The organism is Duganella sp. S19_KUP01_CR8 (genome assembly GCF_036688705.1).
GTDB lineage: Bacteria > Pseudomonadota > Gammaproteobacteria > Burkholderiales > Burkholderiaceae_D > Rugamonas.
In genome coordinates this window covers 1-55,422 of the sequence record NZ_JAQQPR010000014.1, presented here as the reverse complement: position 1 = coordinate 55,422, position 55,422 = coordinate 1, and the positions used below count along the sequence as shown (strand labels likewise).

Genomic DNA, 55,422 nt, shown 5'->3' with positions numbered 1-55,422 from the left:
CTGCCGGCGTTCGACAATGTCGACGTCTACCCGCTGCTGATGCGCCTGTTGAAACTGGCGCCGCTGCCGTCCGACGGCGACATCACACCGCTGCTGCCGGCGCTGGCGCCGTAGTGTGACGTTTCTGCGCGATTGACGGCTTACGGCTTTGCTCCTACCATGAAAAATCAGGATTCGATTGGTATTGGAGGCAAACATGATGACTATGCACCCCGGCGAATATCTTTTTCTGTCCTACGTCGAAGCGCATAAAATTAGTCATGAAGAGTTGGCTGACCGGTTGGGACTGTCGTTGCAGGTAGTGGAAAGCTTGCTTGCTGAAGAAATCGAACTAACGGCGGAAATGGCAGTTCGGCTCGAACTGGTGTTTGATCGTTCGGCCATATCATGGATGGAAATCCAGGCTGCGCATGACGTGATGCAGGCAAGAAAAAAGGTCGATACCGCTACTGTTCGACCTTTCGTTTTTCCCGCCAGGGCAGACGTGGCGTGAGCGTCTGATCTAAGTTAATTCGCGCTACTTACTTTCCTTGCTCAGGCGGTGGCGGCATGCCGCCTTCGGGCACTGCGACGACGATGTCGCGCATCTTCTTGCAGACGCCTTGGACGTCTTCACCACGGCGCCCCTTGAAAGTGACCTTCGTACCTTCGGCCTTGTTCTTGCAGGCAGCAACGGCTTCGGGCGGCGGTCCTGGCGGCTGGCCGCCGGACGGCGGGCCGTTCTGGGCCGACGCCGCCAACGAGACACTGGCTACCGCCGCCAGGGACATCCAGGTTCTAACTGTTTTCATGCCAAACTCCCGAAATCAATGTGAGGTAGCCATTGTCCTTCCAGAGTTTGTTAGAAAACGTCAAGGCCCTGTAAAGCCCAGTAAAACCAAGATCGCCTCCGACACAAGCCGACCAGCAACTATTTGCGCGGCTCCGGCGGTGGCGGCATGCCGCCCTCGGGCACGGCGACGACGCCTTCACGCATCTTCTTGCAGACGCCTTTGATGTCCTCGCCGCGCCGGCCCTTGAACGTGACCTTGGCGCCTTCGGCCTTGCCCTTGCAGGCGTCGATCGCTTCTTGCGGCGGGCCGCGCTTGCCGTCGGGTGGCGGTGGCGGCTGGTTGGCGTTCTGCGCCGAGGCGCCCAGTGCCGCACTGGCCAGCATGGCCAGCAGCAGGCTGCGTTGGAATATGCCCATCGTCGTCTCCTATTTCTTCAGAATTTTTTCCACCGGCGAGGGCCGCAGGCGGAACGCGTCCGGCATGCCGGAACCCAGCAACGGCCGCAGGTACAGGCGGAAGGCGTCGGTCACGTCGGTGCCGCTGGCGCTGATGAACTCGTCCTCCATCACGCGCGTCTTGCCGGCCACGTCGGACAGCGCCATCAGCTCGTAGTCCACCGAGTAAAAACCGGTGCGCTTGATCGCCACCGAGCCGTCGCGCCCGCCCCACATGGCGAACTGCACCGCCTTCTCGCCGACCTCGCGCGCTTCGCGCTGGTCCACGTCCGACACGCAGCCGATGAACGAGCGCTGCAGATAGCCGAAGGTGTCGCCGCGCACGCGCTTGATGCCCAGCTTGGCCTTGATCTCGTCGCACAGCAAATCGGCCAGCGCGCCGGTGCCGGACAGCTGCACGTTGCCGTGCGCGTCGCGCTCGACTTCCTTGGCCAGCAGGCTGGCGATCGCTTCGCCGGACGCATCGTGGATGCCCTCGGACACGGCGATCACGCAACGGCCATAGCGCGCATAGGTGGCTTTGACGTCGGCCAGGAACTGCTCCAGCGAGAACACCCGCTCCGGCAGGTAGATCAGGTGCGGGCCGTCGTCCGGGAACTTCTTGCCCAGCGCCGAGGCGGCCGTCAAGAAGCCGGCGTGGCGGCCCATCACCACGCCCACGTACACGCCCGGCAGCGCGGCGTTGTCCAGGTTGGCGCCGGCGAAGGCTTGCGCGACAAAGCGCGCCGCCGACGGGAAGCCCGGCGTGTGGTCGTTGCCGACCAGGTCGTTGTCTATGGTCTTGGGAATGTGGATGCTGCGCAGCGGATAGCCGGCCTGCTGCGCCTGCTCGCTGACGATGCGCACCGTGTCGGACGAATCGTTGCCGCCGATGTAGTAGAACTGCTCGATCTCATGCGCGCGCAAGACCTTGAAGATCTCCTCGCAATAGGCCAGGTCCGGCTTGTCGCGGGTCGAGCCCAGCGCCGACGACGGCGTGGCCGCCACCAGCTCCAGGTTGTGGCTGGTCTCGCGGGTCAGGTCGACCAGGTCTTCGTTGATGATGCCGCGCACCCCATGCAGCGCGCCGTAGACGCGGGTGACGTCGCGGAAGCGGCGCGCCTCCAGCACCACGCCCGCCAGCGACTGGTTGATCACGGCGGTCGGCCCGCCTCCCTGTGCGACCAAAATTTTTCCCGACGACATGCGCGCTCCTCCGTAATCGTTGAACAGGTTTGCTGCAACGAGACTATAGCGCGACTTTCAGTGCGCGCCGATATTCTTGTCGAGGAATTTCTCGACGCGGTTCCAGAAGTCGTAGCGGTTTTTCGGCAGCGCCCAGCCGTGGCCTTCCTCCGGGTATTCGACCCACTCGACGTTGGGATTGGTCTGCTTGACCGCCTTGTAGAACTTGGTGCCGTGCGGCAGCGGCACGCGCATGTCGGCGCCGCCGTAGGCCAGCAGCAGCGGCTGCTTGATGCGGGCCGCCTGCAGCAGCGGCGAGGTGGCCTTCAGCTGCTCGGCATCCTTGACCGGATCGCCGACCAGCTCCGGCATGCCGTACTGCCGCCAGCCATCCGAAACGTCCGACACATAGGCCCAGTGGCCGTCGTGCAACAGGTTGATGTCGGTGACGCCCAGCCAGTCGATGCCGCATTTATACAGGTCGGGGTCGTTGATCAGGCCCATCAGCGTGGCGTAGCCGCCGTAGCTGGCGCCGGCGATGCAGATGCGCTTGGGGTCGACGGTGCCCTGGGCGATGGCCCAGCGCGCGCCGTCGGCGATATCGTCCTGCATCTTCAAGCCCCATTGCTTCCAGCCGGCGCGGTAGTGGCGCTCGCCGAAGCCCCGGCTGCCGCGATACTCCGGCTCCAGCACCGCATAGCCGCGCGAGGCCAGGAATTGCGAATCCGGCTCCCACGCCAGGTCGCCGCCGCGCACGTACGGACCACCGTGCACCAGCACCACCAGCGGCAGGTTCTTGCCGCTGCCTTGCGGCACGGTCAGCCAGGCCGGGATGTCGAGGCCGTCGCGGGCCTTGTAGTGCACCATGATCTTGTGCGCCATCTGGGTTGGATTGATGGCGGGGTGGCTGGCGCCGATGGCGGTCAGCTGCTTGCTCTCGCGGTTGTACAGGAAGCTGCGCGACGGCCATACGTCGCTGAAGGCGCGCACCTGCACCCACGGCGCCTGCGGCCGCGATGGCGGCGTCAGCAGGTTGATGGTGTTGGGCAGCATGGTGTCGATTTTTTCCTGCATCTCCTTCATGGCCGGGTCGAACCACACGGTGCCGGCGGCATCGGTCTGGTAGCGCACGCCCAGCATCTTGTGCTGGTCCATGATCAGATGGCCGCGGAAGTCGTAGCCCTCCAGCTTGACGATGGGTTGCTCGGAGACCTTGTTGGTGGCGAAGTCGTAGCTGTGCACCGACGCTAGGTCGTTGTCCTTGTTGGAGATCACGTACAACGTGCCGTCCGGCCCGAACGCCAGCGGCCGGAAGGCGCCCTTGCCGCCGGTGTAGTTGTCGAAGCCGGTCAGCTTGCGCCATTCGTTGTTGGCCGGATCGCGATACCAGACTTCGCTGGTGCGGTCTTTCGAGGTTTCGGTCAGGCGCGGTTCGCCCTTGTTGTCCAGCAGCCAGCCCATGCTGTTGCCGGGACGGGAGATGGTGCTGGCCACGCGGCCGGTCAGCGTGTTGATGCGCTGCAGGTCGACGTAGTCCAGCTGGCCGGGGCCGCTGATGCTCTTGTTGAGCACGTACATATACTCGGAATCCTGCGGGCCGTCCTGGTCCAGCATGAAGGTGTGCCAGGGCAGCAGCTCACGCGACTGCATGCTGCCGGAGCCGCTGCTGATGAAGGGCTGTCCGTTGCGCATCGCCAGTTGGCGGAAGGCGCTGCCGTCGCGGTTGATCGCGTACAGGCCGGGCGCGTAGCGTTGGTCGCCCTGGGCCAGGGTGTGGTCGGCGGCGGTGAAGGCCAGGCGGTCGTCGTTAATCCACTGGAACTTGCCGATGTCGGCGTCGCTGAAGTTGCCCACCACCTTGACCGTGTTCACGCCCAGTTCCACCACCGCCAGGCGGTCGCGCTTGTCCTTGGAGCCGACCTTCACGGCCAGGTATTTGCCGCTGGGCGAGAGCAGCGCGCCGCTGAATTCGGAATTGCCGAAGAAGTCTTCGACCGATGGGCGGGCTGGCGGCGCATCGGCGGCCTGGACGGCATGGAAGATCTGGCCGAGGGCGCAGGCCAGCAGCAGGATGGTGCGAAGTTTCATGGGCGGTCTCGAAATAAGCGGTGCCGGAACAATAGCATCAAGTTATCAAATCCGCCACATGCGGCATGTATCTTAAAGTTCCGGCGCCCGGATGTAGTCGACCAGGGCGCCGGTCTGGCGCTCCGGCGCGGGCGTCAGCAGGCTGACCGCGACCATCGTCAGCAGCCCGGCCGGCACGCCGAAGATGCCGGCCGAGATGGGCGCGATGTGGAACCACTGGCCGGCCGCGCTGCCGCCCAGGATGGGATTGGCATGCAACATGTAGTACAGGCAGACCGCGAAGCCGGTCGCCATGCCGGCCACCGCGCCCTGGTAGTTGGCGCGCTTCCAGAACACGCCCAGCACCAGCGCCGGGAACATCGCCGAGGCCGCCAGCGAGAAGGCCGCGCCCACCAGCGATAAAATGTCGCCCGGCTTTTGCGAGGCGCCATACGCGGCGATGAAGGCCACGCCCAGCAGCAGCAGCTTGGAGATGGTGACCCGCTTCTGGGTCGAGGCGCTGCGGTCGACCAGCTTGTAGTAGATGTCGTGCGACAGCGCGTTGGAAATCGCCAGCAGCAGGCCGTCGGCGGTCGACAGCGCGGCCGCCAGCCCGCCCGCCGCCACCAGGCCGGACACCACGTAGGGCAGGCCGGCGATTTCCGGCGTGGCCAGCACCAGCACGTCGGCGTCGATGGTGATCTCGGCCAGTTGCACGATGCCGTCGTGGTTGATGTCGTTGATGCTGAACAGCGGATTGGCCTTGTCCACATTGGCCCAGTACGAGACCCAGTTGGGCAGGTGGGCGAAGTCGCTGCCGACCAGCGCGCTGTAGATGTCGTACTTGACCAGCACCGCCAGCGCCGGGATGGTCAGGTAGATCAGCAGGATGAAGAACAGGGTCCAGAACACCGACACGCGGGTCTCGTGCACCGACGGCGTGGTGTAGGAGCGCATCAGGATGTGCGGCAGCGCGGCCGTACCCAGCATCAGGCAGAACACCAGCGCCAGGAAGTTGTTGCGCTTGATGTCCGAGGTTTCCGGATCGCCGGGGTAGGGCGTGGCGTGCGGTGTGATCGGCTGGGCGCGGGCCAGGTTCTGCGCGCGCGCCTCGGCCCAGTCGTGCGCGGCCTCGTCGGCGCTTTTCGGATAGGCGATCAGGGCCCGCTCGGCGCTGCGGATCTCCAGCAGCGAGGCGTTGCGCAGCTTGACGCGGTCGAGCGCGCGCTGGACGTCGGCGCGGCCGGCCTCCCACGACGCCGGCAAGGTGCGGATGCGGGCCTCGAAATCGTCGGCGCGCTGGCGGAAGATGGCGCGCACCTCGGCCTCTTTCGGATCGTTTTGCAGCACGTTCTCGCGCGCGCTCAGCTTGGGCAGCAGCTTGCCGTAGGCCACTTGCGGAATCGGATTGTCGGTGTGCTTGCCGGACAGCCAGACCGCCGGCATCAGGAAGGCCACCAGGATGATGATGTACTGCGCCACCTGGGTCCAGGTGATGGCGCGCATGCCACCGAGGAAGGAGCACACCAGGATGCTGGCCAGGCCGAGGAAGATGCCGACCGAGAAATCGACGCCGGTGAAGCGCGAGGCGATCAGTCCGACCGCGTAGATCTGCGCCACCACGTAGGTGAAGGAGACGATGATGGTGGCCGCCACCGCCAGGATGCGCACCGCGCGCCCGCCGCGGCCGTCGCCATCGCCGCCGCCGTAGCGGGCGGCCAGGAAATCGGGGATGGTGTACTGGCTGAACTTGCGCAGGTAGGGCGCGATCAGCAGCGCCACCAGGCAGTAGCCGCCGGTCCAGCCCATGATGTAGGCCAGGCCGTCGAAGCCGTGCAGGTACAGGCCGCCTGCCAGGCTGATGAAGCTGGCGGCGGAGATCCAGTCGGCGGCGGTGGCCATGCCGTTGAACATGGCCGGCACGCGCCGCCCGGCCACATAGTATTCGAGCACGTTGGAAGTGCGGCTGAGCACGCCGATCGACGCGTACAGCACGATGGTGGCGAACATGAACAGGTAGCCGATCCAGTTGCGCGACATGCCTTCCTGCTCCAGCACCGACAGCGCGACCAGGAAGCAGGCGAGGCCGGCCGTGAACAGCAGGTAGTAGTTGCGCAGGCGCTGGAAGAAGCTGCGGCTTGCCTTCATGCGCGGTGCTCCACGGCGGCGGCGCGGTCCAGCTTGCGCATGCGCCAGGCGTAGACGGCCAGGATGGCCAGGTAGACCAGTGACGCGCCCTGCGCCGCCAGGTAGAACGACAGCGGCCAGCCGAACACGCTCAGGCCGGCCAGTTCGCGGGCGAAGAAGGCGGCGCAGAAGCCGGTCGCCAGCCAGGCCAGCAGCAGGATGGCGGACAGGCGGCGCGTCTTGCGCCAGTGCTGTTCGCGGCTGAGCGGTGCGGCGGGCTTATCCATTGTTATCCATAGTACGGTTGTTCTTCATCCTGTTCCGGCGGGCGCGGCGGCAGCGGCAAGGTCAGCCGGAACAGCGCGCCCGGCAGCTTGGCCTGCTGCGCGCGCGGGTTGTTGTAGATATCGACCTCGGCGCCGTGCTGCTGGGCGATTTCGCGCACGATGGCAAGGCCCAGGCCGCTGCCCTCGGCCTTGTTGCCGAGGATGCGGTAGAAGCGCTCGAACACCCGCGCGCGTTCGGCCTGGGCGATGCCCGGCCCGGTGTCCTCGACTTCCAGGTAGCCATGCTCCTCGTCGCGGCGCACCCGCACGGTGACGCTGCCGCCGGCCGGCGTGTAGCGCAGCGCGTTGTCGATCAGGTTGGACAGCAGCTCGCGCAGCATGGTCGGGTTGCCGACGATTTGCACCGGCTCGGTCGGCGCCTCGTAGCCCAGGTCGATGCGCTGCGCGAACGAGGCCGGCACCCAGTCCTGCACCGCGCTGCGCGCCAGTTCCGACAGTTCCAGCGGCAGCATGGCGGTGCCGGCCTGCGGCTGGTTTTCGGCGCGGGCCAGGGCCAGCAATTGATTGACCAGGCGGGTGGCCGCTTCCGAGCTCTTGGCCAGCTGCTCCAGCGAACGGTGGATTTCGCCGCTGTCGGTCTGGCGCAGCGCCAGCTCGGACTGCATGCGCATGCCCGCCAGCGGCGTGCGCATCTGGTGCGCGGCGTCGGCGATGAAGCGCTTCTGCATCTCGATCGACAGCGACAGCCGCGCCAGCATCTCGTTGAGCGAATTGACCAGCGGCGAGATTTCCTCCGGCACCTGGTTGGAGGCGATCGGGCTCAGGTCGTCCGAGCTGCGCGCGCGTATCCGCTCCTGCAACTGCGCCAGCGGCGACAGTCCGCGCGACAGCGCAAACCACACCAGGGCCAGCACGATCGGCAGGATGATGAACTGCGGCAGGATCACGCCCTTGATGATGGCGTTGGCCAGCTGGCCGCGTTTCTCCAGGGTCTCGGCCACCTGCACCAGCGCCAGTTGCGGCTCGCCGCCGCTGTTGTGCTCCAGCCGCACGTAGGCGTAGGCCACGCGCACCGGCGTGCCGTGCATATTGTCGTTGCGGAAGCGCACGCTGCCGCGCGGTTTGTCGTCCTCGTCGATGACCGGCGGCGGCAGGTCGCGGTCGCCGTCCACGTGCTCGCCGCGCGGGCCCTGGATCTGGAAGTAGACGTTGTCGACATCGTCGGCGCGCAGGATGTCGCGGGCCGGGCCGGACAGGCCCTTGATGACCTTGCCGTCCACCGCGCGCACCTGCTGCGCCAGCACGGTCACGCTGTCTTCCAGCGCGTGGTCGAACGGCTGGTTGGCGATGGACTTGGCCACCAGGTAGGTGATCGCGATGCTCATCGGCCACAGCAGCAACAGCGGCGCCAGCATCCAGTCCAGGATCTCGCCGAACAGCGAGTGCTGGATGCCTTCGTCGGCCTCGGGCGCCGGCGGCTGATACTCCAGATCCGGCGCTGGCTGTGCGGCCGGCGGCGTCACTTGGGCGCGTCCGAATATTTTTCGAGACAGTAGCCGAGGCCGCGCACGGTGGCGATGCGGATGCCGCCGATCTCGATCTTCTTGCGCAGCCGGTGCACATAGACTTCGATGGCGTTGTTGCTCACTTCCTCGCCCCATTCGCACAGGTGGTCGACCAGCTGTTCCTTGGACACCAGCCGGCCGCTGCGCGCCAGCAGGATTTCCAGCAAGCCCAGTTCGCGCGCCGACAGGTCCAGCATCTGCTCGTTGATGTAGGCGCTGCGGCCGACCTGGTCGTAGCTCAGCGGCCCGTGCTTGACCACGGTGGCGCCGCCGCCGGCGCCGCGCCGGGTCAGCGCCCGCACCCGCGCCTCCAGCTCGGACAGCGCGAACGGCTTGGCCATGTAGTCGTCGGCGCCCAGGTCGAGGCCGTTGACGCGCTGCTCGATCGAGTCGGCCGCCGTCAAGATCAGCACCGGCAGCAGCGAGGCGCGCGCGCGCAGGCGGCGCAGCACCTCCAGCCCGGACAGCTTGGGCAGGCCCAGGTCCAGGATCAGCAGGTCGAATTCCTGGGTCGAGAGGGCGGTGTCGGCTTCCTGGCCGTTGCTGACGCAATCGATGGCGTAGCCGGACTGGCGTAGCGAGCGGGTCAGGCCGTCGGCCAGCACGCTGTCGTCCTCGGCAAGTAAAATTCGCATAATGTAGACACTCCAACACGCCGGCGGCAGAAGATTCTATTGTGTTTCATTTCGCGCAAGGTGGCGAGTTTTTGTGCAATCTCAAAATTGTTTAAAAATCGTGCTTGCATTAAGCACTGTTTTTTTATACAGTGCTGCCTGTACCGACGAATTTGCACCCACCTACTGGTTGAAAGAACATTATGGACGATAAAAAAGCTGTTGTACCTGCATCAGAAAAGGCCAAGGCGCTGGCTGCCGCGCTGGCCCAAATTGAGAAGCAATTCGGCAAAGGCTCCGTAATGCGCATGGACGCCAACACGCCGATCGAGGACGTACAGGTCGTGTCGACCGGTTCGCTCGGCCTGGATATCGCGCTGGGCGTCGGCGGCTTGCCGCGCGGCCGCGTGGTGGAAATCTACGGTCCTGAATCGTCGGGTAAAACCACGCTGACCCTGCAAACCATTGCTGAAATGCAAAAACTGGGCGGCACCTGCGCCTTCATCGACGCCGAGCACGCGCTGGACGTCGGCTACGCACAGAAACTGGGCGTCAACCTGCACGAGCTGCTGATTTCGCAGCCGGACACCGGCGAGCAAGCGCTGGAAATCTGCGACGCGCTGGTGCGCTCCGGTTCGGTCGACCTGGTGGTCATCGACTCGGTCGCCGCGCTGACGCCACGCGCCGAGATCGAAGGCGACATGGGCGATTCGCTGCCGGGCCTGCAAGCCCGTCTGATGTCCCAGGCGCTGCGCAAGCTGACCGGTTCGATCAACCGCACCAACACCCTGGTCATCTTCATCAACCAGATCCGCATGAAGATCGGCGTCATGTTCGGCAGCCCGGAAACCACCACCGGCGGTAACGCGCTGAAGTTCTACGCCTCCGTGCGCCTGGACATCCGCCGCACCGGCTCGATCAAATCGGGCGACGAGGTGATCGGCAACGAAACCAAGGTCAAGGTCGTCAAGAACAAGATCGCGCCGCCGTTCAAGGAAGCGCACTTCGACATCCTGTACGGCGCCGGCACCTCGCGTGAAGGTGAGATTCTTGATCTGGGCGTTGAAGCGAAGATCGTCGAGAAGTCCGGTTCCTGGTACAGCTACAACGGCGAGCGCGTCGGCCAGGGCAAGGACAACGCCCGTATCTTCCTGCAGGAGCGCCCTGAGCTGGCGTGGGAAATCGAAAACAAAGTCCGCGAATCGCTGGGCGTGCGCGTACTGCCGCCGCTGGCCGCCGACAAGGGCGACACCGTGGTCAAGCTGAAATCGGTCGACAAGGCCGATAAGGCGGACAAGGGCGACAAGGCCGACGCCGCGTAAAGCCGTCGTCCTCGCGAAAGCGGGGACCCATGCTGAGCATGCGTTCTATAGACTCCCGCGTGCGCGGGAGCGACGGATCGACCACCGCGCTGTTCATTCAGCCGGTGGTTTTCTCATTGTGCAGAGGTTTTTATGGCAGCACCGCAACTTAGCCTGAAGGGCCGCGCCCTGCGCTATCTGTCGATGCGTGAACACAGCCGCATGGAGCTGGCCCGCAAGCTGGCGCGCTACGCGGAGGAGGGCGACGACGTCGAAGCCCTGCTCGACCTGCTGGAAAAGAACAACTGGCTGTCGCAGGAGCGTTTCTCCGAAGCGCTGATCCACCGGCGCTCGGCCCGCTTCGGCAACAGCCGCATCGTCGCCGAGCTGCAAAGCCACGGCATCAAGGGCGAGGAACTGCAGGAACTGAAGGCGGGCCTGGCAGAAGGCGAGACCGAACGCTGCGTCGATGTGTGGAACCGCAAGTTCGGCACCGTGGCCGCCGATCCGCAGGAACGCAACAAGCAGATGCGCTTCCTGATGCAACGGGGATTTTCCCAGCGCGCCGTGCAAACCGCGCTGAAAGGCGCGCCGGAAGACGACTGACAGATCAAGTAGACGTTGCCGCGCCGCACCATGCAATGTTTCCATGACTGAAATAAGACTGGTGAATTTCTTGTAAAAACGATCTCAAAACGGCCATTTTTCCTTCCAAAAGATATGTTCTGACGCAACTGGAGGTCTTGATGTGCTACACTTTTGGGGTTTTTGCAGCGCCGCAGGTGCGGTAGTTGTCCGTAGAAGCTGCGGACACGTGCGATCAGCACATGGCTGCTTACTAAATTTCTGTCGCGAGAGCGGCATCGGTCTTATGTCCCTGTCAACCCCAGTTACCCGACGTGCGCTCCGGCACACGCGCGCAATTGCCGTCCAAGCGTACGCACGCGATGACGGACTGTGGGATCTCGACGCCCATATCACCGACATCAAAGTGATCGACACCGTGCTGGCCTCCGGCCCACGCGCCGCCGGCACCCCCCTGCATGACCTGCACCTGCGTTTGACCGTCGATCTGCAACTGAACATCGTCGATGCCGAAGCCGCATCCGATGCCGTTCCCTATCCCGGCCACTGCGACACCATAGCCCCCGATTATAAAAAGCAGCTCGTCGGCCTGAACCTGATGAAGGGTTTCCGCCACGAGCTCAAGCAACGCCTGGCCGGCATCTCCGGCTGCACCCACCTGACCGAACTGGCGCAGATCCTGCCCACGGCCGCGGTGCAGGCGTTCGCCAACGATGTCTGGTCGACCAACGACGCGGCGACCGAAAATGACGGCGTGCCGCGCCAGAAGCCGTTTCAACTCGACAAATGCCATGCCCTGCGCACCGACGGTGGAGCAGTGGCGCAGTTTTACCCGCGCTGGGTGGCCAAAGCAGCACCAGGTGGCGCGTAGCAATCTCTGCTTACTAGATTCACACATTTCGCAGTATCAACCGATTTTTACACATCAGCATCAGAAGGGAAGCCAGCATGAAAATCCATGAGTATCAAGGCAAAGAAATCCTCCGAAAATTCGGAGTGACGGTTCCGCGCGGTATTCCGTGCATGTCCGTTGAAGAAGCAGTCAAAGCTGCTGAAACCTTGGGCGGCCCGGTCTGGGTTGTAAAAGCACAGATCCACGCCGGTGGCCGTGGTAAAGGTGGCGGCGTTAAAGTCGCCAAATCGCTGGAACAAGTCAAAGAATTCTCCGAGCAGATCCTGGGCATGCAGCTGGTCACGCACCAGACCGGCCCAGAAGGCCAGAAAGTACGCCGCCTGCTGATCGAAGAAGGCGCGGACATCAAGAAAGAACTGTACGTATCGCTGGTCACCGACCGCGTATCGCAGCGCGTTGTGCTGATGGCTTCCTCCGAAGGCGGCATGGACATCGAAGAAGTTGCCGAGTCCCACCCAGAACTGCTGCACTCGATCGCCATCGATCCATCGATCGGCCTGACCGATGCTGAAGCCGCTGGCATCGCCGCCAAGATCGGTGTGCCGGAAGGTTCGATCGCCGACGCGGTCACCAACCTGCAAGGCCTGTACAAAGCCTACTGGGAAACCGACTCGTCGCTGGCCGAAATCAACCCGCTGATCCTGACCGGTTCGGGCAAGGTCATCGCTCTGGACGCCAAGTTCAACTTCGACGCCAACTCGCTGTTCCGTCAACCGGAAATCGTCGCTTACCGCGATCTGGACGAAGAAGATCCAGCTGAAGTCGAAGCATCGAAATTCGACCTGGCCTACATCTCCCTGGACGGCAACATCGGTTGCCTGGTGAACGGCGCCGGCCTGGCCATGGCCACCATGGACACCATCAAGCTGTTCGGCGGCGAGCCAGCCAACTTCCTGGACGTAGGCGGCGGCGCCACGGCTGAGAAAGTAACCGAAGCCTTCAAGATCATGTTGAAAAACCCAGGCCTGAAAGCCATCCTGGTCAACATCTTCGGCGGCATCATGCGTTGCGACGTGATCGCCGAAGGCGTGATCACCGCAGTCAAAGCCGTGTCGCTGAACGTGCCGCTGGTCGTCCGCATGAAGGGCACCAACGAAGACCTGGGCAAGAAGATGCTGGCCGATTCCGGTCTGCCTATCATCGCAGCCGACACCATGGAAGATGCAGCGAAGAGCGTCGTCGCCGCCGCTGCCGGTCAAGCTTAATTAAGGAATCAACATGTCCATTCTGATCAATAAAGATACCAAAGTCGTTACCCAAGGTATTACCGGCAAAACCGGTCAATTCCACACCCGCGGTTGCCGTGACTACGCGAACGGCAAAAATGCCTTCGTCGCAGGCGTGAACCCAAAGAAAGCCGGCGAAGATTTCGAAGGCATTCCTATTTTCGCTAACGTTGCAGAAGCGAAAAAAGAAACCGGCGCCAACGTTTCCGTGATCTACGTACCGCCAGCAGGCGCTGCCGCTGCGATCTGGGAAGCTGTCGAAGCCGAACTGGACCTGGCCATTTGCATCACCGAAGGCATTCCTGTCCGCGACATGATGGCTCTGAAAGACCGCATGGCTAAAGCAGGTTCCAAGACCCTGCTGCTGGGCCCTAACTGCCCAGGCCTGATCACCCCGGACGAAATCAAGATCGGCATCATGCCAGGTCACATCCACCGCAAGGGCCGCATCGGCGTGGTTTCGCGTTCGGGCACCCTGACCTATGAAGCAGTCGGTCAGCTGACCGCACTGGGCCTGGGCCAATCGTCGGCAGTCGGCATCGGCGGCGATCCGATCAACGGCCTGAAGCACATCGACGTCATGAAGATGTTCAACGACGATCCAGATACCGACGCGGTCATCATGATCGGCGAAATCGGTGGTCCAGACGAAGCCAACGCGGCTTACTGGATCAAAGACAACATGAAAAAACCGGTCGTCGGCTTCATCGCCGGTGTAACCGCTCCTCCGGGCAAGCGCATGGGCCACGCCGGCGCGCTGATCTCCGGCGGCGCTGACACCGCACAAGCCAAACTGGAAATCATGGAAGCTTGCGGCATCACCGTCACCAAGAACCCGTCCGAAATGGCGCGTCTGCTGAAAGCAATGCTGTAATAACAGTTCGCTTTAGTGTGAAATAATGAAGGGGAGCCTAGGCTCCCCTTTTTCTATGGAGAACAGATTGGCGAAGATCCTCATCTCGCGGGATGGACAGATAGAACAGCAAGTACAACTGAGCAAAGAGCGGATGACCATCGGCCGTCATCCGCGCAACGACATCGTGCTGACGCATCCGGCCGTCAGCGGCGACCACGCCGTCATCGTCACCATCCTGGATGACTCCTTCCTGGAAGACCTGCACAGCACCAACGGCACCTTCGTCAACGGCCACCGCATCGGCAAGCACTTTCTGCAACACCAGGATGTGATCAAAATGGCCAAGTTCCAGGTCGAGTTCGTCGCCGACGGCGTGCGGCCCATGATGGCGGCGGCGCCCGTGCTGGCGCAAATCGAAGTATTAAATGGCAACAATGCAGGCAAGCAGATGGCGCTGACCAAGCCGCAGACCACGCTCGGCCGCGCCGGCGTGCAGGTGGTGGTGATCCATCGCCAGCCCGACGCCTACACCATCACCCACCAGGAAGGCGCGCAGCCGCCGCTGGTGAACGGCATCGCCCTGGGCAAGCAGGCCCAGCGACTGAATCACGGCGACGTGATCGACCTCAGCGGAACCCAGATGGCCTTCCGCATGAGCTGACAATATTTGTCAGCGGCGCCCCTGGCTGACAAATTGCGGCCTGCGGACTGACAAAAAACGGCAGTCCGTACGACACAAAGCGACAGTTTTTGGCATATTTCGCGTGTTTGGACCCGAAAATCGGGCTGGCACACCAATTGCTCATAGCTAAGTGTCCTACCAAATTTGTTGTTCAACACACCCCAGGAGTCGAAAATGAAATCCATGAAAATGATGAAGAAACAAGCCCAGGCCGGCTTCACCCTGATCGAACTGATGATCGTCGTTGCCATTATCGGTATTCTGGCCGCGGTTGCGATTCCAGCATACAGCGACTACACCATCAAAGCCAAGATGGCCAATGCGCAAGGCGCGATCGACTCGATCAAGACTGCGGTGGCGTTGTGCGCCCAGGAAGGTGGAGGGGACCTGGTCGGCTGTAACGCCGGCGCCAAAGGCGTACCGACCTTCACCCCAACCAAGGAAGTTTCCGGCGTCACCGTCGCGGACGGCGTGATCGTTGAAACCTTCGCCACCGGCGTCGGCAAAAACATCGACGGCTTGACCGCTACCTACACCCCGACCATCGCCGCCGGTGCAGCTAACGTAACCTGGAACGTGACCACCACCGTCACCAACACCGCAGCCCAGCAAGCTCTGACCAAGAACAACGTAGTCCCTTAATGTTCTCGGTTTGAATATAGAAAAACCGGCTTCGGCCGGTTTTTTTTCGTTCCTGCATTGAATGGATCAGACGATCTTCTGGCGGTCGGCGATCAGCGCCTCGTAGGTCAGGTTTTGCAGCATGGTGTAGTGGACCGGATCCAGGTCGATGAACTGCACGCCATAGGTGAACACCTCGGGCTTGTCACCGGTGGCGGGCTTGACCACGTTGATGTTGCGGATGGTGGCGTTAGGATTGATACGCACCTGCCGGTTGCCGGGCTGGGCGATCAGATAGAACGACAGTCCGACCTCGGCCTCGTCGTCCGACAGCTTCTTGGCCGATTCGATCAACGCGCCGGAGACGCTCAGGTTCACCAGGAATACGGAATTAGTGCCGCCCGGTGAAGTCACCTGGGCAGGAATATCGACCTTGACCCGCATCGCCGCGCGCAGGCTGGTGCCCTGGATGGACTGCGGGAACGACAGGTGGACATAAAACAGTGGACGCGGGAACACCCGTTGCACCACGCAGGAGAACGAGCACACGTTGACCCCGGAGAACACGCGGATGGTCAGCTTGTCGCCGTCGTTGAGGGCGATCGGTGCGTTGTTCTCGAACGGAACCTTGACGATCATATACTCATCCTTGGCCCAGCCGATCAGCGTGGAGAAGTGCTGGATCGGCTTGATCGTGCGGTGAGTGATGAACTGAATCCTGCCGCCCACCTGCAGATTCATTTGCTCGAATTCGTATTCCTGAGTCTTGGCTTCGCTCGGTGGAGGGTTGCTGCTCATTCAAATTCTTTCTCGTATGCGCGAGGCGGGTACGGTGAGGCCTACGTCAAAAGATTACTTCAGTGACATTTATTATATACCCACCCAACTAAGGTAACAATCAGACAATACAAGAGGTTGCTGATTGGTCGCAGACTAGCACGCCAGCGACGGCGTAACGCTGAAAACCGTTGCATTTTGGAGTTTTTGAGGACAGCGCAGAGTGAGGCAACTGGCAACATTGCTTAACTTGTCGCGCTCCAATCGCCCGACTTGCCGCCATGCTTTTCCATCACGCGGATATCGGTCATGACCATGCCCCGATCCACGGCCTTGCACATGTCGTACACCGTCAGCAGGCCGACCTGCACCGCCGTCAGCGCCTCCATTTCCACCCCGGTCTTGCCGTAGGTTTCCACCTGGGCCTTGCAATGCACGCTGGAATTGGCCACATCGGTCTCGAAATCGACCGTCACCCGGGTCAGCGCCAGCGGGTGGCACAGCGGCACCAGGTCGCTGGTGCGCTTGGACGCCATGATCGCCGCGATGCGCGCGATGCCCAGCACGTCGCCCTTTTTGGCTGTGCCGCCGGTGATGATGGCCAGCGTTTCCGGCTTCATGCGGATGCTGCCGCTGGCCAGCGCGATGCGGTGCGTCTCGGTCTTGGCGCCGACATCGACCATGTGCGCCTGGCCGGAGCCGTCGAAGTGGGTCAGTTGGTCGGCGGGCGCGGAGTTTTCGATGGTCATGGTGAGCTTCAAAACGTAACAAAATAATTCGTCGGCGGACGCCGTGCTTGTGCGCCCAAGTTGCGGGTATCATATCATCGTGAATACAAAACGCTCCCCCCGCTCTCTGCGCATGCGTGTAGTTGCCGCCGCGCTGCTGATCGCCATGCCCCTGGCTATGGCACAGGATGTTCTGGCGCCCGCCAAAATCCCCAACCTGCCGGCGCTAGGCGATACCGAACGCCAGGACTTGTCGCCGCTGATGGAGCGCAAGCTGGGCGAGGAAATCATGCGCGATATCCGCCGCGACCGCGATTTCCTCGACGACGGCCCCATCCTCGAATACCTGAACAACTTCGGCAACTCGCTGGTCGCCGCCCGTCCCGGCGCGCGCGGCGAGGCCAATTTCGATTACTACTTCTTCGCTGTGCGCGATCCGATGCTGAACGCCTTCGCGCTGCCCGGCGGCTTCATCGCCGTGCACTCGGCGCTGCTGCTGGCGGCGCAGTCCGAGTCCGAGCTGGCCTCGGTGCTGGGCCACGAGATCGGCCACGTGGCGCAGCGCCATATCGCCCGCTCGATCGGCCAGCAGAAGCAGGACGCCTTGATCCCGCTGGCGGCGATGATCCTGGCGGCGCTGGCCTCCAAGGCCGGCGGCGACGCCGCCATCGGCGTGTTCTCGGCCGGGCAGGGCCTGGCGATCCAGCGTCAACTCAATTTCGGCCGCGACGCCGAGCGCGAGGCCGACCGCATCGGTTTCCAGATCATGGGCGCGGCCGGCTTCGACACCTCGGGCATGGTGGCCTTCTTCCAGCGCATGCAGACCGCGACCCGCAACTACAGCGACCTGGTGCCGGCCTATCTGCAAAGCCACCCGCTGACCACCGAGCGCATCGCCGACATCCAGGCGCGCATCCGCGAGCAGCCCTACAAGCAGCGCCAGGACAGCCTGGATTTCTACCTGGTGCGTTCGCGCGCGCGGGTGTTGCAGGACCCGAGCGCGGCCGGCCTGGCCGAGGCCAAGACGTTTTTTGAAGGCCAGATGCAGCAGGAAAACCGCCAGCAGGTCACCGCCGGCCAGTACGGCATGGCTTTCCTGTCGCTGAAAAAAGGCGAGACCGCGCAAGCCCAGGTCTGGCTCGACAAGGCGCGCGCGACCTTCGACAAGCCGGCCGCCGCCGGCACCTTCAGCGCGGCCGCGCGGCCGGCGCCGGATTCGATCTTCGTCAGCACCGCGATCGAGATCAAGCTGGCGCAGCCGGACAACAAGGCCATGATCGAAAAAGGATTGGCCGAGGCGGAAGCGGCGCATGTGCAGTTCCCGCTGTCGCGCGGCATCGCGCATCAATATGGCGAGGCCCTGATCGCGGCCGGCAAGCTGGAGCAGGCGGCCGTCTATCTGCGCGACCAGGTGCAGCTGTACCGCGAAGATCCGGATGCCTACGATTTGCTGGCGCAGGCGTATTCCAAGCAGGGCAAGCTGGCCTTGCAGCATATCGCGCTGGCGGAATCGTATGTGTTGCAGGGCGGCGTGCTGTCGGCGCTGGACCAGCTGAGCTACGCGCGCAAGTCGCCCGACGCCTCCTTCTACGACCAGGCCGTGATCGATGCGCGCGAGCGCGAGTTGCAGGCGCGCCGCCGCGAGGAGCTGGGCGAAAAGGGCAAGAAGGATTTACGCGAGGCCGATTCGCGCCCGGCGTTCAAGGCGGAGATGCGCAGCGGCGCGGAAGGCGCGGCGCCGGGCAATCCGCTCGACCGCCTGCGCCAGGATAACAATCCTATGCCGGTGCGGACGGTGCGCTGACGTAGCCGTAGCGCTCCGGTAGTCCGGCCGCCGCCACGCGCTGCACGGCCACGCCGTCCAGCGTCAGCGCGCCGGCCGCCGAGCCTTCCATCCACGCCAGCAAGTCTTCATCGGCCACGGCGGCGCCGTTCATTTTCAACAGTGGCAGCACATGGGCGAAATCGCGGTCGTCCAGCTGCGCCACCACGGCGCCACTGTGCAAGACCAGCGCGCCAGTCTCCGTCAGCAACGCTTCCTCAACCGGCCCCAGCGCCGCGCCCGTGTGCAAGGTCCAGCCTTGCGCCGGATCGGTGCGGACGATGTAGGGCGTGGCCTCCAGCTGTACGTACACACGCTGCGGACCGTTCTGGAAATACCAGCAGCCGCGCTCGTCGGCCGCGTAGTTGCGCACGATGAAGGCGACCAGCGCCGCGTGGTGCAGTTTGTCGCCCGGCAGGTTCAGGTGCTGGGCGCGCTCGTCGCGCATGCGCCAGTTGCCGCGCGCATCCAGTCCCAGCCAGCCGTAGCAGTGGGGCACGTTGGGCCACTTGGCCAGTGCTTGCTTGACGATGTCATCCATGTTGTTCTGCCAGTGCGGAATAGGTGGCGCTGACGCCTTCCATGAAGTGGATCAGGCGCTGCGGCAGCCAGTGCAGCTTGCCCGGCAGGCCGCCGACGGCAAAGCCCACATGGCCGCCTTCGGCGGGATAGTCCAGCACCACGTTCGGCGCCGCGCGTTGCGGCAGGTGGCGGCCGGGCAGGAAGGGATCGTTCTTCGCGTTCAGCACCAAGGTCGGCACGGTGATGTCGTCCAGCACATGCTTGGCGCTGGCGCGGTCCCAGTAATCGTCGGTGTTGCGGTAGCCGTGCAGCGGCGCCGTCACCACGTTGTCGAAGGCGTACAGGTCGCGCGCGGCGTGCAGCGCGTCGAGGTCGAACAGGCCGGGGAACTGCTGGAGCTTGGCGATGCACTTGGGCTTGAGCGTTTGCAGGAACATGCGCGTGTAAATCATGTTGAAGCCGCTCGACAGCGAGACGCCGCCCTGCGCCAGGTCCAGCGGCGCCGACACCGCGCAGGCGGCGTCGACAAAATCGGCCTGGTGCTGCGACTCGCCCAGCCAGCGCAGCAGCGCGTTGCCGCCCAGCGAGACGCCGGCGGCGTAGAACTTGCCGCTGCTGCGGCCGTGCAGGCGGCGCACGATCCAGTCGATCTCGGTGGCGTCGCCCGAGTGGTAGAAGCGCGGCGCGCGATTGGGCTCGCCGGAGCAGCCGCGGAAATGCGGCACCGCGCCCGACCAGCCGCGCGCGGCCACGTCGGCCATCAGCGCCCGCGCGTAATGGCTGTCGGACGAGCCTTCGAGGCCGTGGAACAGCACCACGAACGGTTGGCCCGGCTGGCCGTCGACGAAATCGACATCGACGAAATCGCCGTCCGGCGCCTCCCAGCGCTCGCGCCGGAACCGCACCGCCGGCTTGGCGATGCAGGTGGCGGGATAGATGGTTTGCAGGTGGCCGGAAGGTAGCCAGAAGGGCGCCGTGTATTTCATCGCTGTCCGTTGATTGAGCCGAGCTTTCACCCCGATAAGGCGGGGTCAGACCCCGTACGGGGTCTGACCCCTGGTTGCCGCTGTGCGGGTTTAATGCAGGATCTGGCTGTGGGTATCGGCCGGCGCCGGTCCCGGCGCCACCGACACATGGTGCAGCACGATGCGCCAGCCGCGCGGCGTCTTGACGTAGACGTTGGTGGCGACCAGGTGCGCGGCCTCGCCGCCGGCGGTGGTGCCCTCGACCAAGGTATGCACGGAACTCATCAGGTTGTGGGTTTCGTGCAGCTGCGACGGCATGATGTGCAGGCCGCCGTGTTCCAGGATCGCGGCCCACGAGCTGCGGATCGCCGCATGCCCGATCAGGCGCGGCCCGCCCGGATGCACGCAGACGATTTCATCGTCGTCGGCCCACAGCGCCATCAGCGCGTCCAGGTCGGCGCGGTTGAGCGCGTCGTAAAAAGCCGATTCGGTCTCGGCGGCACTGCCATTCAACTGCTTGACTCGCTTGGTGGGCATGCTGGCTCCGGGATGCGTGGCTGGCGCTTATATTAGTGGTGACTTAGTGGTGAGCGACGACGGTGCCCGGCTTCAGGCGATAGGCGGTGCCGCAGTACGGGCACTTGGCGATGCCGTCGTGGTTGAACTCCAGGAACACGCGCGGGTGGGACGACCACAGCGGCATGGCCGGGTTAGGGCAGTGGGCCGGCAAGTCCTTGCCCTCGAGCTCAACTGCGTTGGTGGCGGCGGACGTGTGGGCGTTGGTCATATTCGTGTGCTCCGTAAGGCTGAGGAAAACCACGATTTTAACGGATTCGCGCATTGAGCAAAAATCATCGGTAAAATAGCGCCTCTACAACCCCGGTGCGGCCTGCTATGTGGCGGGAATGACACACGATTACGCACATGACCGAATTGAGCAGCACACCCTCCCAACCCTATGTCGCCGAGCACCACGAACCCTCGTGGCGCGAAGGCCTCAAGACCGGCACTCCCACCTTGTTCGGCATCGGCGCCTGGGGCCTGGTGGTCGGCATCGCCATGGTCAAAAGCGGGCTGACGGTGCCGCAGGCGCTGGGCATGACCTTGCTGGTGTTCGCCGGATCGGCCCAGCTGGCGGCCTTGCCGCTGATCGCCTCGCACTCGCCGATCTGGGTCATTTTCGCCACCGCGTTCGTGGTCAACCTGCGCTTTGTCATCTTCTCGGCCCTGCTGGCGCCGCATTTCGCCCAGCTGCCGTGGCGCAAGCGCTTCGTGCTCGGCTACGTGGCCGGCGACATGACGGTCGCCATGTTCCTGCATAAATACCCCAGCGAGGCGCCGCAGGTGGGCAAGCTGTCCTATCTGAAAGGCCTGCTGTACCCCAACTGGGGCGCCTGGCAGGTCGGTTCGATCGCCGGCATCTTCCTCGGCAGCGCCGTGCCGGCCGAATGGGGGCTGGGCTTTGCCGGCACCCTGGCCATCATCTGCGTGATGATACCGCTGGTGGTGGGACGTCCCGCGCTGTGCGGCGTGCTGGTGGCCGGCGCGGTGTCGGTGCTGGCGGCCGGCCTGCCGTACAAGCTGGGCCTGCTGCTGGCCGTGCTGGTCGGCATGCTGACCTCGATGGCGATCGAAGAGGGCGTCGAAAAATGGAGAAAACCGCATGGCTGATTGGGAAATCTGGATCATCATCGGCGTGCTGGCGCTGGCCACCGCCGCCACCCGCAGCTCGTTCTGGCTGATCGGCCAGCACATCACCATCCCGCCGCGGGTGCAGGGCATGCTGCGCTACGCGCCGGCCTGCGCGCTGGCGGCCATCGTGGCGCCGGACCTGATCATGGTGGACAGCCATCCGCTGCTGGATGTGAGCAATCTCAAACTGGTATCAGGGATCGTCGCCACGATCTTTTATTTGCTGCGACGCAATATGTTGCAGACAATTGTGTTCGGCATGGCCTTTTACACGGCTTTGCGGCTGATGCATGTATTTTAATAACAGATAAATCACCCCGTCCTTGCGGTAAAATAGCGCTCTTTCCTCAACTCGACCTTTGGGTAACCATGTCCGCTGTTTTGAACTTCATCCGTCTGCAAGATCTCATCGCCCAGAATGCGCTGCAAGGCAAGCGCGTTTTCATTCGCGCCGACTTGAACGTGCCGCAGGATGATAGCGGCAATATCACCGAAGATACGCGCATCCGCGCCTCCGTACCGGCCATTAAGGCTGCCGCGGCCGCCGGCGCCAAGGTCATGGTCACGTCCCACCTGGGCCGTCCGACCGAAGGCGAGTTCAAGGCGGAAGACAGCCTGGCGCCGGTCGCCGCGCGCCTGGCCGAGCTGCTGGGCCAGCCGGTCGAGCTGAAACAGAACTGGGTCGACGGCGCTGGCCTGGAAGGCTTGCAAGCCGGCCAAGTGGTATTGCTGGAAAACGTGCGCGTGAACAAGGGCGAAAAGAAGAACAGCGACGAACTGGCGCAGAAAATGGCCGCTTTGTGCGACATCTACGTCAACGACGCTTTCGGCACCGCGCACCGCGCGGAAGCCTCGACGCACGGCATCGCCAAGTTCGCGCCGGTCGCCTGCGCCGGTCCGCTGCTGGCCGCCGAGCTGGACGCACTGGGCAAGGCGCTGGGCGCCCCGGCCCGTCCGCTGCTGGCCATCGTCGCCGGTTCCAAGGTGTCGTCCAAACTGTCGATCCTGAAGGCGCTGGCCGACAAGGTCGACAACCTGATCGTCGGCGGCGGCATCGCCAACACCTTCATGAAGGCCGTCGGCCTGAACATCGGCAAGTCGCTGGTGGAAAACGAGCTGGTCGAAGAAGCCAAGGCCATCATCGAGATCATGGCCCAGCGCGGCGCGCAGGTGCCGATCCCGGTCGACGTCGTTTGCGCCAAGGAATTCTCGCCTACCGCCGTCGCCACCATCAAGGATGTGGCTGACGTGGCCGACGACGACATGATCCTGGACATCGGCCCGAAAACCGCCGCCATCCTGGCCGCGCAGATCGGCGCCGCCGGCACCATCGTCTGGAACGGCCCGGTCGGCGTGTTCGAGTTCGACCAGTTCGGCGAAGGCACCAAGACGCTGGCGCTGGCCATCGCCAACTCGAAGGCGTTCTCGATCGCCGGCGGCGGCGACACGCTGGCGGCGATTGCCAAGTACAACATCACCGAGCAGATCGGTTACATCTCGACCGGCGGCGGCGCCTTCCTGGAGTTCCTGGAAGGTAAGACCCTGCCTGCGGTGGAGATTTTGACGCAGCGTGCTGCGGCGCAGTAAATAGTACGGAAAAATAGTAAGTATAAAAGCACGGTCGTGCGGTGTAGCAAATTAACAGTAAAATCAAGTTAATGCCTGAGAAAGGCCTGAAATTTGTAGCTTTGCTACAAATTTTGGGCCCAAGCAATACAAACAGCGCAGCTTTTCCGGGTCTCCGCCGCACTTGCGGAGACTGTTCGCATGACCCAACGCTCAAGGAATACTATGTCCCGTGGTACCAAAATTGTTGCAACGATCGGCCCAGCCTCCACTGACTTCAACGTCCTGGTGAAAATGATACGTGCGGGCGTTGATGTCGTGCGCCTGAACTTCTCGCATGGCAAGGCCCAGGACCATATCGACCGCGCCCGTCTGGTGCGCGAAGCGGCAGCCGAATGCGGCCGCGAAGTGGCGATCATGGCCGACATGCAGGGTCCTAAAATCCGCGTCGGCAAGTTTGAAAATGGTAAGATTGACCTTGCGAACGGCGATAAATTCATCCTGGACGCAAAATGGGGCGAAAACGGCGAACTGGGCAACCAGGAACGCGTCGGCCTGGACTACAAGGCGCTGCCGCAGGATTTGCGCGCCGACGACAAGCTGTTGCTGAACGACGGCCTGATCGTGCTGGTGGTCGACCAGATCGTCGGCCATGAGATTTACACCACCGTGAAAATCGGTGGCGAACTGTCCAACAACAAGGGCATCAATCGCCAGGGCGGCGGCTTGACCGCGCCGGCGCTGACCGCCAAGGACATGGAAGACATCAAGACGGCAATGAGTTTCCAGTGCGATTACCTGGCGATCTCGTTCCCGAAAAGTGCGACCGATATGGAAATGGCGCGCCAGCTGGCCAATATCGCCGGCGAGCCGTTCGGCCACAAGCCGCTGATGATCGCCAAGATCGAACGCGCCGAAGCGATCCCTGTGCTGCAGGAGATCCTCGACGCTTCCGACGGCATCATGGTCGCGCGTGGCGACTTGGCGGTGGAAGTGGGCAACGCGGCGGTGCCGGCGCTGCAGAAGCGCATGATCCGCATGGCGCGCGAGTCGAACAAGCTGGCGATCACCGCGACCCAGATGATGGAGTCGATGATCTTCAACGCCGTGCCGACCCGCGCCGAAGTATCGGACGTGGCCAACGCGGTGCTGGACGGCACGGACGCGGTGATGACCTCGGCGGAAACCGCCTCCGGTCGTTATCCGATTGAAACGGTGGAAATGATGGCCGCCATTTGCGTGGAAGCCGAGCAGTCCGAGTACAACAAGCTCGACGCCGACTTCCTGAATGCGACCTTCACCCGGATCGATCAGTCGATCGCCTATGCCGCGCTGTTCACCGCGCACCATCTGGCGGTGAAGGCCATCGTGGCGCTGACCGAGTCCGGCTCGACCGCGTTGTGGATGAGCCGTCACAACATCGATACGCCGATCTTCGCGCTGACGCCGAGCGTGACGACCCAGCGCAAGGTGGCGCTGTATCGCAACGTGAAGGCCTACAATCTGCTGCAAAAGGCCGGCAGCGCGGAAGTGTTGAAACAGGCCGAGGATCTGCTGGTCCAGAACGGCATCGCCAAGAAGGGTGACATGATCGTCGTCACCTGGGGCGAGCCGATGGGCCAGGTCGGTGGCACCAATGCGCTGAAGATCGTCAAGGTTGGAGAATTTACTAAATAGTACGATAGCTGGGTACGCATAGATACGTCATTCCCGCGCACGCGGGAATCCATGCCGAGTTGATTTGATCCTCAGCATGGATCCCCGCCTGCGCGGGGATGACGGCGCATGGTGCACGGCTTCGGCAAAGGTTTTTTTATTGTTTGGAGTATTACCATGTCCCTCGTATCCATGCGTCAACTGCTGGACCACGCCGCTGAAAACGGCTATGGCATCCCTGCATTCAACGTCAACAATCTGGAGCAAGTGCAGGCCATCATGGCCGCGGCCGACGCCCTGAACAGCCCGGTCATCATGCAAGCTTCGGCCGGCGCCCGCAAATATGCAGGCGAAGCCTTCCTGCGCCACCTGATCGACGCCGCCGTCGAAGCCTACCCGCATATCCCGGTCGTCATGCACCAGGACCACGGCCAGTCGCCGGCGGTCTGCATGGGCGCGATCCGCTCCGGCTTCACCTCGGTGATGATGGACGGCTCGCTGGAAGCGGACGGCAAGTCGGTCGCTTCGTACGAGTACAACGTCGAAGTATCGAAAGAAGTGGTCAAGTTCTCGCACGCCATCGGCGTCACCGTGGAAGCCGAACTGGGCGTGCTCGGTTCGCTGGAAACCATGAAGGGCGACAAGGAAGACGGCCACGGCGCCGAAGGCACCATGACCCGCGAAATGCTGCTGACCGACGTGGCCCAGGCCGCCGACTTCGTGCAGCGCACCCAGTGCGACGCGCTGGCGATCGCCATCGGCACCTCGCACGGCGCCTACAAGTTCACCCGCAAGCCGACCGGCGACATCCTGGCCATCGACCGCATCAAGGAAATCCACGCCCGCATCCCCAACACCCACCTGGTGATGCACGGTTCGTCGTCGGTGCCGCAGGAACTGCTGGCCATCATCCGCGAATTCGGCGGCGACATGAAGGAAACCTACGGCGTGCCGGTCGAAGAGATCCAGGAAGGCATCCGTCACGGCGTGCGCAAGATCAACATCGACACCGACATCCGTCTGGCGATGACCGCGGCCACCCGCAAGTTCCTGTTCGAGAACCCATCGAAGTTCGACCCGCGCGACTTCCTGAAGCCAGCCCGCGCCGCCGCCGAGCTGATCGTGCGCGCCCGCTTCCAGTCCTTCGGCTGCGAAGGCCAGGCGTCGAAGATCAAGGTCATCCCGATGGAAAAAATGGCCGAGCGCTACAAGGCCGGCGAGCTGTCGCAGATTGTGAAGTAAAATTCTGTTTTGGAACGGACTGATTCTTTCGGGAATCGGTCCATCTCTCTTGACCGGCTAGCAAGGTTTTCCCTGCGCCGGTTTTCGCTTTTCTATACCGCTAGTCTATCCACCTCCCGCTATGAACAGCCTTTACCAGACCTCCATTCACTCCCTGCCACTGCTCGGCCACGGCAAAGTCCGCGACAACTACGCAGTCGGCGACGACAAGATTTTGATCGTCACCACCGACCGCCTGTCGGCCTTCGACGTCGTCATGAACGAGCCTATCCCCGGCAAGGGCATGGTCCTGAACCAGATGAGCGATTTCTGGTTCGAGAAACTCGGCCACATCGTGCCGAACCACCTGACCGGCGTGGCGCCGGAATCGGTGGTCGCCGCCGACGAAGTGGAGCAGGTCAAAGGCCGCGCCGTGGTCGCCAAGCGCCTGAAGCCGATCATGGTCGAGGCGGTGGTGCGCGGTTACATCATCGGCTCGGGCTGGAAGGATTACCAGGACACCGGCAGCATCTGCGGCATCAAGCTGCCGGCCGGCCTGCAACAGGCTGAGAAGCTGCCTGAGCCGCTGTTCACCCCGGCCGCCAAGGCGGACCTGGGCGAGCACGACGAGAACATCAGCTTTGCCGACATGGAAAACCGCATCGGCGCCGAACTGGCCGCCAAGATGCGCGACGTCAGCATCGCCCTGTACCAGGCCGCCGCCGACTACGCCGCCACGCGCGGCATCATCATCGCCGACACCAAGTTCGAGTTCGGCCTGGACGACAACGGCGTCATGCACCTGATGGACGAAGTGCTGACCGCCGACTCGTCGCGCTTCTGGCCAGCGGACTCGTACAAGCCTGGCATGTCGCCGCCGTCGTTCGACAAGCAGTTCGTGCGCGACTACCTGGAAACCCTGACCTGGGGCAAAACCGCACCGGCGCCGGCGCTGCCTGCCGACGTCATCGACAAGACCCAGGCCAAGTACTTCGAAGCCATCGAGCGCCTGACCGGCCAGAAGCTGAAGGCCTGATATGAGCGAGCAGAACAAGCCACTGGTCGGCGTCATCATGGGTTCGTCGTCGGACTGGGACGTGATGCAGAACGCGGTCGCCATCCTCAAGCAGTTCGGCGTGCCGTTTGAAGCGCAAGTCATTTCCGCGCACCGCATGCCGGACGAGATGTACGCCTACGCCAAGAGCGCCCGCGCTCGCGGCCTGCGCGCCATCATCGCCGGCGCCGGCGGCGCGGCCCACCTGCCTGGCATGGTGGCCGCGATGACCATCGTGCCGGTGCTGGGCGTGCCGGTGCCGTCCAAGTACCTGCGCGGCGAGGATTCGCTGCTGTCCATCGTGCAGATGCCCAAGGGGGTGCCGGTGTCGACCTTCGCCATCGGCGAAGCCGGCGCCGCCAACGCCGCGCTGACGGCGGTCGCCATGATCGCCGCCAACGACGACGCGCTGGCCGACAAGCTGGAAGCATTCCGTGTCACGCAAACCGAAGCCGCCAAGGCCATGACTTTACCGCTGGAATAAATGAGTAAACAGTTTTCACCAATTCTGCCAGCCGCCAATCCGCCAGCCTGGCTGGGTGTGATGGGCGGCGGCCAGCTGGGCCGCATGTTCGCCCAGGCCGCGCAAAGCATGGGCTATCAAGTCGCCGTGCTGGAACCGGCGGCCGATTGTCCCGCAGGGCAGGTCGCGCAGCGCCTGGTTGAAGCCGGCTACAGCGATGCCGCCGGCCTCGACGCGCTGGCCGCGCAATGCCTGGCCGTCACCACCGAATTCGAGAACGTGCCGGCCGACAGCCTGTCGCGCCTGGCGCAGCAAGTGTTTGTCGCGCCGAACGCGCACGGCGTGTCGGTGGCGCAGGACCGCATCGCCGAGAAACGCTTCTTCGTCGATTGCGCGCCCAAGTCGGGCGTGATGCCGGCGCCGCACAAGGTGATCGCCTCGCATGAAGACATCGCCGCCATCGGCGACGATCTGCTGCCCGGCATCCTGAAGACCGTGCGCATGGGTTACGACGGCAAGGGCCAGGTCCGCGTGCGCAGCCGCGAGGACGTGCGCGCCGCCTTCGACAGCATGGACGGCGTGACTTGCCTGCTGGAGAAGATGCTGCCGCTGGCCTACGAGGTCTCGGTGCTGACCGCCCGTGGCGCCGACGGCGAGTCGGTGGTTTATCCGATCGCCGAGAACGTCCACCGCGACGGCATCCTGTTCACCACCACCGTGCCGGGCCCGAACGTGTCCGACGCCAGCGCCAGGATCGCGCAGCAGGCGGCGCAAGCCATCGTCGCCGAGCTCGGTTATGTCGGCGTGCTATGCATCGAGTTCTTCGTGCTCACCGACGGCAGCCTGGTGGTCAACGAGATGGCGCCGCGTCCGCACAACAGCGGCCACTACACGATGGACGCCTGCGTCACCAGCCAGTTCGCGCAGCAGGTGCGCGCGATGGCGCGCTTGCCGCTGGGCGACGTGCGCCAGCATTCGCCGGCCGTGATGCTCAACATTCTCGGCGACGTCTGGTTCACCGACGACACCGACGCCACGCGCGAACCGGCCTGGGACCAGGTGCTGGCGCTGCCGGGCGCCTGCCTGCACCTGTACGGCAAGGACGATCCACGCCGCGCCCGCAAGATGGGTCACCTGACCTTCATCGCGCCGACCTTGGCGCAAGCGCAGCAGCAGCTCGATGCCGCCTGCGCCATCTTGGCGATCGACAAGGCGGCACCGTGAAGCAGCAGGCCGCAACGGTAGCCGATCACAGCGCCATCGCGGCGGCGGCGGCGATCCTGGAGGAGGGCGGCCTGGTCGCCTTCCCCACCGAGACCGTCTACGGCCTGGGCGCCGACGCCGAGAACCCGGCGGCCGTGGCCCGCATCTACCAGGCCAAGGGCCGTCCGAACGATCATCCGGTGATCGTCCACGTCGCCCCCGGCGCCGCGCTCGACTACTGGGTCACCGACATCCCGCCGGAAGCCCGTCAACTGGTGGCCGCCTTCTGGCCCGGTCCGCTGACCTTGATTTTGAAACGCGCCAGCCACATTCCCGACGCCGTCTCCGGCGGCCAGGATACGGTCGGCATCCGCTGCCCGTCGCATCCGGTCGCGATCGCCTTGCTGAGCGCCTTCAAGGGCGGCAAGGGCGGCGTGGCAGCGCCGTCGGCCAACAAGTTCGGCAACGTCAGCCCGACCACCGCGCAGCACGTGCGCGACGAGTTCGGCCTCGACGAGCGGGACGACGGCGCCACCGACGGCGAAGCCTGCAGCGGCGCGCTGCTGACCACGGTGCTGGAAGGCGGCGCCAGCCAGGTCGGTATCGAATCGACCATCGTCGACCTGTCGCGCCTGGCCACGCACGGCCCGGTGCTGCTGCGTCCCGGCCACATCAGCGCGCAGCAGATCGCCGACGTCATCGGCGCGCTGCCGGCCGCGCCGGACCAGGCTGCTCCGCGCGCCTCCGGCACGCTGGAATCGCATTACGCGCCGCGCACCCCGGTCACCATGCTGGCGCAAGCCGAGCTGACGGCGGCGCTGGCGCAGTTGCAGGCGCGCGGCGTCAAGGTGGCGCTGATCAGCCACGCCTTGCCGGCCCTGCCAAAACAGCAGCCGCAATGCATGCTGCCCGCCGATCCGGCCGGCTACGCCTACGGCCTGTACGCCGCGCTGCGCGACATGGACCAGACCGGCTCCGACCTGATCCTGGTGGAGACCCCGCCGCAAGGCGCGCAATGGCTGGGAGTGAACGACCGCCTGCGCCGTTCGGTGTTCGGCTCGGCCGGCGTGATCGCGTCCCTGCTGACAAAATGAGACGTGGGCGTTGCGATACCACATGCGATGAGATTACTTTCCTGCTAAGCTAAAGCGTTGCCGGGCAAAAAAAGATTCCGGCAATCTTGACCTATCAGCAGGGGCTACTTTTACGCCCCGCACCTTATTCAAGGATGCGCCATGTTTAACGCCGCCCGTTTTTCCTTGATTTCCCTCGCCGTCCTGCTGGCCTGCTGTGGAGGCGGCGGCGGTTCCGCCGGCAACCAGACCGGCGGCAACGTGGTGACGCAGCCGCCGGTCCAGCTGCGCGGCGTGCCCATCGGCGGCGCCACGCTGGTGCCGGCCGCCATCGGCGGCGGCGCCATGGCCAGCACCATTGATCCGGCCGTCATGAAGAAACTGGTCGACGGCGCCATCACCCTCGGCAGTTCCATGACCGGCACGCCGACCTGCGCCGTCACCACCTACACCCTCAAGTACCACACCGTCGATTCGGTGGCGGCCGACACCGACGCCAGCACCGCCATCATCGTGCCGTCCGGCAGCAACCCGGCCTGCCAGGGCGCCCGTCCGGTGATGCTGTACGCGCACGGCACCTCGCCGCGCAAGACCACCGACATGTCCAACCTGTCCGGCACCGAGGCGCTGCTGGTGGCGGCGATGTTCGCGACCCAGGGCTACATCGTGGTGGCGCCGAACTACGCCGGCTATGCCGGCTCGTCGCTGGCCTACCACGCCTACCTGGACGCCGACCAGCAATCGAACGACATGGTCGACGCCTTGCGCGCCGCCCGCAGCGTGTTCGGCAGCATCAGCGCCAACGCCTCCAGCCGGCTGATGGTGAGTGGTTACTCTCAAGGCGGCTTCGTGGCGCTGGCCACCCAGCGCGCGATGCAGGTCAAGTATGCCAGCGAATTCACGGTGACGGCGGCGGCGCCGATGTCCGGCCCGTATGCGCTGCTGCAATTCGGCGACGGCATCTACGGCGGCGCGCCGACGATGGGTTCCAGCGGTTTCCTGCCGATGCTGATCAACGCCGGCCAGCGCGCCGGCGCCGCCATCTACAACAGCCTGGACGACATCTACGAGGCCAAGTACGCCACCGGCATCGATACGCTGCTGCCGGGCACGCAGGGCCTGGGCGACCTGGTCGCGGCCGGCAAGCTGCCGAACGACGTGCTGTTCGCGCAGGATTCCCTGCCGCAGGCGTCGGGCTACGCGTCCTATTTCGGCGTCGACCACCTGATGAAGACCAGCTACCGCAACGGCTACCTGGCCGACCTCAAGGACCATCCCTGCAACGCCAGCCCTGGCGCGCCGCTGGCCTGCTCGCCGGCCCAGCCGCTGCGTAAATGGCTGCTGAGGAACGACCTGCGTACCTACACGCCGACCGTGCCGCTGTTCCTGTGCGGCGGCAACCAGGACCCGGTGGTGCCGTTCGCCAATACCGACGCCACCAATGACTACTTCACCGCCCGCGGCATGGCATCGAGCCTGCTGACGGTGCTGGATGTGGACGACTCGGCGTTGCTGGTTCCCTATCGCGCCACGCGCGCCGAATTCGCCGCCGCCAAGCAGGTGCTGCGCCTGTCCGTGCTGGCCAGCAAGGGCACGTCGGCGGCCGCCGACAAGGCGGTCAACGACGCTTATCACGCCGGTTTGGTGGCGCCATTCTGCCTCCGCGAAGCAAGAAACTTCTTCGATTCTGCACCAAGCCGGTGAAATCGGTTTCGATGTAAGTTGTCTCTATGAAAATGCAGCCGAGCAACCGTTCTTTTTAGCCACAAATACAGGGGGTTTTTATGTGCTCCCCTATACATTCGCGGTTAAGGCTGGCATATTAGTTGGGTTGCGAATAGCACGGCCGTTCGTATCACACTATAAAAGAATTTTTCTAGGAGACAACATGCATCATACTAAATTTGCACTCGCGGCAATTACCCTGGCCGTTCTTGCGGGTTGCGGCGGTACCGATCCCAAACCCGGCGATCAGACCATCAAGAACAAGTACAGCAGCCAGGTGTCGTTTGGCGACAGCCTGTCCGACGTCGGCTCCTACGCCGTCGGCACGGTCGCCGCGCTCAAGGGTGGCAAATTTACGATCAATGGCGACAGCTCCGCCACCGTCACTACGCTGACCGGCAAGAACTGGACCGAACTGGTCGCCGCCCAGCTGGGCGTGGCGGCCCCGTGCGCGGCCCTGACCGGCCTGGACGGCGACGCCACCAAAGGCTTCTCGGTACCGCAAGTGGCCCACGCCAACTGCTACGGCTACGCCCAGGGCGGCGCCCGCGTGACCAACCCTGTCGGCCCGGGCAACAAGCTGACCGGCAGCCCGCTGGGCGCGCTGACCATCCCCGTCACCACCCAGATCGACAACCACCTGAAAGCCGTTGGCGGCAAGTTCAAGGGCGATGAAATGGTGTTCGTCATGGCCGGCGGCAACGATGCGCTGTTCAACCTGACCAAGCTGAGCACCGACGCCACGGCGGCCGGCGCCGCCGCCGGCGCCAAGGCTGGCGCTGACGCAGGCGCCGCCGCTTACGTCACCAGCCTGGTAGGCCAGCTGGCCGCCGGCGCCACCAACCCGCAATCCGCCGCCGCCGCCATCGGCCTGGCAGCGCAAACGGAAGCGGCCCGTATCGGCAGCAGCCAGACCAGCATCACCCAGGTCGCGATCGGCACCGCCGCCGTCCAGCCGGGCAATTCGGCGGTCGCCTCGCAAGCCGTCTGGGGGCCGATGGTCGCCAAGGCCACGACCGACGCCACCGCCGCCGGCACTGCCGCCGGCAACGCCGCCGGCGCCAAGGCAGGGGCTGACTATGCCGCCGCCCACGGTCCTGAGCTGATCGCCGCGATGGCCACCGCCGGTACCGAACTGGCCAACCTGGTCAAAACCAAGATCATCGCCAACGGCGCCAACTACGTCACCGTGAACAACCTGCCGGACGTGGCCACCACGCCGTCGGGCCGCAGCAAGCCAAGCTCGCAGCCGTTGATCAACGCCATGGTTTCCGCGTTTAATGGCGCGCTGAGCACCGGCCTGGCGTCGGAATCGAAAGTGCTGATCGTCGACGTGTTCTCCGTCAGCCACGACCAGGCGACCAACCCTGGTCCATACGGCCTGACCAACGTTGAGGAACCTGCCTGCAACCTGACCGCGGCGACCAACCCGCTGGGCAGCTCGCTGGTGTGCAACGCCGGCAACGTCAAGGCCGGCGACATCAGCCACTGGTCCTTCGCCGACGAAGTCCATCCGACGCCGTTCAACAACCTGCTGCTGGCCCGTTACGTGGCCGAGAAGCTGGTGGTCAAGGGCTGGCTGTAATTCTGTCGTCGCAGGCAGCCGCCGCCTCCGGGCGGACGGCTGCCGGACTCACAACACAATAAATCAGGAGACGATATGAAGAACACGGTAAAACTGCTGGCGCTGGCCGCCGCACTGACGGTGGCCTCGGCCGCATCGGCGCAACAGACCAAGGGTACCTGGCTGGGTACGCTGGGCATCAACAAGATCACGCCGAAAGTGGATTCGGGCGATGTCTCGGCGCCGGCGCTGCCGGGCACCAAGGCCGACGTCGGCTCGGACACCAAGCCGCGCTTCGCGATTGCCTACATGCTGACCGATAACATTTCGGGCGAAGTCGATCTGGGCCTGCCGTACAAGCACGACTTGATCGGCGCCGGCGCCATCGAGGGCACGGGCAAGCTGGGCACGTCGGAAGTGCTGCCGCCGACGGCTTTCATTCAGTACCGCTTCCTGCCGGCCAACTCGATGTTCCGTCCGTATGTGGGCCTGGGCATCACCTACGCGATGTTCCAGAAAGAGACCGGCTCCGGCCAGCTGACCGCGCTGCTCAACACCGGCGGCCCGGGCACCACCTTCAAGCTGGACGACAAGTGGGCGCTGAGCTACCAGATCGGCGGCACCGTGAAGATCAACGAGAAGTGGTTCATCGACGCCACCGTGATCAAGACCAAGCTGAAAACCAAGGTGCACTTCTCGACCGGCCAGACCCAGGACGTGCGCCTGGATCCACTGGCTGTCAGCGTCAGCGTGGGCTACAACTTCAAGGGCTTCTAAAGCTAAGCAGGCGTAAAAAAAACCGCTGGGGCCTTGCAGCCGCAGCGGTTTTTTTACGCCCACCCCGAACCGGGGCGGGGTCTGACCCCGTACGGGGTCAGACCCCAAGCTTTCGGGGTTACTGGAACGCCTGGATGCCGGTCTGGGCGCGGCCCAGGATCAGCGCGTGGATGTCGTGCGTACCTTCGTAGGTATTCACCACTTCCAGGTTGACCATGTGGCGGATGATGCCGAACTCGTCCGAAATGCCGTTACCGCCCAGCATATCGCGCGCGACGCGGGCGATGTCCAGCGACTTGCCGCAGGAATTGCGCTTCATCATCGAGGTGATTTCCACCGCCGCCGTGCCGGCGTCCTTCATGCGGCCCAGCTGCAGGCAGCCTTGCAGGCCCAGCGTGATCTCGGTCTGCATGTCGGCCAGCTTCTTCTGCACCAGCTGGTTGGCGGCCAGCGGACGGCCGAACTGATGGCGGTCCAGCACGTACTGGCGCGCGGTGTGCCAGCAGTCCTCGGCCGCGCCCAGCGCGCCCCAGGCGATGCCGTAGCGTGCCGAGTTCAAACAGGTGAACGGACCCTTCAGGCCGCGCACGTCCGGGAAGGCGTTCTCTTCCGGGCAGAACACATTGTCCATCACGATCTCGCCGGTCACCGAAGCGCGCAGGCCGAACTTGCCGTGGATCGCAGGGGCGCTCAGGCCGGCCATGCCTTTTTCCAGCACGAAGCCGCGGATCGCGCCTTCATCGTCCTTGGCCCAGACCACGAACACGTCGGCGACCGGCGAGTTGGTGATCCACATCTTGGCGCCGCTCAGCGAGTAGCCGCCCGGTACCTTCTTGGCGCGGGTGATCATCGAGCCGGGATCGGAACCGTGGTTGGGCTCGGTCAGGCCGAAGCAGCCGATCCACTCGCCGGTGGCCAGTTTCGGCAGGTATTTCTGTTTCTGCTCTTCCGTGCCGAACTCGTAGATCGGCACCATCACCAGCGACGACTGCACGCTCATCATCGAACGGTAGCCGGAGTCGATGCGCTCGACTTCGCGCGCGATCAGGCCGTAGGCCACGTAGTTCAGGCCGGGACCGCCGTACTGTTCCGGGATGGTCGGGCCCAGCAGGCCCAGTTCGCCCATCTCGCGGAAGATCGTGGTGTCCATCTTTTCGTGGCGGAAGGCGTCCAGGATGCGCGGCGCCAGTTTGTCCTTGCAATAGGCGGCGGCGGCGTCGCGCACCATGCGCTCGTCGTCGGTCAGTTGCTGGTCCAGCAGCAGGGGATCATCCCAGTGGAATTGGGCGCGGGCTTGGCTCATAGTGGTCTCTCATTATGAAAATTGGTGAAGGCTGCCCGCATTCTATGCCGCGGCCACCGGAATGGCTTTTCAAATGGCGACACCAATTTCCGTTTTTAGCCCAGGCTGCCAAACTGGCCGCTGTGGAAAATCAGCGGCGGGGAGGGGGAAAACTCGCACAGCTCGACCTCGCCGACGAAAATCACGTGGTCGCCTTCCGGGTAGCGGCTGCGGTTGTGGCATTCGAACCAGGCCGAGGCGCCCTTGAGGATGGGCTGGCCGGTGCGCGACAGCTCGTATTCGGTGTTTTCCCACGGATCGATGCCGCGCGTGGCGAACTGCTTGGCCAGGTGCGCCTGGTCGGCCGACAACACATTGATGACGTAGTGCGAATTGCCGGTGAAGATGGGCATGCTGTTGGCCGTGGTCGCCAGGCTCCACAGCACCAGCGGCGGGTCCAGCGACACCGAATTGAAGGAACTGGCCGTCAGGCCGCGGAACGTGCCGTCCGCCAGCCGGGTGGTGATGACGGTGACGCCGGTGGCGAACTGGCCCAGCGCCTGGCGAAAATGGCTGGTGTCGAAGGGGCGCTGGTCGGCGCGGGGAGAACGAGTGTGCATGGTGGACCTGTGACTTTTCAGCCATTATGCCAAAGTTTACCGTGCGATAGCGTATTGCCTTGGTTTGCGTTACAGTGAACCCATGGGCATTCTTCTACGCGAGGGAGTCATGACTAGTCAGTCCGCGCCGGGCACGGCGCTCGAAACGGCCTATCTGGGCGGCGGCTGCTTCTGGTGCACCGAGGCGGTGTTCGCGCGGCTCAAGGGCGTCGTCCATGTCGAGTCCGGCTACACCGGCGGCCACCAGCCCGATCCCACCTACGAGCAAATCTGCGCCGGCGACACCGGCCATGCCGAAGTGGTGAAATTGCAATTTGATCCGTCCGTCATCAGTTTTCGCGACCTGCTGGAAATCTTCTTCACCATCCACGACCCGACCACGCTGAACCGCCAGGGCAACGACGTCGGCCCCCAGTACCGCTCGGTGATCTTCTACCAGTCGCCGCAGCAGGAAGCCACGGCGCGCCAGGTGATCGCCCAGATGGCCGGGGTGTGGGACGCGCCCATCGTCACCGAACTGGCGCCGGCCTCGACCTACTATCCGGCCGAGGCCTATCATCAGGATTACTTCAGCCAGCATCCGCTGCAAAGCTATTGCGCCTTCGTGGTCGCGCCCAAGGTCGCCAAGTTCAAGAGCACCTATGCGCATCGCTTAAAATAAAACAACAAGGGGGCATGCATGAAGGTGGTGCTGGTCGATGATACCCATATCAACCTGGTGCTGATGTCGCGCCTGGTCGACAAACTGAAAGACGTGAGCACGATCAGCTTCCAGTCGGCGCGCGACGCGCTGGCCTGGTGCAATGCCCATCCCTACGACTTGCTGATCGTCGACTACATGATGCCGGACATGAACGGCCTGGAACTGATCGCCCGGCTGGAGGCGCCGCCCGACCAGCGCCCGCCGGTGCTGATGGTCACCGCCAGCGTCGACGTCGACGTGCGCCACCGTGCGCTGGAAAACGGCGCCAGCGATTTCCTCATCAAGCCGATCGACAAGGTCGAGTTCCTGGCCCGCACCCGCAACATGCTGGCGCTGCGCAGCGCCACGCTGGGCTTGCAGCACCGCGCCAGCTGGCTGGCCGAGGAAGTGGCCAAGGCCACCGCCGAGCTGCGCGGGCGCGAGCAGGAAACCATCATGCTGCTGTGCCGCGCCTCCGAATACCGCGACCCCGAAACCGGCGCCCACATCCAGCGCATGGCGCACTACTCGCGGCTGATCGCCGAGCAGCTGGGTCAGTCCGAGGAGCAGCAGCAGGACGTGCTGAACGCCGCCCCCATGCACGACATCGGCAAGGTCGGCACACCCGACCACATCCTGCTCAAGCCCGGCCGCCTGAACCCGGAAGAGATGGTGGTCATGCGCCAGCACGCCGAGATCGGCTACAACATCCTCAAGGATTGCCAGGCGCGCATGCTCAAGCTGGCGGCCGAGATCGCGCTGACCCACCACGAGCGCTACGACGGCCAGGGCTATCCGCGCGGCCTGGCGGGCGAGGCCATCCCGCTGGTGGGCCGCATCGTTGCCGTGGCCGACGTGTTCGACGCGCTGACCAGCGTGCGGCCATATAAACAGGCCTGGAGCATGGAGGATGCGCGCCAGCACCTGCTGGACAACTGCAATACCCATTTCGATCCGCGCTGCGTGGATGCGCTGTTGCAGCGCTGGGACGACGTGCAGGCCATCCGCGCCCGCTTCCGCGACGAGCCCGGCGCCGCCGCGCTGACGGCCTGACGCCGCCATGGACCAGGACCGCCATGTAGCTCTGATACGGCAAGCGCTGGCCTCGCACCCTGCCTTGGACATGCAAGAACTGGCGCGCCTGCTGGAACCGCAACTGGCCGCGCTGGCCGAGATGGAAGCGGAAGTCCTCCAGCTGCGCTCGGCCAACGCCCTGCTGCGCAAGGAAAACCGCCAGCAGCGCGGCAACGTCGGCACCTGGCGCGACAAGCGCACGGCGCGCCTGGCCGGCTTGCAGCGCGAGCTGCACGCCGACCTGCAAGTGCAGCTGCGGGCGCCGTCCGAAGACCAGGCCGCCCGCGACCAGCAGGAACTGACCGAGCAGATCCTCGACCAGCTGCCCATCCCCATCTTCCTCAAGGACCGCGACGGCCGCTTCCTGCGCTTCAACAGCCGCTTCGAGGAGTTCACCCAGCGCTCGCGGGCGGAAATCCTCGGCCGCACGGTCGATGAATTCGCCACGCCGCGCTGGGCCGCCGCCACCCACGAGGAAGACGAACTGGCCTGGTCGTCCGGCCGCATGGTCACCACCGAGCGCCGCATGGCCACCTTCGATCCGCCGCTCGACGTGCTGGTCAGCCGCAAGGTCATCAACAGCGGCGGGCTGTCCTACATGCTGGGCTACTTCATCGACATCAGCGAACAGCGCGCCGCCCGCGCCGCCATGCAGCACGCGGTCGAATCGGCCGAGGCGGCCAGCCGCGCCAAGAGCGAATTCCTGGCCAATATGAGCCACGAGATCCGCACGCCGATGAACGGCATCCTCGGCATGACCGAGCTGGTGCTGGAGTCCGACATCGACGCCCACCAGCGCGCCGATTTGCTGCTGGTGAAGGCCTCGGCCGACGCGCTGCTGCACATCGTCGACGACATCCTGGATTTTTCCAAGATCGAGGCGGGCAAGCTGGACATCGAGGAAGTGCCGTTCGACCTGCGCCAGCTGGTCGGCGACACGCTGCGCGCCATGAGCCTGCGGGCGCGGCAGAAAGGGCTGGCGCTGGCGGCCGAGATTCCGCCGGAACTGCCGCGCATCATGAAGGGCGACCCGGGCCGCCTGCGCCAGGTGCTGCTCAACCTGGTCGGCAACGCCATCAAGTTCACCGGCGAGGGCGGCGTGACGGTGCAACTGGCTATCGCCGCCGAGCACGACGACCGCAGCGAGATCGTGTTCGCCGTGCGCGACACCGGCATCGGCGTGCCGCCGGAAAAGCAGCACATGATCTTCGAAGCCTTCGCCCAGGTCGACGGCTCGACCACGCGCGAGTACGGCGGCACCGGCCTCGGGCTGGCGATCTGCCGCCGGCTGGTGATCCTGATGCAGGGCCGCATCGACGTCCACAGCGCGCCGGGGCGGGGCAGCGTGTTCAGCTTCACCGTGCCCTTGCTGCACACCGGCGTGGCGCAGGCCGCGCCCTTGCCGCCGCTGGCCGTGCTGGCGCCCGGACAAAACCTGAACCGCAGCGCCAATGACGGCAGTCTGCTGGCCGGCGAAGGCGATCTTGCACCGGCCGCGCCTGCGTCTGCCGCTGCGCGCGGCGGCCTGCGCGTGCTGCTGGCCGAGGACAACCCGGTCAACCAGCGGCTGGCGATGCGGCTGCTGGAAAAACTGGGCCACCGCGTCACGCTGGTCGACAGCGGCCTGGCCGTGCTGGAGCGCGCCGGCCAGGGCGACTACGACCTGATCCTGATGGACGTGCAGATGCCGGGCCTGGACGGCCTGGCCGCCACCCGCCAGATCCGCCTGCGCGAATCGGCGCAGGGCGGCCACGTGCCGATCATCGCGATGACCGCGCGCGCCATGACCGGCGACCGCGAGCGCTGCCTGGACGCCGGCATGGACGACTACCTGGCCAAGCCGGTCGACAGCCAGCAGCTGCGCGAGATGCTGCTGCGCTACCAGCCGGACATCGGCCAGCAACTGCTGGACTGGCGCGGCGCGCTGCAAAGGCTGGACGGCGACGCCGAACTGCTGCTGGAACTGGCCGCGCTGTTCCTGCACGACGGCCCGCAGCTGTGGCAGGACCTGTGCACGGCGCTGGCCTCGGGCGACATGCAGCGCAGCACGCGCGCGGCGCACAGCCTGAAGGGCGTGCTGGTCAACTTCGGCGCGGCGCGCGCGGTGGCGCTGGCCGAGCAGTTGTCGGCCGCGCTGCACGCCGGCCAGCCGTGGCAGCTGGCGTCCGGCCGGCTGGAGCCGGCCTTGCAGCAAGTCTACGTGGCGCTGAAGGACTTGATAGACGGCGGCATCGACGCCATGTCCGCGCCACCGGCGTGAAATCCGTCGTTCCCGCGCAGGCGGGAACCCATGCTGCCGTGCCGATCACGCGGCGTATGGAGGGAATTCATGCAATGCATGGATTCCCGCCTACGCGGGAATGACGAGGTTTTGCGACTCTGGATACATGTGCCGGCGCGACCACGGCAGCGTCGCGCTGCGCTGGCCCGCCTTGCGGCCGACGATCTGGTACAGGCTGATCCAGTCCTGCTCGAAGGCATAGCTGCACCCGGCCAGGTAGACGTGCCAGATGCGATAGCGCTTGTCGCCCGCCAGCGCCTGCACGCGTTCCGTGTTGGCCTCGAAATTGTCGGTCCAGATGGCGCAGGTGCGGGCGTAGTGGCGGCGCAGGTTTTCCACGTCGGACACTTCCAGCTTGCCCTGCTGCATGGCCTTCAGCACATGGCCGATGTGCGCCAGCTCGCCTTGCGGGAACACGTATTTGTCGATGAAGGCGCCGCCGCCGTAGGGCGTTTCGCCGTTGTCCGGATCGGTGGTGGTGATGCCGTGGTTCATCACCACGCCGTCCGGCGCCAGCAGCTTGTGGATGGTGGCGAAATACTCGGTCAAATGCTTGACGCCCACATGCTCGAACATGCCGACGCTGGTGATGCGGTCGAACTGGCCGCGCACGTCGCGGTAGTCCTGCAGGCGGATCTCGACCAGCTGCTCCAGCCCGGCGCGCCGCACGCGCTCCTTGGCCAGCTCGTACTGGTTTTCCGACAGCGTGATGCCGATGCAGCGCGCCTGGTACTGCTGCGCCGCGCGTATCACCAGCGCGCCCCAGCCGCAGCCGATGTCGAGCAGCGTCTGGTTCGGCCGCAGCTCGATCTTGCGCAGGATGTGGTCGATTTTCTTGGCCTGGGCGCTGGCCAGGTCCTCGTCGCCGTGCTCGAAGTAGGCGCAGGAGTACACCATGGCCGGATCGAGGAACTGCTGGTAGAACTCGTTGGAGACATCGTAGTGGTAGCGGATCGCCTCGGCGTCCTGCTGCTTGCTGTGGCCCATGCTGCGCACGATGCGGGCGAACTTGCCCTCGGCCTTGAGCGTGGTGCGCGCCAGCGCGTTGACGATGGCGATCATGTCGTGCGCGCGGCCCTTGACCTCGATCGCGCCCTCGACATAGGCCGCGCCCAGGTTGGACAGCGACGGCGTCAGCAGGTAGCGCGCCGCCGAGACATTGGGCAGGCGTATCGTCACGCGCGGCGCCTCGCTGGAAAAGTCGATCTGTTGGCCGTTCCACAATTCGATGCGCAGCGGCAGCGCGATTTGCTGGCGGATGCCGGCGATCCAGCTACTGAGACGGTTTTGTACGAACACGATCACACCTCCGAGTCCAGAAACGAAAAGACCACCGCAAGCGATGGTCTGGTGTCCTGCGACGGGGCGGTCCGCTTAAGGCTGCAGGCGCTCCTTCACCCAGCTTCCATCTGCCTGTTTCACATACACGATCCGGTCATGGAAACGCGAGCGGCGTCCCTGCCAGAACTCGATGCGCACCGGATCGAGGCGATAGCCGCCCCAGTTCTCCGGCCGCACCGGATGCTCGCCGCCGACCGCGGCGGCCGCATCGTAATTGGCTTCCATCTGTTCCCGGCTGGCGATGCGCGCGCTTTGCTGCGAGGCGATCGCCGCGATCTGGCTCTTCACCGGCCGGCTGTAAAAGTACTTGTCGCTGTCCTCGGCGGAGGTCTTGACGACCTTGCCTTCTATCCGTACCTGGCGTTCCAGCTCGCTCCAAAAGAATAGCAGCGCGGCGTGCGGGTTGTCGCCCAGTTGGCGGCCCTTCTGGCTGCCGTAGTTGGTGTACCAGGTGAAGCCGCGCGCGTCGTATTGCTTGATCAGCACGATGCGCGAACTGGGCTTGCCTTCCGCGTCCACCGTGGCCACGCTCATCGCGTTCGGTTCGTTGACCTTGGCGTGCATGGCCTCTTCAAACCACTTGCCGAACTGGGCGATCGGATCGTCCAGCACGTCCTGCTCCGTCAAACTGGCGCGGCCGTAATCGAGGCGCAGGTCGGCCAGCACCACGCCGTCCGCCACCGCGTTGGACACCGCCACCTGCCGCTGCTCCGGCACCTGGCTTTGCGGCAGCTCGGGCGTGATGCCGCGCCGCACCTGCATCGCGCTGCCCAGCTGCGCCATCTGCTCGGGGCTGAACAAACGCTTGGCCATCGGCGCGATGTTGGTTTCCTCGGTGACCATGTGGGCCGCGTAGCTGTCGCAGAAGCGCTGCACCTGCTCGGCCGACAGGGCGCTACTCTGTCCGTTGGCTATTTGATCAAGTTGCGAATTAATTATATGCCAGTCTTTGTCCATTTGCTGGTGGTCGGCCAGGATGCCGGGCACCAGCTCGGCCAGCAGCGCGGCGTCGGCGTCGCGCGCGGTCGCTTGCAGCATCGGCACCAGGTTTTGCTCCTCGTCGTCGTGGTGCAGCGGGGCCGCCTGGTTGAAATATTTCTGCACCGCCTGGGCGGCTTTCTGCGCCTCGGCGTCGGCGCCGTGCTTGGGCAGGTGGGCCAGCAGTTTTTGCAGGGTCTCCAGCTGCTTGCGTATGCGGTCGTGACAATGTTTCAAGACTGCTATCGGCTGGCTGAAGTCGGGGGCGGTGTCGTGCAGGGAAATGCTCATGGGAGGGCGTTCTGGCTGGGTGGGAAAGTCATTCTAAAATAATTTTCGCGGCGGCGTCCGTTAAAATGTCGGCATGAACTCCATAGCACCTACCCAATTCGACGATGTCGACTTCGAACGCCGCTTCGGCGGCATCGCCCGCCTCTATGGCGAACGCGCGCTGGCGCGCTTCCGCACCGCCCACGTGTGCGTGGTCGGCACCGGCGGCGTCGGCTCCTGGATCGTCGAGGCGCTGGCCCGCAGCGCCATCGGCCAGCTGACCCTGATTGATCTGGACAACGTCGCCGAGTCCAATATCAACCGCCAGATCCAGGCCCTGGGCAGCACCGTTGGCCAGGCCAAGATCATCGCGCTGGCCGAGCGCATCGCCGACATCAACCCGTTCTGCGTGGTCAACCAGATCGAGGAATTCGTCACGCCGGACAACCTGGAACAGATGCTGGGCGCCGGCAACTATGATTTCGTGGTCGACGCCATCGACGACGTCAAGGCCAAGGCCGCGATGATCGCCTGGTGCCGCCAGCACACTATGCCGATGATACTGATCGGCAGCGCCGGCGGCCAGACCGACCCGACCCAGATCGCCGTGCGCGACCTGGCCCGCACCGAGCAGGAGCCGCTGCTGAAAAAAGTGCGCAAGGTGTTGCGTAGCCAGTACGGTTACCCGCGCGGCGAAAAGACCAAGTTCCACGTCGACGCCGTGTTCTCGATGGAGCCGCTGAAGTTCCCGGAGACGGCCGAAGTGTGCGCGGTGGACGGCGACGAGCGCGCCGGCGGCGTCACCGGCCTCAATTGCGCCGGCTTCGGCTCGGCGATGGTGGTCACAGCCACCTTCGGCATGGTGGCCGCCAGCCAGGTGCTGCGCAAGCTGGCCGACAGCGTGCAACCTGCGGTAGCGCCGGCCGAAACGATTTAGATTTTATGCAGCTGGCGATGCGGGTTTGCTATCATGGTGCGCGCTGGCACGGGGACCGTGCTATCCACAGACCACATCGAAAGAATAAAACCATGACGCGTAGTTCCGTATTAGTAGCAATGCTGTGCGCGCTGGCGGCCTCCGTGGCCCAGGCGCAGACCCCGACCGCGCCAGTCGCTCCGGCCGATGTGCCGCCGCCGCCACCGATGGTGGTGGGTTCGGCCACGCCCGGCCCGGCCGCCGAGCAGCTGATCGTCACCGACACCAAGCTCGGCACCGGCAAGGAAGCGACCACCGGCTCCACCGTCTACATGCACTACTCGGGCTGGCTGTATCGTCCGCTGGCCAAGGCCATGCACGGCAAGCTGTTCGATTCGTCGATTCCGCGCGGCGAGCCGCTGGACTTCGTGCTGGGCGCCGGCCGCGTCATCAAGGGCTGGGACCAGGGCATCCAGGGCATGAAAGTGGGCGGCAAACGCACGCTGATTATTCCGTCGGAACTGGCCTATGGCTCACGGCCGACGCCGGGTAGCGGCATTCCGCCGAATTCCGCGCTGATCTTCGATGTCGAGCTGGTGGACGTAAAATAAAGGCGTAGACTGGAACCTCTGCCCCTACCCGGAGGTTCCTGATGAAGATAGCCAACGACGTAACCGAACTGATAGGCCGCACCCCGCTGGTGCGGCTGAACCGGTTGGCCAAGGGCGGCACCGCCCAGGTACTGGCCAAGCTGGAATACTGCAACCCGGCCCATAGCGTCAAAGACCGCATCGGCCTGTCCATGATCGAAGCGGCCGAAGCGGCCGGCCAGATCCGTCCCGACACCGTCATCCTCGAACCGACCAGCGGCAACACCGGCATCGCGCTGGCGATGGTGTGCGCCGCGCGCGGCTACCGCTGCACGCTGGTCATGCCGGACACCATGAGCCGCGAGCGCCGCATGCTGCTGCGCGCCTATGGCGCCGAGCTGGTGCTCACGCCCGGCGCCGAGGGCATGCTGGGCGCGATCCGCAAGGCCGAGGAAATGGCCGAGCGCGATCCGCGCTACCTGATGCCGCAGCAATTCAACAATCCCGCCAATCCCGATGTGCACCGCCGCACCACGGCCGAGGAAATCTGGGCCGACACCGACGGCCGCGTCGACATCCTGGTGGCCGGCGTCGGCACCGGCGGCACGATTACCGGCGTGGGCGAGGTGATCAAGGCGCGCAAGCCGGAGTTCCGCTGCATCGCGGTGGAGCCGGAGGCGTCGCCGATGCTGGCCAAGGGCACCAAGGGGCCGCACCCGATCCAGGGCATAGGCGCGGGCTTCGTGCCGGCCGTGCTCAATACCAAGGTGTACGACGAGATCATCGGCGTGAAGAACGACGATGCGTTCGCTACCGCGCGGCTGGCGGCCAGCCAGGAGGGACTGCTGGTGGGGATCTCCTCCGGCGCCGCGCTGTGGGCGGCGCTGCAGGTGGCGCGGCGGCCGGAGAATGCGGACAAGATCATCGTGACGATCATCCCGTCCTTTGGCGAGCGCTATCTGAGCACGGCGCTGTACGCCAATCTGGCGGACTAAGCTGCTGGACTAGACGGCGTCAGTGCGGCTGCTCTTGCAGGCTGCACTCGTGCGCGGTGGTGCCTAGCCGTACTTGCAGCGTGCTGTGGTCGATGGAGAATTCCTCCTTCAGCTGCGCGCTGATGGCGTCCATCGCGGCGTCGCCGGGATGGCCGGCCGGCGTCACCAGCTGCGCCGTCAGCGCGTTTTCGGTGGTGCTCATCGACCAGATGTGCAGGTCGTGCACGTCCGTCACGCCGGGTTGCGCGCGCAGGAATTGTTCGACGTCGGCGTGGTCCAGGTTGTCCGGCACGGCGGCCAGCATCATGCGCATCGCTTGCTTCAGCAGCGACCAGGTGCTGTAGACGATGATGGCGACGATGACCATGCTGACCAGCGGATCCAGCCAGTTCCAGCCGGAGTAGCGCACGATCACGCCTGCCACCAGCACGCCCAGCGAGATCGCGGCGTCGGCCGCCATGTGCAGGTAGGCGCCGCGGATATTGATGTCGTCCTTGCTGCCGGACATGAACAACCACGCCGAGAAGCCGTTGACCAGGATGCCCACGCCGGCCACCACCGAGACGGTCAGGCCGGCCACGGGTTCCGGGCGCACCAGTTGCTGTACCGCTTCCCACGCAATGCCGCCGCAGGCCGCCATCAGCAGCATGGAATTGAACAGCGCCGCCAGCATCGAGGTGCTGCGCAGGCCGTAGGTATAGCGGCCGTTCGGCACGCGCTTGGCCAGGATGGCCGCGCCCCAGGCCAGCATCAGGCCCAGCACGTCGGACAGGTTGTGGCCGGCATCGGCCATCAGCGCGGTGGAGTTGGCCAGGAAGCCGTAGAAGAATTCGATCGCCACGAACACCGTGTTGAGCACGATGGCGATGGCGAAGGCGCGGCCCATGGTGTTCGGATCGCCGTGGTGGTGATGGTGGCCGCCGTGGCCATGGTCGTGCCCGTGATCGTGGCTGCAGGCCTTGGCCTTGCCTTTGGCCGGCGCGTGGTCATGGCCGTGATCGTGGTCATGCTCGTGATGGTCGTGATCGTGGTCGTGATGATCGTGGTGCTTGCTCATGCTTCGTTCCCGTTGGAAGGTTCTGCGATATGTTCGAGCATATCGTTGAGTACGCCGCTGATGTGGGCGTCGGCGGCGGAATAGAACACTTGTTTGCCCTGGCGCTCAGACTTGACAATGCGCGCCGCGCGCAGCAAACGCAAGTGGTGGCTGACCAGCGAGCTGCTCAGCTCCAACGAGGATGCGATGTCGCTGACGGCGATCGGCGCCGCCACGCAGGCCAGCACGATGCGCAGGCGCGTTGGATCGCCCAGCAGATGGAACAAATCGGCCAGCTGGGCAATCGCGGGATCGCAAACGGAATAGTCGTGTTGGCAGCTCATAATGCTAACAAGTGAATAGGTGTTCACATGTTAGCATGGAACTGCGGGCCAGGCTACTGGTCGAGTTCCACCACCGCCTTGCCCAGGCCCGTGCCGGCGTCCAGGTAGCGGTGGGCGCTGGCGATGTCGGCGAAGGCAAACACCTCGGCGGGGCGGGCGTGGTACAGGCCTTGTTCCACCCGTTCGACGATGTCCTGCAAGGGCAGCCGGTCCAGCTCGAACCCGGGCGTGCCGAACGCGAAGCTGCCGAAAAAGCTCAGCTGCACGCGCGGCGGCAGGTGCTGCAGCGGCAGGAAATTGCCGAGCGGTTCCAGTCCGCCGAGGAAGCCCGCCTGGCAAACGCGACCCGGCCGCGCCGCGACCGCCAGCGAGTCGAGCAGGGTGGTATTGCCGATCAGGTCCAGCACCGCGTCGACACCGGCGGGCGCAAGCGCGCGCACGGCGCCGGCCACGCTGGGCTGCTCTTCAATGATGTCGCGCGCACCGTTCTTTTTCAGCACGGGGCCAAGCTCCACCGGGCGGCGCGTGGTGGCGATCACCTGCGCCCCCATGTGCGCCGCGATATTGCAGGCCGCCTGGCCCAGCGCGGAGCTGGCGCCGCGTATCAGCAAGGTCTGTCCGGGCCGCAGTTCCAGGTTGTCGTGCAGGCAGGCCCAGGCGGTTGCATACGATTCCGGGATGGCGGCCAGCTCCGCCCACGGCAACGACGAGCGCAGCGGCACCACATTGGTGGCTGGCACGCACACATACTCGGCATAGCTGCCGTTGATGCTGCGGCCCATGCCGCCCATGATGGCGGCGACCTTCTGGCCCGGTCGCAAATCGGTGCCGGGCGCGCTGGCCACCTCGCCGACGCATTCGATGCCCGTCACCCTTGCGACCTCGCCCCACAAGCCGCGGCGCATATAGCTCTCGGCGCGGTTGAGGCCAAACGCCTTGACGCGGATGAGGACCTGGCCGCTGGCCGGCACCGGCGTGGGTAGCTGAATCACTTGCAACTGTTCTGGACCGCCGAACTGGGCGATGTGTATGGCGCGCATGAGGGTTCTCCTGTTGATGATCGAAGCGTCACTGTAGGGAAGAACACATTCGGATAAAATTGAATAATTCCGTCTATCTTTGTAGGATTTATGAACTCTGTTGGTTTTACCCTGCAAGAGTTGGCATGTTTCCTGGCGGTGGCCGAGCTGGGTAGCTTCCAAAAGGCGGCGGTGCGGCTGCATCGCTCCCATCCCAGCGTGTTTGCCGCCGTTGCCAGCCTGGAGCGGCAAATGGGGCTGGCGCTGCTGGACCGCAGCGGCTATCGCGTCGCCGTGTCCGCCGCCGGGCAGGCCTTCGTCGAGCAGGCCCGGCAGCTGCTCGACAGCGCCCGCCAGATGGAAATGCAGGCCCGGCAGATCGCGCTGGGCGAGGAGGTCAAGCTGACCGTGGTGATCGGCGACCTCTGCCCCTTGCCGGCCACCTTGCGCCTGCTGCGGCAGTTTTTTGCACAGTGTCCGGCGACTCGCCTGGACCTGCATTTCGAAGCCCTGTCCGGACCGTGGGAGCGGCTGCACAGCGGCGAGGCCGACCTGATCTTCCACCACCTCGACCAGGCGGACATGCGCTTCGACGCGCGCCCGTGGCAGCGCGTCAAGCTGGTGCCGGTGGTCGCGCCCGGGTTCCTGGATTTCCCGCTGGACGCAGCCATCACGCCCGAGATGATGCGGCCCTACGTGCAATGCATGATCCGCGACAGCGCGCGCGACAGCCCGCCGCGCGACTACTTCGTGGTGGACGGCGCGCGCCGCTGCACCGTCGCCGACCAGTTCATGAAGCGCGAGGTGATCTTGCAGGGCATGGGCTGGGGCCACATGCCCGGCTACCTGGTGGACGAGGACCTGGCGCAGGGAAGGCTGTTGTCGATCGCCGGAAATCATTTCCGCGAAAGCGAACTGGAGCTGGTGATCGCGCGCCGCCGCGATATCGCCCACGGCCCGGTCGCCACCCGGCTGTGGGAGCATCTGCTGGCCGGCCTGGCCTAGCCGCCGGTTTCTTCCCGGCCTTGGCGGATGCTCGAGACGATGATGTTTTCGTACAGATCGTACTGGCCGGCCGGCAGCACCGGCCGCAGCGTTTCCAGGCTTTTGCCGGCGCCAAAGAGCCGTTCGGCCACCCAGCCGACCAGATACAGCGCGGCCAGGCAACCGCCCGCCGTCGCCACGTTGCCGACGCTCATGAACGGCCGCTCGTCCGGCTCCACGCCGGCCGCGCGCAGCGCGCTGCGCGCATCGGGATGGGTGGTGGCCCGCCGACCCGGCAGCAAGCCCAGCTGCGCCAGGATGAAGGCGCCGCCGCAGATGGAGCCGATCAGCTGCCGCGTGGGGTCCAGTTGAAACGCGTTCACGAAGTCCGGGTCCGCCAGCGCCGCCGGCACGCCTTGCTTGCCGCTGGCGAACAGCACCACGTCGGCCTGGTTCGCCTCGGCCAGCGCGCCGTGCGTGTCCACCAGCAGCCCGTGGGCGGAGCGCAGCTGGCCCTGCTTGCCGACGATGCGCACGCGCCAGTCGTGGCGATTGCGGCCGAGGATATCCCACATCAAAAACAGGTCGATGTCGGTGAAGTTGTCGAAGGCGACGAGGGTGATGGTCTTCATTGCGGCTCCATGGTTGGGGTAGGAAGCCGCAGTCTAGCCATGCCGGTGCTACCATACACAGTCTGTATGTTTTCGGGAGGAGACGAGTGCTAACGCGTGACCATTGGATAGCCGCGGGCTTCGATGCCCTGGACCACGACGGCGATGCCGGCATCTCGGCCGAGCGCCTGGCGCGCCGCCTGAATGTGACGCGCGGCTCGTTCTACCACCATTTCCGCAGCCGCAATGATTTCGTCCATGCCTTGCTGGCGGCGTGGGAAGCCGACTACGCCGACCGCATGCTGGCCCATGCGGCCGCCGGCCGCAGCCTGGAAGAGGTGCTGCAACGCTACCTGGCGATCGCCGCCGAAAAACAGCCGGGCCGCGAAACCGCCATCCGCGCGTGGGCGCGCCACGACCCGCTGGTGGCCGGCTATCAGCAGCGCGTCGACCAGACCCGGCTGACGTTCGCCATCGACGCCTGCCGCACCCGCGCCGATGCATCGGTGGACGCCGACCTGGTGGGCCGGCTGGCGCACCTGTGCCTGATCGGCGGTCAGGAATCCGGCGACCGCATCCAGCCGTCCGCGTTTGCGCGGCGCGTGCAGGATGCCTTGGCCCTGCTGGGAAAATCGCCCTTCCTCCACCGTGCATAAGCCCGCGCTGGACCTGGGCCTGCTGGCGCGCTGGCTGGCCGGATGGAGCCGGCCGCGCACTGTACGCCAGCCTCGGCTGGCGAGTGCTGGCGCCGTACTCGACGGCCGTGCTGGCCGGCGGCTGATTTACTGCTGCAACGCCGCCTGCCGCCGGGCGCGGCTCATGAATGCGGCGCGTCCTGGGCGGACTTGGCCAGTTTGTCCCGCAGCTCCTGCAGATTGCCGTCCGTGCTGGAGTAGGCGCTGATCATCTGCGTCAGCATGCGGTAGATGGCCTTGGGATCGCCTTCGCCCATCTGTATGTCGCTGACCGTGTTCAGCATGGCCGCGCCGTTGAGGAAGTTGTTGCCGCCGCTGCTGCTGATCGATTGCACGTCGCGCATGTTGGCGTAAATGCCGGAGTAGCGCTCCAGCTGTTGCTGCGGCATCCAGCTGACCGCCTGGCTGGCGACCGCCACTTCCCACGCTTCGCGGCGCAACGACGGCGTCATGACGCTGAGCCCCAGCTTGTGCTGCTGCGTCAGCTGCTTGATCAGCAGCTGGCCATCGACCTTGTCCTTGATGCCGGCCAGCAGCTGCTCACGCGCCAGCTGTATTTTTTTCAGCTGATCGTTGTTGTGGCTCAGCGCTTCGTCGAGCTCCTTCACATTGACCTGGATTTCGGCGTCGATCTTGACGGCGGCTTCATGCGCCAGGTGGCGGTGGTGCAGCGTCTGCACGCCATGTTCCAGCGCCAACGCGGTGGCGATACTGATCACGATCATCAAATATTCGCCACCGAATTCCTTGATGGTCTTGGCCTTGGGGACTTCAAAGTGCATGCATCTTCCTTATTTTTGCAGTTCGGTCTGTAGCTGTTCGCGCACTTTCGGATCCAGCTTCTGGATTGCCTTGTTCAGCTTGTCGGCGCTGGCCAGCGCGGCGCTTTGTTCCGCCGACAGCCCCGGCTTGAAGAAGGCCGCCTGGCCGCCGAGCACCAGCAGCGCGCTGAGGATGGCGACGCCGGCGGCCGCGCCCAGCAGCCGCAGCTCGCGCGGCGTGATGGCCGATGCTTGCGTGGCGATCGGCCGCACCGGGCCGGAGGCGGGCGCGGGCGCGTAGGCGGAGGGTGTTTCGGCCCCGGCTGCCGCCGGTTCGTTGGTGGCGTCCAGCACCACCGGCTTGCGGCCGCCGGCCTGCTGCGCGCCCAGTCCGCCGGCCGTCCTGGCGTGCTGCACCAGTTCCTGCGAGGCGGCGTCGATCAGCGCGATGTGGCGCTCGACCGTCTCGGCCAGCACCGCCTCGTTCAGCGCCACCAGCGCGAACACCGGATCGTCGATGTCGATCTTGACGCCGGTTTTTTCAAAGACCAGGCTGCGCAGCTTCTGCTGATCCATGGCGGCTTACCACTCCACTTTGTCGAGTTGCTCGAACAAGTCGCGGAACACCACCTTGATGCGCTGCTTTTCCATCAGGTTGAACTTGTCGCTTTCCTTGACCTCGTTGGCGGTCAGGCGGGCCGTGTTCATCTTCTTGATGTCGGCGCCGAAGGTGTCGGCGTTGCGCGCCGACAGCACGATGCGGCCCTTCACGCGCGACGAGTTGTCGGCATAGGTCTGCGATTCGGTGAACTGTTTGCCGGACGCCGATTGCAGCAGGCCGAAGTGCTCGTTTTCCCACAGCACCAGCGGCACCTTGGTCGACTTGGCGGTGGAGACGAAGCCCATGGCGGTGTCGTGCAGCGTGTCGCCGCCGCCGACGATGGTGTGGATGTAGACCTTGCGGCCCGATTCCTCCAGCAGCGAGAAGCAATCGTTCTCGATCAGGTAGCCCATCAAAGGGGAGAAGGTGTTGGCGCCGTTGTCGATGACGCAGTTGCCGTCCTCTTCCAGGATGTCGATCATCAGCGCGTCGAAGCGCTTGGGGTCGATGTTGCGGCTGTCGGTCATCACCGGCACATGCTTGACGTCCATCGCCTTGTAGCGCGAGAAGGTCGCGTTCTCCTGGTCGGTGTCGTAGCAGCGCAATGGCGTCTCGTCCTTGCCCGCGATCCACTGCGCCAGGATGGTCGACACCAAGGTCTTGCCGATACCGCCTTTACCTTGGAGAATAAAATGTACCGAATTTTGCATCAATCACTCCTGAATCGCTCGAATGCGTCGAGAGTAATTGTTTTGTGGCGGGATGGCAACCGCCAGCGCCGTTTAACCGCCCATTCAGTCAATAAAGCGTAGCAGACCCTGCAACGCATGGATGACGGTCTGTTCGCGCACCGCCTTGCGGTCGCCGGCAAACACCAGCCGCTCGGTGTGCACGGTGTCGCCATTGGCCCAACCGAAGCATACGGTGCCGACCGGCTTGCCCGGCACGGCGCCGGTGGGGCCGGCGATGCCGGTGGTCGAGACCGCCAGATGGGCGTTGCTGGCGCCCAGCGCGCCGCTGGCCATGGCCGCCGCCACCTCTTCGGACACGCTGCCCATCTGCGCGATCAGCGCGGCCGACACGTCCAGCATTTCAGTCTTGGAGGCGTTGGAATAGGTGATGAAGCCGCAATCGAACCAGGCGGTCGAGCCGGCGATCTCGGTGATGGCCTGGGCCACGCCGCCGCCGGTGCACGATTCCGCGGTGGCCAGGATCAGGCCTTTCGCTTGCAGGGACTTGCCGACTTGCGCGGCCAGGTCGAGGATGGTGTCGCTGTTCGAATTCATAAGGATCTCCTTCTGTTGCGGCAATCTGCGGGCTGGCTTCCACTCTACCATGCAGTGTGCAATCGATGCCAGCGATGCACGGATGATTTGCCTGAACAGCAACATGCCAGAAAACATTAGACCGTCGATTTGAACTTGCGTACACTCAAAGGATAGCCCGGTCGCCGCTGCCCAAACACCGCAGCCGTGCGCCGCCCATTGGGCAAACTGTTAAGCTTGCTCAGGAACAGGAAGCGGTCCGAACCGGCCATGACGCCGGCTCATCGGGGACCGCACGGAGGCGCATCCCATGATCAGCCAGACCGACATCTTAAAAGCCAGCATCCTGATCGTCGACGATCAGCCGGTGAACGTGGAATTGCTGGAGTTCCTGCTCAGCTCCACCGGCTACACCCACGTCAGCGCCACCACCGATCCGCGCGTGGTGGCCGGCTGGCACGCCGAACACCAGTACGACCTGATCATCCTCGACATGCAGATGCCGGGCATGACCGGCTTCGACGTGATGGAGGCGATCCGCCCGCTGGAGACCGAGGCCTGGCTGCCGGTGCTGGTGGTCACCGCCCAGCCCGACCACAAGATCAAGGCGCTGGAACTGGGCGCGCGCGACTTCGTCAGCAAACCGTTCGACCCGGTCGAGGTGCTGACCCGCATCCGCAACATGCTGGAAGTGCGCCTGCTGCACCGCGAAACACGCGGCTACAACACGCTGCTGGAGCAGACCGTGCGCGAGCGCACCGCCGAACTGCAGCGCTTCCGCAGCGCCATGGACGCCACCGCCGACGCCATCTTCCTGCTGGACGCCACCAGCGCCGAGCTGGTCGACGTCAACGACGGCGCCTGCCGCATGCTGGGCTATCCGCGCAGCGAGATGCTGGGCCAGACCGCCAGCCGCATCGGCCTGGGCGCGCCGGCCGCGCTGTGCGAGCAGGCCGAGCGGTTGATCGCTTTCGCCGCCGCGCTCGGCCCGGCGCGCGTGCCCGAACTGCTGGAGCTGGAGCTGATGCGGCGCGACCTGATCGCGGTGCCGGTGGAGCTGTACTGGCAGTTGTTGCAGCGCTCCGGCCAGCCCACCATCCTGCTGGGCGTGGCGCGCGACATCAGCGAGCGCCGCCAAGCCGAGGAGCTGTTGCAGCACATGGCCCACTACGACAGCCTGACCGGCCTGCCCAACCGCACGCTGTTCTTCCAGACCCTGACCGACGCCGTCGCGCTGGCGCAGGAAAAGTCGTGGCGCATCGTGGTGTTGTTCATCGCGCTGGACCGCTTCAAGAACATCAACGATTCGCTGGGCGCGGCGCTGGGCGACGAGCTGCTGCGCCAGTTCAGCAACCGGCTGGTGCAGTGCGTGCGCATCCGCGACACCGTCGGCCGCATGGGCGGCGACGAGTTCGCGCTGATCCTGACCATGACGCGCGACCAGCAGGACGCGGTGCACATGGCCAACGAGGTGCGCGAGGCGCTGCGCCTGCCGTTCGACCTGGACGGCCACCCGGCCGCGCTCAGCGCCAGCATCGGCATCGCCATGTACCCGGACGACGCCACCGATCCGCACACCCTGGTCAAGTACGCCGACACCGCGATGGAGCGCGCCAAGCAGGCCGGGCGCGACGGCTACCGCTTCTTCACCGCCGGCATGAACGTGCAGGTGCTGGCGCGGCTGGACATGGAGCTGGCGCTGCGCCGCGCGCTCGAGCACAACGAACTGCTGCTGCACTACCAGCCCAAGGTCAACCTGCACACCGGCGAAATCGCCGGCGCCGAGGCGTTGCTGCGCTGGCAGCGGCCCGGCTGCGGCATGGTGTATCCGGCCGAGTTCGTGCCGGTGCTGGAAGATACCGGCCTGATCGTGCGGGTCGGCGCCTGGATCATCGACGCCGCCTGCCGCCAGATCGGCACCTGGCTGCGCAGCGACGTCGGGCCGGTGCGGGTGGCGGTCAACGTCGCCAGCCGCCAGTTCATCGAGGGCGACCTGGAGCTGATGGTGCGCAGCGCGCTGCTGCGCCACGACGTCCCGCCCGAGCTGCTGGAGCTGGAGCTGACCGAGACCGCGCTGATGACCAACACCGAGCGCACCATCAGCGTGCTGACCAACCTGAAGGCGCTGGGCGTGAAGGTGGCGATCGACGACTTCGGCACCGGCTATTCGTCGCTGGCGTATCTGCAGCGCTTCCCGATCGACAAGCTGAAGATCGACATCGCCTTCGTGCGCGACATCACCACCAACCCCAACGACGCCGCCATCGCCCAGGCCATCATCAGCATGGCGCACAGCCTGAAGCTGCGGGTGATCGCCGAAGGGGTGGAGACGCGCGCCCAGCTGGAGTACCTGCGGCGCAGCCGCTGCGACGAGATCCAGGGCTATTATTTCAGCCGGCCGGTCGCGCCGCTGGAGATGGGCCAGCTGGTGCTGTCGGGCCAAAGCCTGCCGCCGGACCCGGAGCAGGACGGCCAGCCGGCGCAGACGCTATTGATCGTCGACGACGACGTCAACGTGCTGTCCTCGCTGCACCGGCTGTTCCGCCGCGACGGCTACCAGATCCTGACGGCGGCCACGCCGGGCGAGGGTTTCGAGATGCTGGCGCTGCACGCGGTGCAGGTGATCGTGTGCGACCAGCGCATGCCGGTCATGAGCGGCACCGAGTTCCTCAGCAAGGTCAAGGAGATGTATCCGGAGACGATACGCATCATCCTGTCCGGCTACACCGGGCTGGACGCGGTGCTCGATTCGATCAACCGCGGCGCCATCTACCGCTTCTACACCAAGCCGTGGGACGACACCCAGCTGCGCGACAACATCCGCCTGGCCTTCCACCACTACTGGCTGATGCACGGCAGCGGCCGTCTGGTGGGCCATCCGGGCGAGGACGTCACCGCGCTTCAGGAAGTGAAGTGATCGAAGCTGTGTAGTTGCAAGTCGAGCGCGGCGCCGGCGGCGTCCACCAGGCGCAGGCCGGGCGCGGCCTCGATGCGGCCGACGCGGGTGACCGGCGTGGCCACGCTGGCGGCCGC

At 64.8% G+C, this 55,422-nt stretch carries 57 protein-coding genes and 1 pseudogene (1 of these 58 only partly in view); 31 read left to right on the top strand and 27 right to left on the bottom strand.

Annotated elements, in window-relative coordinates; all coding sequences use genetic code 11:
- Both V6M89_RS15490 and V6M89_RS15485 read left to right on the top strand, forming a co-directional pair.
- Positions 1-114, top strand: partial view of an alkaline phosphatase family protein gene (locus V6M89_RS15490; protein WP_332853998.1) — the 3' portion only. The gene continues 1,092 nt to the left of window position 1, outside the view; only the last 114 of its 1,206 coding nucleotides appear in the window; its start codon lies beyond the left edge, outside the window; its stop codon occupies positions 112-114.
- 82 nt (positions 115-196) lie between these two features.
- Positions 197-493 (top strand): HigA family addiction module antitoxin, encoded by a 297-nt coding sequence (locus V6M89_RS15485; protein ID WP_332853997.1) that lies wholly within the window; start codon positions 197-199, stop codon positions 491-493.
- A gap of 28 nt (positions 494-521) precedes the next feature.
- On the opposite strand, the gene V6M89_RS15480 is transcribed toward V6M89_RS15485, so the two are convergent.
- The 8 genes from V6M89_RS15480 to V6M89_RS15445 all read right to left on the bottom strand — a co-directional run bounded on the left by V6M89_RS15480 (position 522) and on the right by V6M89_RS15445 (position 9,073).
- Positions 522-791: a hypothetical protein gene (locus V6M89_RS15480; RefSeq protein ID WP_332853996.1), complete on the bottom strand. Its 270-nt coding sequence runs from the start codon at positions 789-791 to the stop codon at positions 522-524.
- 119 nt (positions 792-910) lie between these two features.
- On the bottom strand, positions 911-1,189 hold the full coding sequence (locus V6M89_RS15475; RefSeq protein ID WP_332853995.1) for a hypothetical protein: 279 nt from the start codon (positions 1,187-1,189) through the stop codon (positions 911-913).
- A 9-nt stretch (positions 1,190-1,198) separates the two neighbouring features.
- On the bottom strand, positions 1,199-2,413 hold the full coding sequence (locus tag V6M89_RS15470; RefSeq protein WP_332853994.1) for a 6-phosphofructokinase: 1,215 nt from the start codon (positions 2,411-2,413) through the stop codon (positions 1,199-1,201).
- Between the two features lie 57 nt (positions 2,414-2,470).
- The gene (locus V6M89_RS15465; RefSeq protein WP_332853993.1) at positions 2,471-4,480 is read right to left on the bottom strand and encodes an alpha/beta hydrolase family protein; all 2,010 of its coding nucleotides are present in this window, start codon (positions 4,478-4,480) and stop codon (positions 2,471-2,473) included.
- Positions 4,481-4,552: 72 nt separating this feature from the next.
- The gene (locus V6M89_RS15460; protein ID WP_332853992.1) at positions 4,553-6,607 is read right to left on the bottom strand and encodes a sodium:solute symporter family protein; all 2,055 of its coding nucleotides are present in this window, start codon (positions 6,605-6,607) and stop codon (positions 4,553-4,555) included.
- Positions 6,604-6,873 (bottom strand): DUF4212 domain-containing protein, encoded by a 270-nt coding sequence (locus V6M89_RS15455; RefSeq protein WP_332853991.1) that lies wholly within the window; start codon positions 6,871-6,873, stop codon positions 6,604-6,606. Before V6M89_RS15455 ends, V6M89_RS15460 begins: the two co-directional genes overlap by 4 nt.
- A 2-nt stretch (positions 6,874-6,875) precedes the next feature.
- A complete protein-coding gene (locus V6M89_RS15450) occupies positions 6,876-8,396 on the bottom strand; it encodes a sensor histidine kinase (protein ID WP_332853990.1) in 1,521 nt (506 codons plus the stop codon).
- Complete coding sequence (locus tag V6M89_RS15445) at positions 8,393-9,073, bottom strand: response regulator transcription factor (protein ID WP_332853989.1); 681 nt, start codon at positions 9,071-9,073, stop codon at positions 8,393-8,395. Before V6M89_RS15445 ends, V6M89_RS15450 begins: the two co-directional genes overlap by 4 nt.
- 182 nt (positions 9,074-9,255) lie before the next feature.
- Between V6M89_RS15445 and recA the strand changes: the two genes are divergently transcribed.
- The 7 genes from recA (at position 9,256) to V6M89_RS15410 (ending at position 15,257) form a co-directional block, all read left to right on the top strand.
- The gene (gene recA / locus V6M89_RS15440) at positions 9,256-10,374 is read left to right on the top strand and encodes a recombinase RecA (protein ID WP_020700932.1); all 1,119 of its coding nucleotides are present in this window, start codon (positions 9,256-9,258) and stop codon (positions 10,372-10,374) included.
- A 132-nt stretch (positions 10,375-10,506) separates the two neighbouring features.
- Positions 10,507-10,959 (top strand): recombination regulator RecX, encoded by a 453-nt coding sequence (recX, locus tag V6M89_RS15435; protein ID WP_332853988.1) that lies wholly within the window; start codon positions 10,507-10,509, stop codon positions 10,957-10,959.
- A 265-nt stretch (positions 10,960-11,224) separates the two neighbouring features.
- Entirely contained in the window at positions 11,225-11,809 is a 585-nt protein-coding gene (locus V6M89_RS15430) for a DUF2889 domain-containing protein (protein ID WP_332853987.1), read from the top strand.
- A gap of 77 nt (positions 11,810-11,886) precedes the next feature.
- Positions 11,887-13,056: an ADP-forming succinate--CoA ligase subunit beta gene (gene sucC / locus V6M89_RS15425; protein WP_332853986.1), complete on the top strand. Its 1,170-nt coding sequence runs from the start codon at positions 11,887-11,889 to the stop codon at positions 13,054-13,056.
- A gap of 13 nt (positions 13,057-13,069) precedes the next feature.
- Positions 13,070-13,951: a succinate--CoA ligase subunit alpha gene (gene sucD, locus V6M89_RS15420; protein ID WP_116992124.1), complete on the top strand. Its 882-nt coding sequence runs from the start codon at positions 13,070-13,072 to the stop codon at positions 13,949-13,951.
- A gap of 67 nt (positions 13,952-14,018) precedes the next feature.
- Complete coding sequence (locus V6M89_RS15415) at positions 14,019-14,594, top strand: FHA domain-containing protein (protein WP_332853985.1); 576 nt, start codon at positions 14,019-14,021, stop codon at positions 14,592-14,594.
- Between the two features lie 195 nt (positions 14,595-14,789).
- Entirely contained in the window at positions 14,790-15,257 is a 468-nt protein-coding gene (locus V6M89_RS15410; protein ID WP_332853984.1) for a pilin, read from the top strand.
- Between the two features lie 66 nt (positions 15,258-15,323).
- Here V6M89_RS15410 and V6M89_RS15405 read toward each other — a convergent pair whose 3' ends face one another.
- Together V6M89_RS15405 and moaC are read right to left on the bottom strand one after the other, a co-directional pair.
- Positions 15,324-16,034 (bottom strand): flagellar brake protein, encoded by a 711-nt coding sequence (locus tag V6M89_RS15405; RefSeq protein WP_332853983.1) that lies wholly within the window; start codon positions 16,032-16,034, stop codon positions 15,324-15,326.
- A 224-nt stretch (positions 16,035-16,258) separates the two neighbouring features.
- Positions 16,259-16,762: a cyclic pyranopterin monophosphate synthase MoaC gene (moaC, locus tag V6M89_RS15400; protein WP_332853982.1), complete on the bottom strand. Its 504-nt coding sequence runs from the start codon at positions 16,760-16,762 to the stop codon at positions 16,259-16,261.
- A gap of 112 nt (positions 16,763-16,874) precedes the next feature.
- On the opposite strand from moaC, the gene V6M89_RS15395 reads away from it, so the two are divergent.
- Positions 16,875-18,545, top strand: coding sequence for a M48 family metallopeptidase (locus V6M89_RS15395; RefSeq protein WP_332853981.1), 1,671 nt, complete (start codon positions 16,875-16,877; stop codon positions 18,543-18,545).
- On the opposite strand, the gene V6M89_RS15390 is transcribed toward V6M89_RS15395, so the two are convergent.
- From V6M89_RS15390 to V6M89_RS15375, 4 genes are all read right to left on the bottom strand, one after another.
- Entirely contained in the window at positions 18,520-19,104 is a 585-nt protein-coding gene (locus tag V6M89_RS15390; RefSeq protein WP_332853980.1) for a DUF2946 family protein, read from the bottom strand. The two genes, V6M89_RS15395 and V6M89_RS15390, sit on opposite strands and share 26 nt — an antisense overlap.
- On the bottom strand, positions 19,097-20,071 hold the full coding sequence (locus V6M89_RS15385; protein ID WP_332853979.1) for a YheT family hydrolase: 975 nt from the start codon (positions 20,069-20,071) through the stop codon (positions 19,097-19,099). The genes V6M89_RS15390 and V6M89_RS15385 overlap by 8 nt, the downstream gene beginning before the upstream one ends.
- Positions 20,072-20,161: 90 nt before the next feature.
- Positions 20,162-20,587, bottom strand: coding sequence for a YybH family protein (locus V6M89_RS15380; protein ID WP_332853978.1), 426 nt, complete (start codon positions 20,585-20,587; stop codon positions 20,162-20,164).
- A gap of 43 nt (positions 20,588-20,630) precedes the next feature.
- Positions 20,631-20,837: a zinc-finger domain-containing protein gene (locus V6M89_RS15375; RefSeq protein WP_026334010.1), complete on the bottom strand. Its 207-nt coding sequence runs from the start codon at positions 20,835-20,837 to the stop codon at positions 20,631-20,633.
- Between the two features lie 137 nt (positions 20,838-20,974).
- Here V6M89_RS15375 and V6M89_RS15370 point away from each other — a divergent pair, with 137 nt between their 5' ends.
- The 12 genes from V6M89_RS15370 (at position 20,975) to V6M89_RS15315 (ending at position 34,044) form a co-directional block, all read left to right on the top strand.
- Positions 20,975-21,721 carry an AzlC family ABC transporter permease gene (locus tag V6M89_RS15370; RefSeq protein ID WP_332853977.1) on the top strand — a complete coding sequence of 249 codons (747 nt, stop codon included), beginning with the start codon at positions 20,975-20,977 and terminating at the stop codon, positions 21,719-21,721.
- Positions 21,714-22,043 carry an AzlD domain-containing protein gene (locus V6M89_RS15365; protein WP_332853976.1) on the top strand — a complete coding sequence of 110 codons (330 nt, stop codon included), beginning with the start codon at positions 21,714-21,716 and terminating at the stop codon, positions 22,041-22,043. The genes V6M89_RS15370 and V6M89_RS15365 overlap by 8 nt, the downstream gene beginning before the upstream one ends.
- A 68-nt stretch (positions 22,044-22,111) precedes the next feature.
- Positions 22,112-23,329 carry a phosphoglycerate kinase gene (locus tag V6M89_RS15360; protein WP_116992149.1) on the top strand — a complete coding sequence of 406 codons (1,218 nt, stop codon included), beginning with the start codon at positions 22,112-22,114 and terminating at the stop codon, positions 23,327-23,329.
- Between the two features lie 204 nt (positions 23,330-23,533).
- Positions 23,534-24,985 carry a pyruvate kinase gene (pyk, locus tag V6M89_RS15355; protein WP_332853975.1) on the top strand — a complete coding sequence of 484 codons (1,452 nt, stop codon included), beginning with the start codon at positions 23,534-23,536 and terminating at the stop codon, positions 24,983-24,985.
- A 156-nt stretch (positions 24,986-25,141) separates the two neighbouring features.
- Complete coding sequence (gene fba, locus V6M89_RS15350; RefSeq protein WP_332853974.1) at positions 25,142-26,206, top strand: class II fructose-bisphosphate aldolase; 1,065 nt, start codon at positions 25,142-25,144, stop codon at positions 26,204-26,206.
- Positions 26,207-26,327: 121 nt separating this feature from the next.
- Positions 26,328-27,221 (top strand): phosphoribosylaminoimidazolesuccinocarboxamide synthase, encoded by an 894-nt coding sequence (locus tag V6M89_RS15345; protein ID WP_332853973.1) that lies wholly within the window; start codon positions 26,328-26,330, stop codon positions 27,219-27,221.
- A gap of 1 nt (position 27,222) precedes the next feature.
- Positions 27,223-27,723 (top strand): 5-(carboxyamino)imidazole ribonucleotide mutase, encoded by a 501-nt coding sequence (gene purE, locus V6M89_RS15340; RefSeq protein ID WP_332853972.1) that lies wholly within the window; start codon positions 27,223-27,225, stop codon positions 27,721-27,723.
- On the top strand, positions 27,724-28,926 hold the full coding sequence (locus V6M89_RS15335) for a 5-(carboxyamino)imidazole ribonucleotide synthase (protein ID WP_332853971.1): 1,203 nt from the start codon (positions 27,724-27,726) through the stop codon (positions 28,924-28,926). It abuts the gene before it with no gap.
- The gene (locus tag V6M89_RS15330) at positions 28,923-29,999 is read left to right on the top strand and encodes an L-threonylcarbamoyladenylate synthase (RefSeq protein ID WP_332853970.1); all 1,077 of its coding nucleotides are present in this window, start codon (positions 28,923-28,925) and stop codon (positions 29,997-29,999) included. The genes V6M89_RS15335 and V6M89_RS15330 overlap by 4 nt, the downstream gene beginning before the upstream one ends.
- Before the next feature lie 141 nt (positions 30,000-30,140).
- A complete protein-coding gene (locus tag V6M89_RS15325; protein ID WP_332853969.1) occupies positions 30,141-31,682 on the top strand; it encodes an alpha/beta hydrolase in 1,542 nt (513 codons plus the stop codon).
- Positions 31,683-31,866: 184 nt separating this feature from the next.
- Complete coding sequence (locus V6M89_RS15320; RefSeq protein WP_332853968.1) at positions 31,867-33,288, top strand: esterase; 1,422 nt, start codon at positions 31,867-31,869, stop codon at positions 33,286-33,288.
- A 75-nt stretch (positions 33,289-33,363) separates the two neighbouring features.
- Positions 33,364-34,044 (top strand): OmpW/AlkL family protein, encoded by a 681-nt coding sequence (locus tag V6M89_RS15315; RefSeq protein WP_332853967.1) that lies wholly within the window; start codon positions 33,364-33,366, stop codon positions 34,042-34,044.
- A 118-nt stretch (positions 34,045-34,162) separates the two neighbouring features.
- On the opposite strand, the gene V6M89_RS15310 is transcribed toward V6M89_RS15315, so the two are convergent.
- Positions 34,163-35,347 (bottom strand): acyl-CoA dehydrogenase, encoded by a 1,185-nt coding sequence (locus tag V6M89_RS15310; RefSeq protein WP_217945022.1) that lies wholly within the window; start codon positions 35,345-35,347, stop codon positions 34,163-34,165.
- 95 nt (positions 35,348-35,442) lie between these two features.
- A complete protein-coding gene (locus tag V6M89_RS15305) occupies positions 35,443-35,946 on the bottom strand; it encodes a flavin reductase family protein (RefSeq protein ID WP_332853966.1) in 504 nt (167 codons plus the stop codon).
- Positions 35,947-36,055: 109 nt separating this feature from the next.
- Between V6M89_RS15305 and msrA the strand changes: the two genes are divergently transcribed.
- The 3 genes from msrA to V6M89_RS15290 are packed head-to-tail and all read left to right on the top strand — an operon-like array spanning position 36,056 to position 39,962.
- Positions 36,056-36,607, top strand: coding sequence for a peptide-methionine (S)-S-oxide reductase MsrA (gene msrA, locus V6M89_RS15300; RefSeq protein ID WP_332853965.1), 552 nt, complete (start codon positions 36,056-36,058; stop codon positions 36,605-36,607).
- 18 nt (positions 36,608-36,625) lie between these two features.
- Positions 36,626-37,681: an HD-GYP domain-containing protein gene (locus V6M89_RS15295; RefSeq protein WP_332853964.1), complete on the top strand. Its 1,056-nt coding sequence runs from the start codon at positions 36,626-36,628 to the stop codon at positions 37,679-37,681.
- Positions 37,682-37,688: 7 nt separating this feature from the next.
- A complete protein-coding gene (locus tag V6M89_RS15290; protein ID WP_332853963.1) occupies positions 37,689-39,962 on the top strand; it encodes an ATP-binding protein in 2,274 nt (757 codons plus the stop codon).
- 90 nt (positions 39,963-40,052) lie between these two features.
- Here V6M89_RS15290 and V6M89_RS15285 read toward each other — a convergent pair whose 3' ends face one another.
- Positions 40,053-41,282: a cyclopropane-fatty-acyl-phospholipid synthase family protein gene (locus V6M89_RS15285; RefSeq protein WP_332853962.1), complete on the bottom strand. Its 1,230-nt coding sequence runs from the start codon at positions 41,280-41,282 to the stop codon at positions 40,053-40,055.
- 75 nt (positions 41,283-41,357) lie between these two features.
- Positions 41,358-42,593, bottom strand: a complete 1,236-nt coding sequence (gene pdxH / locus V6M89_RS15280) for a pyridoxamine 5'-phosphate oxidase (RefSeq protein WP_332853961.1) — start codon at positions 42,591-42,593, stop codon at positions 41,358-41,360.
- 73 nt (positions 42,594-42,666) lie between these two features.
- Between pdxH and tcdA the strand changes: the two genes are divergently transcribed.
- The 3 genes from tcdA to cysK all read left to right on the top strand — a co-directional run bounded on the left by tcdA (position 42,667) and on the right by cysK (position 45,073).
- Complete coding sequence (tcdA, locus tag V6M89_RS15275; RefSeq protein WP_332853960.1) at positions 42,667-43,509, top strand: tRNA cyclic N6-threonylcarbamoyladenosine(37) synthase TcdA; 843 nt, start codon at positions 42,667-42,669, stop codon at positions 43,507-43,509.
- A 119-nt stretch (positions 43,510-43,628) separates the two neighbouring features.
- The gene (locus tag V6M89_RS15270; protein ID WP_332854099.1) at positions 43,629-44,099 is read left to right on the top strand and encodes an FKBP-type peptidyl-prolyl cis-trans isomerase; all 471 of its coding nucleotides are present in this window, start codon (positions 43,629-43,631) and stop codon (positions 44,097-44,099) included.
- 41 nt (positions 44,100-44,140) lie between these two features.
- Entirely contained in the window at positions 44,141-45,073 is a 933-nt protein-coding gene (gene cysK / locus V6M89_RS15265; RefSeq protein WP_332853959.1) for a cysteine synthase A, read from the top strand.
- 19 nt (positions 45,074-45,092) lie between these two features.
- On the opposite strand, the gene V6M89_RS15260 is transcribed toward cysK, so the two are convergent.
- Genes V6M89_RS15260 through V6M89_RS15250 form a run of 3 tightly spaced genes read right to left on the bottom strand, consistent with a single transcriptional unit; the run spans position 45,093 to position 47,493 of the window.
- On the bottom strand, positions 45,093-46,130 hold the full coding sequence (locus V6M89_RS15260) for a cation diffusion facilitator family transporter (protein WP_332853958.1): 1,038 nt from the start codon (positions 46,128-46,130) through the stop codon (positions 45,093-45,095).
- Positions 46,127-46,453 carry an ArsR/SmtB family transcription factor gene (locus tag V6M89_RS15255; protein WP_332853957.1) on the bottom strand — a complete coding sequence of 109 codons (327 nt, stop codon included), beginning with the start codon at positions 46,451-46,453 and terminating at the stop codon, positions 46,127-46,129. The genes V6M89_RS15260 and V6M89_RS15255 overlap by 4 nt, the downstream gene beginning before the upstream one ends.
- Before the next feature lie 53 nt (positions 46,454-46,506).
- Positions 46,507-47,493 (bottom strand): zinc-binding dehydrogenase, encoded by a 987-nt coding sequence (locus V6M89_RS15250; RefSeq protein WP_332853956.1) that lies wholly within the window; start codon positions 47,491-47,493, stop codon positions 46,507-46,509.
- 90 nt (positions 47,494-47,583) lie between these two features.
- Between V6M89_RS15250 and V6M89_RS15245 the strand changes: the two genes are divergently transcribed.
- Entirely contained in the window at positions 47,584-48,477 is an 894-nt protein-coding gene (locus V6M89_RS15245; RefSeq protein WP_332853955.1) for a LysR family transcriptional regulator, read from the top strand.
- Here the strand turns inward: V6M89_RS15245 and V6M89_RS15240 are convergent.
- On the bottom strand, positions 48,474-49,088 hold the full coding sequence (locus V6M89_RS15240; RefSeq protein WP_332853954.1) for a DJ-1/PfpI family protein: 615 nt from the start codon (positions 49,086-49,088) through the stop codon (positions 48,474-48,476). The two genes, V6M89_RS15245 and V6M89_RS15240, sit on opposite strands and share 4 nt — an antisense overlap.
- An 86-nt stretch (positions 49,089-49,174) precedes the next feature.
- On the opposite strand from V6M89_RS15240, the gene V6M89_RS15235 reads away from it, so the two are divergent.
- On the top strand, positions 49,175-49,723 hold the full coding sequence (locus V6M89_RS15235) for a TetR/AcrR family transcriptional regulator (protein ID WP_332853953.1): 549 nt from the start codon (positions 49,175-49,177) through the stop codon (positions 49,721-49,723).
- A 161-nt stretch (positions 49,724-49,884) separates the two neighbouring features.
- On the opposite strand, the gene V6M89_RS15230 is transcribed toward V6M89_RS15235, so the two are convergent.
- The 4 genes from V6M89_RS15230 to V6M89_RS15215 form a co-directional block, all read right to left on the bottom strand.
- Positions 49,885-50,544, bottom strand: a complete 660-nt coding sequence (locus tag V6M89_RS15230) for a hypothetical protein (protein WP_332853952.1) — start codon at positions 50,542-50,544, stop codon at positions 49,885-49,887.
- A gap of 9 nt (positions 50,545-50,553) precedes the next feature.
- Positions 50,554-51,099, bottom strand: a complete 546-nt coding sequence (locus V6M89_RS15225; RefSeq protein ID WP_332853951.1) for a hypothetical protein — start codon at positions 51,097-51,099, stop codon at positions 50,554-50,556.
- 6 nt (positions 51,100-51,105) lie between these two features.
- Positions 51,106-51,834: a hypothetical protein gene (locus tag V6M89_RS15220; protein WP_116992176.1), complete on the bottom strand. Its 729-nt coding sequence runs from the start codon at positions 51,832-51,834 to the stop codon at positions 51,106-51,108.
- An 84-nt stretch (positions 51,835-51,918) separates the two neighbouring features.
- On the bottom strand, positions 51,919-52,410 hold the full coding sequence (locus V6M89_RS15215; protein ID WP_116992177.1) for a CinA family protein: 492 nt from the start codon (positions 52,408-52,410) through the stop codon (positions 51,919-51,921).
- A 289-nt stretch (positions 52,411-52,699) separates the two neighbouring features.
- Here V6M89_RS15215 and V6M89_RS15210 point away from each other — a divergent pair, with 289 nt between their 5' ends.
- The gene (locus V6M89_RS15210; RefSeq protein ID WP_332853950.1) at positions 52,700-55,306 is read left to right on the top strand and encodes an EAL domain-containing protein; all 2,607 of its coding nucleotides are present in this window, start codon (positions 52,700-52,702) and stop codon (positions 55,304-55,306) included.
- On the opposite strand, the pseudogene V6M89_RS15205 reads toward V6M89_RS15210, so the two are convergent.
- Positions 55,291-55,422, bottom strand: a pseudogene (locus V6M89_RS15205) (thiamine-phosphate kinase); the annotation flags it as partial. The gene V6M89_RS15210 and the pseudogene V6M89_RS15205 overlap by 16 nt on opposite strands.

Bases quoted from the DNA above. Each gene is read 5' to 3' on its own strand.
- V6M89_RS15230 (WP_332853952.1), bottom strand. From the start codon at position 50,544: ATGCACTTTGAAGTCCCCAAGGCCAAGACCATCAAGGAATTCGGTGGC.
- V6M89_RS15445 (WP_332853989.1), bottom strand. From the start codon at position 9,073: ATGCGAATTTTACTTGCCGAGGACGACAGCGTGCTGGCCGACGGCCTG.
- moaC (WP_332853982.1), bottom strand. From the start codon at position 16,762: ATGACCATCGAAAACTCCGCGCCCGCCGACCAACTGACCCACTTCGAC.
- V6M89_RS15390 (WP_332853980.1), bottom strand. From the start codon at position 19,104: ATGGATGACATCGTCAAGCAAGCACTGGCCAAGTGGCCCAACGTGCCC.
- V6M89_RS15470 (WP_332853994.1), bottom strand. From the start codon at position 2,413: ATGTCGTCGGGAAAAATTTTGGTCGCACAGGGAGGCGGGCCGACCGCC.
- V6M89_RS15335 (WP_332853971.1), top strand. From the start codon at position 27,724: ATGAGTAAACAGTTTTCACCAATTCTGCCAGCCGCCAATCCGCCAGCC.
- V6M89_RS15455 (WP_332853991.1), bottom strand. From the start codon at position 6,873: ATGGATAAGCCCGCCGCACCGCTCAGCCGCGAACAGCACTGGCGCAAG.
- V6M89_RS15245 (WP_332853955.1), top strand. From the start codon at position 47,584: ATGAACTCTGTTGGTTTTACCCTGCAAGAGTTGGCATGTTTCCTGGCG.
- V6M89_RS15360 (WP_116992149.1), top strand. From the start codon at position 22,112: ATGTCCGCTGTTTTGAACTTCATCCGTCTGCAAGATCTCATCGCCCAG.
- fba (WP_332853974.1), top strand. From the start codon at position 25,142: ATGTCCCTCGTATCCATGCGTCAACTGCTGGACCACGCCGCTGAAAAC.
- V6M89_RS15475 (WP_332853995.1), bottom strand. From the start codon at position 1,189: ATGGGCATATTCCAACGCAGCCTGCTGCTGGCCATGCTGGCCAGTGCG.
- V6M89_RS15395 (WP_332853981.1), top strand. From the start codon at position 16,875: ATGCGTGTAGTTGCCGCCGCGCTGCTGATCGCCATGCCCCTGGCTATG.
- V6M89_RS15410 (WP_332853984.1), top strand. From the start codon at position 14,790: ATGAAATCCATGAAAATGATGAAGAAACAAGCCCAGGCCGGCTTCACC.
- cysK (WP_332853959.1), top strand. From the start codon at position 44,141: ATGAAGATAGCCAACGACGTAACCGAACTGATAGGCCGCACCCCGCTG.
- V6M89_RS15480 (WP_332853996.1), bottom strand. From the start codon at position 791: ATGAAAACAGTTAGAACCTGGATGTCCCTGGCGGCGGTAGCCAGTGTC.
- sucC (WP_332853986.1), top strand. From the start codon at position 11,887: ATGAAAATCCATGAGTATCAAGGCAAAGAAATCCTCCGAAAATTCGGA.
- purE (WP_332853972.1), top strand. From the start codon at position 27,223: ATGAGCGAGCAGAACAAGCCACTGGTCGGCGTCATCATGGGTTCGTCG.
- V6M89_RS15215 (WP_116992177.1), bottom strand. From the start codon at position 52,410: ATGAATTCGAACAGCGACACCATCCTCGACCTGGCCGCGCAAGTCGGC.
- V6M89_RS15405 (WP_332853983.1), bottom strand. From the start codon at position 16,034: ATGAGCAGCAACCCTCCACCGAGCGAAGCCAAGACTCAGGAATACGAA.
- V6M89_RS15270 (WP_332854099.1), top strand. From the start codon at position 43,629: ATGCTGTGCGCGCTGGCGGCCTCCGTGGCCCAGGCGCAGACCCCGACC.
- V6M89_RS15315 (WP_332853967.1), top strand. From the start codon at position 33,364: ATGAAGAACACGGTAAAACTGCTGGCGCTGGCCGCCGCACTGACGGTG.
- V6M89_RS15290 (WP_332853963.1), top strand. From the start codon at position 37,689: ATGGACCAGGACCGCCATGTAGCTCTGATACGGCAAGCGCTGGCCTCG.
- V6M89_RS15255 (WP_332853957.1), bottom strand. From the start codon at position 46,453: ATGAGCTGCCAACACGACTATTCCGTTTGCGATCCCGCGATTGCCCAG.
- V6M89_RS15225 (WP_332853951.1), bottom strand. From the start codon at position 51,099: ATGGATCAGCAGAAGCTGCGCAGCCTGGTCTTTGAAAAAACCGGCGTC.
- sucD (WP_116992124.1), top strand. From the start codon at position 13,070: ATGTCCATTCTGATCAATAAAGATACCAAAGTCGTTACCCAAGGTATT.
- msrA (WP_332853965.1), top strand. From the start codon at position 36,056: ATGACTAGTCAGTCCGCGCCGGGCACGGCGCTCGAAACGGCCTATCTG.
- V6M89_RS15220 (WP_116992176.1), bottom strand. From the start codon at position 51,834: ATGCAAAATTCGGTACATTTTATTCTCCAAGGTAAAGGCGGTATCGGC.
- V6M89_RS15385 (WP_332853979.1), bottom strand. From the start codon at position 20,071: ATGAAATACACGGCGCCCTTCTGGCTACCTTCCGGCCACCTGCAAACC.
- V6M89_RS15365 (WP_332853976.1), top strand. From the start codon at position 21,714: ATGGCTGATTGGGAAATCTGGATCATCATCGGCGTGCTGGCGCTGGCC.
- V6M89_RS15370 (WP_332853977.1), top strand. From the start codon at position 20,975: ATGACCGAATTGAGCAGCACACCCTCCCAACCCTATGTCGCCGAGCAC.
- V6M89_RS15460 (WP_332853992.1), bottom strand. From the start codon at position 6,607: ATGAAGGCAAGCCGCAGCTTCTTCCAGCGCCTGCGCAACTACTACCTG.
- V6M89_RS15325 (WP_332853969.1), top strand. From the start codon at position 30,141: ATGTTTAACGCCGCCCGTTTTTCCTTGATTTCCCTCGCCGTCCTGCTG.
- pyk (WP_332853975.1), top strand. From the start codon at position 23,534: ATGTCCCGTGGTACCAAAATTGTTGCAACGATCGGCCCAGCCTCCACT.
- V6M89_RS15430 (WP_332853987.1), top strand. From the start codon at position 11,225: ATGTCCCTGTCAACCCCAGTTACCCGACGTGCGCTCCGGCACACGCGC.
- recA (WP_020700932.1), top strand. From the start codon at position 9,256: ATGGACGATAAAAAAGCTGTTGTACCTGCATCAGAAAAGGCCAAGGCG.
- V6M89_RS15295 (WP_332853964.1), top strand. From the start codon at position 36,626: ATGAAGGTGGTGCTGGTCGATGATACCCATATCAACCTGGTGCTGATG.
- V6M89_RS15345 (WP_332853973.1), top strand. From the start codon at position 26,328: ATGAACAGCCTTTACCAGACCTCCATTCACTCCCTGCCACTGCTCGGC.
- V6M89_RS15375 (WP_026334010.1), bottom strand. From the start codon at position 20,837: ATGACCAACGCCCACACGTCCGCCGCCACCAACGCAGTTGAGCTCGAG.
- V6M89_RS15305 (WP_332853966.1), bottom strand. From the start codon at position 35,946: ATGCACACTCGTTCTCCCCGCGCCGACCAGCGCCCCTTCGACACCAGC.
- V6M89_RS15260 (WP_332853958.1), bottom strand. From the start codon at position 46,130: ATGAGCAAGCACCACGATCATCACGACCACGATCACGACCATCACGAG.
- V6M89_RS15310 (WP_217945022.1), bottom strand. From the start codon at position 35,347: ATGAGCCAAGCCCGCGCCCAATTCCACTGGGATGATCCCCTGCTGCTG.
- V6M89_RS15240 (WP_332853954.1), bottom strand. From the start codon at position 49,088: ATGAAGACCATCACCCTCGTCGCCTTCGACAACTTCACCGACATCGAC.
- recX (WP_332853988.1), top strand. From the start codon at position 10,507: ATGGCAGCACCGCAACTTAGCCTGAAGGGCCGCGCCCTGCGCTATCTG.
- V6M89_RS15210 (WP_332853950.1), top strand. From the start codon at position 52,700: ATGATCAGCCAGACCGACATCTTAAAAGCCAGCATCCTGATCGTCGAC.
- V6M89_RS15485 (WP_332853997.1), top strand. From the start codon at position 197: ATGATGACTATGCACCCCGGCGAATATCTTTTTCTGTCCTACGTCGAA.
- V6M89_RS15320 (WP_332853968.1), top strand. From the start codon at position 31,867: ATGCATCATACTAAATTTGCACTCGCGGCAATTACCCTGGCCGTTCTT.
- tcdA (WP_332853960.1), top strand. From the start codon at position 42,667: ATGAACTCCATAGCACCTACCCAATTCGACGATGTCGACTTCGAACGC.
- V6M89_RS15380 (WP_332853978.1), bottom strand. From the start codon at position 20,587: ATGCCCACCAAGCGAGTCAAGCAGTTGAATGGCAGTGCCGCCGAGACC.
- pdxH (WP_332853961.1), bottom strand. From the start codon at position 42,593: ATGAGCATTTCCCTGCACGACACCGCCCCCGACTTCAGCCAGCCGATA.
- V6M89_RS15250 (WP_332853956.1), bottom strand. From the start codon at position 47,493: ATGCGCGCCATACACATCGCCCAGTTCGGCGGTCCAGAACAGTTGCAA.
- V6M89_RS15465 (WP_332853993.1), bottom strand. From the start codon at position 4,480: ATGAAACTTCGCACCATCCTGCTGCTGGCCTGCGCCCTCGGCCAGATC.